Origin of the sequence: Collinsella sp. AF11-11 (assembly GCF_003465485.1) — a bacterium.
Taxonomy (GTDB): domain Bacteria; phylum Actinomycetota; class Coriobacteriia; order Coriobacteriales; family Coriobacteriaceae; genus Collinsella.
Window position 1 is genome coordinate 1 of the sequence record NZ_QSAS01000016.1, and the last position, 41832, is coordinate 41832.

The 41832-nt window shown below is 59.8% G+C and carries 36 protein-coding genes; 9 read left to right on the forward strand and 27 right to left on the reverse strand.

Annotation, left to right across the window (positions count from 1 at the left end; all coding sequences use genetic code 11):
- Positions 1–90: 90 nt before the first annotated feature.
- Positions 91–1143: a branched-chain amino acid aminotransferase gene (locus DWV58_RS08405; protein ID WP_117776808.1), complete on the reverse strand. Its 1053-nt coding sequence runs from the start codon at positions 1141–1143 to the stop codon at positions 91–93.
- A gap of 289 nt (positions 1144–1432) precedes the next feature.
- The gene (locus tag DWV58_RS08410) at positions 1433–2080 is read right to left on the reverse strand and encodes a DedA family protein (protein WP_117776809.1); all 648 of its coding nucleotides are present in this window, start codon (positions 2078–2080) and stop codon (positions 1433–1435) included.
- 224 nt (positions 2081–2304) lie between these two features.
- On the opposite strand from DWV58_RS08410, the gene cysE reads away from it, so the two are divergent.
- Complete coding sequence (cysE, locus tag DWV58_RS08415) at positions 2305–3009, forward strand: serine O-acetyltransferase (RefSeq protein WP_117655784.1); 705 nt, start codon at positions 2305–2307, stop codon at positions 3007–3009.
- A gap of 111 nt (positions 3010–3120) precedes the next feature.
- Here cysE and DWV58_RS08420 read toward each other — a convergent pair whose 3' ends face one another.
- The 4 genes from DWV58_RS08420 to DWV58_RS08435 form a co-directional block, all read right to left on the reverse strand.
- On the reverse strand, positions 3121–5121 hold the full coding sequence (locus DWV58_RS08420; protein ID WP_117776810.1) for an ABC transporter ATP-binding protein: 2001 nt from the start codon (positions 5119–5121) through the stop codon (positions 3121–3123).
- A gap of 1 nt (position 5122) precedes the next feature.
- Positions 5123–6847, reverse strand: coding sequence for an ABC transporter ATP-binding protein (locus DWV58_RS08425; protein ID WP_117776811.1), 1725 nt, complete (start codon positions 6845–6847; stop codon positions 5123–5125).
- Complete coding sequence (locus DWV58_RS08430; protein WP_117776812.1) at positions 6847–7347, reverse strand: MarR family winged helix-turn-helix transcriptional regulator; 501 nt, start codon at positions 7345–7347, stop codon at positions 6847–6849. The genes DWV58_RS08425 and DWV58_RS08430 overlap by 1 nt, the downstream gene beginning before the upstream one ends.
- 178 nt (positions 7348–7525) lie before the next feature.
- Complete coding sequence (locus tag DWV58_RS08435; RefSeq protein WP_118260475.1) at positions 7526–7816, reverse strand: CDP-alcohol phosphatidyltransferase; 291 nt, start codon at positions 7814–7816, stop codon at positions 7526–7528.
- Positions 7817–8106: 290 nt separating this feature from the next.
- On the opposite strand from DWV58_RS08435, the gene DWV58_RS08440 reads away from it, so the two are divergent.
- Positions 8107–8634, forward strand: a complete 528-nt coding sequence (locus tag DWV58_RS08440; RefSeq protein WP_117776813.1) for a nitroreductase family protein — start codon at positions 8107–8109, stop codon at positions 8632–8634.
- 130 nt (positions 8635–8764) lie between these two features.
- Here the strand turns inward: DWV58_RS08440 and DWV58_RS08445 are convergent, their stop codons facing one another.
- From DWV58_RS08445 to DWV58_RS08455, 3 genes are all read right to left on the reverse strand, one after another.
- Complete coding sequence (locus DWV58_RS08445; protein ID WP_147352036.1) at positions 8765–9184, reverse strand: hypothetical protein; 420 nt, start codon at positions 9182–9184, stop codon at positions 8765–8767.
- Between the two features lie 240 nt (positions 9185–9424).
- On the reverse strand, positions 9425–10642 hold the full coding sequence (locus DWV58_RS08450; protein WP_117776815.1) for a helix-turn-helix domain-containing protein: 1218 nt from the start codon (positions 10640–10642) through the stop codon (positions 9425–9427).
- Positions 10643–10907: 265 nt separating this feature from the next.
- The gene (locus DWV58_RS08455) at positions 10908–11942 is read right to left on the reverse strand and encodes a YeiH family protein (RefSeq protein ID WP_117776816.1); all 1035 of its coding nucleotides are present in this window, start codon (positions 11940–11942) and stop codon (positions 10908–10910) included.
- Positions 11943–12135: 193 nt separating this feature from the next.
- Here DWV58_RS08455 and DWV58_RS08460 point away from each other — a divergent pair, with 193 nt between their 5' ends.
- Positions 12136–12837 (forward strand): GntR family transcriptional regulator, encoded by a 702-nt coding sequence (locus tag DWV58_RS08460; RefSeq protein ID WP_050766156.1) that lies wholly within the window; start codon positions 12136–12138, stop codon positions 12835–12837.
- A gap of 114 nt (positions 12838–12951) precedes the next feature.
- Here the strand turns inward: DWV58_RS08460 and glmS are convergent, their stop codons facing one another.
- Complete coding sequence (gene glmS / locus DWV58_RS08465) at positions 12952–14799, reverse strand: glutamine--fructose-6-phosphate transaminase (isomerizing) (protein WP_035138734.1); 1848 nt, start codon at positions 14797–14799, stop codon at positions 12952–12954.
- Positions 14800–15356: 557 nt separating this feature from the next.
- Between glmS and DWV58_RS08470 the strand changes: the two genes are divergently transcribed.
- Positions 15357–16490 (forward strand): LacI family DNA-binding transcriptional regulator, encoded by a 1134-nt coding sequence (locus DWV58_RS08470; RefSeq protein WP_117776817.1) that lies wholly within the window; start codon positions 15357–15359, stop codon positions 16488–16490.
- Positions 16491–16728: 238 nt separating this feature from the next.
- Here DWV58_RS08470 and DWV58_RS08475 read toward each other — a convergent pair whose 3' ends face one another.
- From DWV58_RS08475 to DWV58_RS08505, 7 genes are all read right to left on the reverse strand, one after another.
- Positions 16729–17379: an HAD family phosphatase gene (locus tag DWV58_RS08475; RefSeq protein WP_117776818.1), complete on the reverse strand. Its 651-nt coding sequence runs from the start codon at positions 17377–17379 to the stop codon at positions 16729–16731.
- Between the two features lie 212 nt (positions 17380–17591).
- Positions 17592–18044, reverse strand: coding sequence for a PTS sugar transporter subunit IIA (locus tag DWV58_RS08480; protein ID WP_117776819.1), 453 nt, complete (start codon positions 18042–18044; stop codon positions 17592–17594).
- Between the two features lie 12 nt (positions 18045–18056).
- The gene (locus tag DWV58_RS08485; RefSeq protein WP_117582935.1) at positions 18057–18995 is read right to left on the reverse strand and encodes a transketolase family protein; all 939 of its coding nucleotides are present in this window, start codon (positions 18993–18995) and stop codon (positions 18057–18059) included.
- A complete protein-coding gene (locus tag DWV58_RS08490; RefSeq protein ID WP_089573497.1) occupies positions 18995–19825 on the reverse strand; it encodes a transketolase in 831 nt (276 codons plus the stop codon). Before DWV58_RS08490 ends, DWV58_RS08485 begins: the two co-directional genes overlap by 1 nt.
- A 64-nt stretch (positions 19826–19889) precedes the next feature.
- Positions 19890–20573 (reverse strand): fructose-6-phosphate aldolase, encoded by a 684-nt coding sequence (gene fsa / locus DWV58_RS08495; protein WP_006235616.1) that lies wholly within the window; start codon positions 20571–20573, stop codon positions 19890–19892.
- 125 nt (positions 20574–20698) lie between these two features.
- Positions 20699–21967 carry a class II D-tagatose-bisphosphate aldolase non-catalytic subunit gene (locus DWV58_RS08500; RefSeq protein WP_117776820.1) on the reverse strand — a complete coding sequence of 423 codons (1269 nt, stop codon included), beginning with the start codon at positions 21965–21967 and terminating at the stop codon, positions 20699–20701.
- A gap of 144 nt (positions 21968–22111) precedes the next feature.
- Positions 22112–23584, reverse strand: a complete 1473-nt coding sequence (locus DWV58_RS08505) for a PTS fructose transporter subunit IIC (protein ID WP_117582933.1) — start codon at positions 23582–23584, stop codon at positions 22112–22114.
- Between the two features lie 415 nt (positions 23585–23999).
- Between DWV58_RS08505 and DWV58_RS08510 the strand changes: the two genes are divergently transcribed.
- Complete coding sequence (locus DWV58_RS08510; RefSeq protein WP_233540547.1) at positions 24000–25010, forward strand: LacI family DNA-binding transcriptional regulator; 1011 nt, start codon at positions 24000–24002, stop codon at positions 25008–25010.
- 119 nt (positions 25011–25129) lie between these two features.
- Positions 25130–26107 carry a DNA/RNA non-specific endonuclease gene (locus tag DWV58_RS08515; protein WP_117776822.1) on the forward strand — a complete coding sequence of 326 codons (978 nt, stop codon included), beginning with the start codon at positions 25130–25132 and terminating at the stop codon, positions 26105–26107.
- A 129-nt stretch (positions 26108–26236) separates the two neighbouring features.
- On the opposite strand, the gene DWV58_RS08520 is transcribed toward DWV58_RS08515, so the two are convergent.
- The 4 genes from DWV58_RS08520 to DWV58_RS08535 form a co-directional block, all read right to left on the reverse strand.
- Positions 26237–28312 (reverse strand): translation factor GTPase family protein, encoded by a 2076-nt coding sequence (locus DWV58_RS08520; RefSeq protein ID WP_117776823.1) that lies wholly within the window; start codon positions 28310–28312, stop codon positions 26237–26239.
- A gap of 310 nt (positions 28313–28622) precedes the next feature.
- The gene (locus DWV58_RS08525) at positions 28623–29372 is read right to left on the reverse strand and encodes an amino acid ABC transporter ATP-binding protein (protein ID WP_199586058.1); all 750 of its coding nucleotides are present in this window, start codon (positions 29370–29372) and stop codon (positions 28623–28625) included.
- Positions 29373–29425: 53 nt separating this feature from the next.
- Positions 29426–30079: an amino acid ABC transporter permease gene (locus DWV58_RS08530; RefSeq protein ID WP_233540548.1), complete on the reverse strand. Its 654-nt coding sequence runs from the start codon at positions 30077–30079 to the stop codon at positions 29426–29428.
- A gap of 234 nt (positions 30080–30313) precedes the next feature.
- Positions 30314–31174 (reverse strand): transporter substrate-binding domain-containing protein, encoded by an 861-nt coding sequence (locus tag DWV58_RS08535; RefSeq protein ID WP_117776825.1) that lies wholly within the window; start codon positions 31172–31174, stop codon positions 30314–30316.
- 218 nt (positions 31175–31392) lie between these two features.
- Here DWV58_RS08535 and rlmD point away from each other — a divergent pair, with 218 nt between their 5' ends.
- Positions 31393–32826, forward strand: a complete 1434-nt coding sequence (rlmD, locus tag DWV58_RS08540; RefSeq protein WP_117776826.1) for a 23S rRNA (uracil(1939)-C(5))-methyltransferase RlmD — start codon at positions 31393–31395, stop codon at positions 32824–32826.
- A 65-nt stretch (positions 32827–32891) separates the two neighbouring features.
- Here the strand turns inward: rlmD and DWV58_RS08545 are convergent, their stop codons facing one another.
- The 5 genes from DWV58_RS08545 to tilS form a co-directional block, all read right to left on the reverse strand.
- Positions 32892–33713: a phosphatase gene (locus tag DWV58_RS08545; protein WP_117776827.1), complete on the reverse strand. Its 822-nt coding sequence runs from the start codon at positions 33711–33713 to the stop codon at positions 32892–32894.
- 159 nt (positions 33714–33872) lie between these two features.
- Positions 33873–35063 (reverse strand): pyridoxal phosphate-dependent aminotransferase, encoded by a 1191-nt coding sequence (locus DWV58_RS08550; protein ID WP_117776828.1) that lies wholly within the window; start codon positions 35061–35063, stop codon positions 33873–33875.
- 179 nt (positions 35064–35242) lie between these two features.
- On the reverse strand, positions 35243–37321 hold the full coding sequence (gene ftsH, locus DWV58_RS08555; protein WP_233540549.1) for an ATP-dependent zinc metalloprotease FtsH: 2079 nt from the start codon (positions 37319–37321) through the stop codon (positions 35243–35245).
- A gap of 61 nt (positions 37322–37382) precedes the next feature.
- Positions 37383–37931: a hypoxanthine phosphoribosyltransferase gene (gene hpt, locus DWV58_RS08560; RefSeq protein ID WP_117757872.1), complete on the reverse strand. Its 549-nt coding sequence runs from the start codon at positions 37929–37931 to the stop codon at positions 37383–37385.
- Between the two features lie 147 nt (positions 37932–38078).
- Positions 38079–39620 carry a tRNA lysidine(34) synthetase TilS gene (tilS, locus tag DWV58_RS08565; RefSeq protein ID WP_199586056.1) on the reverse strand — a complete coding sequence of 514 codons (1542 nt, stop codon included), beginning with the start codon at positions 39618–39620 and terminating at the stop codon, positions 38079–38081.
- A gap of 48 nt (positions 39621–39668) precedes the next feature.
- Here tilS and DWV58_RS08570 point away from each other — a divergent pair, with 48 nt between their 5' ends.
- Complete coding sequence (locus DWV58_RS08570; protein ID WP_117776830.1) at positions 39669–40478, forward strand: MBL fold metallo-hydrolase; 810 nt, start codon at positions 39669–39671, stop codon at positions 40476–40478.
- Positions 40479–40557: 79 nt separating this feature from the next.
- On the opposite strand, the gene DWV58_RS08575 is transcribed toward DWV58_RS08570, so the two are convergent.
- Complete coding sequence (locus DWV58_RS08575) at positions 40558–40989, reverse strand: Hsp20/alpha crystallin family protein (RefSeq protein ID WP_117776831.1); 432 nt, start codon at positions 40987–40989, stop codon at positions 40558–40560.
- A gap of 275 nt (positions 40990–41264) precedes the next feature.
- On the opposite strand from DWV58_RS08575, the gene DWV58_RS08580 reads away from it, so the two are divergent.
- On the forward strand, positions 41265–41732 hold the full coding sequence (locus tag DWV58_RS08580; RefSeq protein ID WP_117582923.1) for a hypothetical protein: 468 nt from the start codon (positions 41265–41267) through the stop codon (positions 41730–41732).
- The last annotated feature ends 100 nt before the right edge of the window (positions 41733–41832 follow it).

Here is a 41832-nt window from a genome sequence, read left to right on the forward strand (position 1 = left end):
TCGCCGCACGAAGTGCGCAGCGAGGGCTTCTTGCATGTCCGAGGACGCGCCGGGAGGGAACTTGCTCTCCGCCCGGATAGGTAAGACAAATTACGCGACAGTGTAAACCCAGTTGTGCTTATCCTCGACAGCACCGGACTGGATACCAGTCAGGGTCTCGCGGAGTTTCTTCATCACGGGGCCGATCTCGGTGTAGCCAGCCGGGAAGGTCACGGTCTCGTCGGCGCCGTAGACCTTGTTGTCGATCTCGCCCACCGGGGAGATGACGGCAGCGGTACCACACAGGCCGCACTCGACAAAGGTACCGGCCTTGACCTCGGCCCACTCGACGGGACGCTCGTCGACGGTGATGCCCAGGTCCTGAGCAACCTGAACGAGCGAACGACGGGTGATAGAGGGCAGGATGGAGTCGGTGTGCGACTGCGGAACGACGAGGGTGCCGTCCTCCTTCACGAACAGCACGTTGGCGCCACCGGTCTCCTCGACATAGGTGCGGGACTCGGAGTCGAGATACAGGTTCTCGGCATAGCCCTCGCGGTGAGCCTCCATCGTGGGCTTCAGGGACATGGCGTAGTTGAGGCCGGCCTTGATGTTGCCGGTGCCGTGCGGTGCGGCGCGGTCGTACTCGGAAACGCGCAGCTTGACAGGCTTGAGGCCGCCCTTAAAGTACGGACCGACCGGGGTCACGAGAATACGGAACGTGTACTCAGGAGCGGGAGCCACGCCGATCACGTCACCGGAGCCGATCATAAATGGACGCACGTACAGGGTTGCGCCGGAACCGAAAGGCGGAACCCAGGCGGCGTTGGCAGAGACGACCTGCTTGACGGCCTCGACAAACTTGTCCTTGGGGAACGGGGGCATCTCCAGACGCTGGGCAGAGTTATACATACGCTCGGCGTTCATGTCGGGACGGAAGCAGACGATGCTGCCGTCCTCGGCGGTGTAGGCCTTCAGGCCCTCAAAGACCTCCTGGCAGTAGTGGAAGATGCCGCCGCACTCGGAGACGTGCAGGGTGTGGTCGGTGGTCAGGCCGCCCTCGTCCCACTCGCCATCCTTCCAATGGGCCTCGTAGCTGTAATCGGTCTTCATGTAGCCAAAGCCGAGGCTACCCCAATCGATATCCTTCTTCTCGACAGTCATATGTCGCTCCTTACACACACGGTTGCATACTCGCGAACCCGCACGCAAGGACCGAAGCCGGCCGCGTCGCAACGTCGCACGCCCGGAGCGTAGAGCCGAACGGGACACGCGAACGGCATCAAAGCCGATGGCACGTCGATTCGCATGCACGAGATTGTACTCCCCGCACGCCTTGGATAAAACGCTTTTCTTTAACTAAGTAAAGTATTTTCATTTGCCTCCAACACAAAAGGCCCGCCATCGAATCCGATGACGGGCCTTGGAATTAACGTCCGAAAACAAGCTCGGACTAGGCGTTCTTTTTACCGAGCTTTGCCTTAACCAAACCGACCACGGTCGGGATGATCGACACGGCGACAATGCCCACGATCAGCAGCTCAAAGTGCTCCTGCACAAAGGGAATACCGCCAAAGAAGTAGCCCAGCAGCGTGAAGACCGTCGACCAGGTAATGCCGCCCAGCACGTTAAAGATGACAAAGTTGCGCCAGTGCATGCCGCCCATGCCGGCGATAAAGGGCACAAAGGTGCGGATAAATGGGAAGAAGCGACCCAAGAAGATGGCCAGGTGGCCCCACTTGTCCAAGAAGTCCTCAGACTTTTTAATGCGCTCGGGCGTCATGGCCTTGACCTTGCCCGAAGCGATGATCTTTTTGCCAAAGAAGTGGCCGATCATAAAGTTGCACTGATCACCCAAAATGGCAGCCGCCCATGCGACGGCCAGAAGCGCCACGATGTTAAAGCCACCGTTGTGGGCAAAGAAACCCGAAGCAAACAGCAGCGAATCGCCAGGAAGGAACGGGAAGAACACCACGCCCGTCTCGATAAAGATGATCAGGAACACGCAGCCGTAGGCCATAAGCGGGCCGGCGGCGATCCAGCTGGCAATCGCGGTGCGCGGGTCTTTGAGCAGCTCGGCGATAAAATTGATGAAACCCATGAAGTAAAACCTCTCAGTTGTGGGCGCGGACACGTCCAAGTTGACCAGTATACGGTTGCGGCGCGAGCACGGGCCAAACCCCTCAAAAGTCTTACTTCATTACCAGCAAGTTTGCATAACTGACACCTGTCGCCTATAGCAAAGTAAGATTGCCCTTCCTAATCCCTAGCGAATCGCTATACTTTATTGAATCACATTGTCACGGCGCTTAGGGAGGGCGGCCGGTGAGCTTTATCAACACCATTCGCGAGGACATCAAGACCGTCCAGGCGCAGGACCCTGCCGCGCAAAATGGCCTGGTCATCTTCCTGTCCTACCCCGGCCTGCACGCCAAGTGGAATCATGTACCCGAGCACTGGCTGTGGGAACACGGCCATCGATCGCTTGCCCGCGTGCTCTCGCAGTTAACCCGCCACATCACCGGCGTCGAGATTCATCCCGCCGCGCAGATCGGCAAGCGCTTCTTTATCGACCACGCCATGGGCGTCGTTATTGGCGAGACTACCATCGTGGGCGACAACTGCGTGCTCTACCAGGGCGTCACGCTCGGCGGCACCGGCAACGAGACCGGCAAACGCCACCCCACCCTGGGCAACAATGTCACCGTGGGCACGGGCGCCAAGGTGCTTGGCAACATCCACATCGGCAACAACGTCAAGATCGGCGGCAACTCGGTCGTCGTCAAGGACGTGCCCGACAACTGCACCGTCGTGGGTGTGCCCGGGCGCATCATCAAGCGCAACGGCTGCCGCGTGTTCGAGGAGAGCTTCGACGCCAAACAGCATCGCGAGTACATGCCCGACGATGCCGCCGAGCAGAGCGCCCTCAACCGTCAGGGCATCACCGAAAACGCCCGTCGCGTCAAGGAACTCGAGCAAGAGGTGGCCGAGCTCAAAGCCCTCGTCGCCAAGCTCGTGGACGAGCGCTAGGGCCGCGGGCAACCGCCACAGCCTGAACGCCAACACGAAAGGCGCGCCAGGGAATCCGCTCCCGGCGCGCCTTCTTTTCGATGTGACATGCGGGACTGACCCTTTGTCACCTTATGCGAACTGGCTTAGGTAGAGGTCGGCGTAAGCGCCCTCGGCAGCCAGCAGCTCCTTGTGCGTACCCTGCTCGATGATATTGCCGTGATCCATGACCAGGATGAGGTCGGCATCGACGATCGTCGACAGACGGTGCGCGATCACAAAGCTCGTGCGCCCGCGCATGAGCGCGTCCATGGCGTGGCCGATGGCAAGCTCGGTGCGCGTGTCCACGCTCGACGTCGCCTCGTCCAGGATGAGGATCGCCGGGTTGTTGAGCAGCACGCGCGCGATGGTCAGCAGCTGACGTTGGCCCTGGCTGATGCTCTCGGCATCGTTAGCCACCCGTGTGTCGTAGCCCTGCGGCATAGTGCGCACAAAGAAGTCGACCTGAGCGGCACGTGCGGCCGCGACAATCTCCTCGCGCGTCGCCTCGGGACAGCCATAGGCGATGTTCTCGGCAATGGTGCCATCGAACAGCCAGGCGTCCTGCAACACCATGCCAAACTGCTGGCGCAGCTCGCCGCGGTCCATGCGGCTCGTGTCCACACCGTCGAGGGTAATGCGGCCGCCGTCGATCTCGTAGAAGCGCATGAGCAGATTGATGAGCGTGGTCTTACCCGCACCCGTGGTTCCCACCACGGCGATCTTCTGACCCGGCTCGGCGGCAAACGACACGTCGCGCATGAGCGGCTTGTCGGGCGCATAGCCAAAGCGCACGTGCTCAAAAGCGACGCGGCCCTCCACCTTGCCCAGCAGCTTGGCAGCCTCGCCCGGCTGCGGATCGGCCTCCATCTCGGGCTCATCGAGCAGGTCGAACACGCGCTCTGCGCTCGCCAGCGCGCTCTGCAGCGAGTTAAAGGTAAACGACAACTGCGTCATGGGTTCGGACGCCTCGTAGATAAACTGGAAGAACGCCTGGAACACGCCGACGGTCATATGCCCGGCAACCAGCATGCTGCAGCCCACCAGCGCAATCACGATCTGCGCCAAACGGCCGATAAAGCGCACCGCAGGGCCGACGGCGTTAATCATAAAGTCGGCCTTGGTGCTCACGCGCGCCAGCTCCTTCGAAGCCTCGTGTACCTCGGCAGAGCTCTGGCGCTCGCGGTTAAACGCACGGATCACCAGACGGCCCGAGTAGCCCTCCTCGACCGCACTCGTAATCTTGGATACCCACTCCTGGCGCTCGCCCGTCACATCGTGCGTGCGGCGCGACACGACCTTCGTCACCAGCAGCGAAAGCGCCGTAAAGAACAAAAAGACGAGCGTGAGCGGCACGCTAAACACGAACATCACGCTCACGGCGCCCACTACGGTACCGATCGACACCAGCAGCTGCAGCAATCCGCGCTGCATACTCTCGGACATCTTGTCCAAGTCGTTGGTCGCGCGGCTGACGACCTCGCCGGGACGATGCGCGTCAAAGTAGGCAAGCGGCAGGCGGTTGAGCTTTTGTGCGATGCGGTTGCGTAGGCGCAGGTTGAGGCGCTCGGCAACGCTCGACATCAAAAAGCTCTGGAGTGCGTAGAACGAGGCGGCGGCGGTCCAGATCATAAAGTAGATGAAGATGGTCCTGCCGCAGTTCTCCCAGGTAATACTGAAGGTAGTGTTGTTGGCAAACGCCACCTTCATGTGCCCCCACAGCTCATCGATCACGCGGGCACTATATGCCGGCGCAGCGGTGTTAAAGATGGCATAGAACACAATGCTCGCGAACACGATATAGAAGCGCCAATGGTCGCCGGCGGCCTCGCTCCACAGGCGGCGCACCGTCGCCCAGGTGTCGCGGGGCGTCTCGTCCTCGTCCTCGTCATCAACGTCGCGCATGCGCTCTGCCTCGGCGCGGGCGCGCTCGTCCTCGGCGCGCTCGTTTTCCTCGTAGAGCGCCTGGCGGCGAGCCTCGCGCTCCGCCGCCTTGGCGGCTTCGTCCAGGCCGGGCGTGGCGCCCGTCTCCTCGACTGTCTCTGCAACCGCGGCGTCATCGGCGATGCCCTGCTTCTTGAGCTCCTCGGTCATGCTACTCACCTCCCTTCATCTGCGATTCCGCGATAGCGCGGTACACCTCGCAGGTTTCCATGAGCTCGTCGTGCGTGCCCAGGCCCACGATCTCGCCGTCCTTGAGCACCACGATCTGATCGGCATGCAAAATAGTCGAGATGCGCTGGGCGATGATGAGCACCGCGGCATCGCACGTCTCGTCCTGCAGCGCATGGCGCAGTGCCGCATCGGTCTTAAAGTCCAGGGCTGAAAAACTGTCGTCGAAGATATACAGGTCGGCGCGCTTCATGAGTGCGCGGGCGATTGCCAAACGCTGGCGCTGGCCGCCCGAAAAGTTCGTACCGCTCTGCGCCACCGGAGTGTCGAGCCCCTGCGGTTGATCGAGTACAAAGGTGCTCTGGGCAACCTGGAGCGCATGGAGCATGTCAGCCTCGGTCGCACCCTCGTTACCAAAGCGCAGATTGCTTGCCACGGTACCCGAGAACAGCCATGCCTTCTGCGGCACATAGGCGATACGCCCGCGGATGTCGTCTTGCGAAAGGTCGCGCAGATCGACGCCGTTCAGGCGAATGGCGCCCTTCGTGGCATCGTGGAAGCGAAGCAAGAGTTTGGCCACCGTTGACTTGCCCGAGCCCGTTGAGCCCACGATCGCGGTCGTCTGTCCACGGCGGCAGGCAAAACTCAGGTTGCACAGGGTGTCCTCGTCGGCATCGTCAAAACGGAACGACATGTGGTCGAACACGGCCACCGCGTCGGCGCCGTCTGCGGACTCAGGCGCCCCGTCGCCCAGCGTAGCCTTGCCGTCCACAATGCTCGGCTCGATTTCGAGCACCTGCTGCGCACGGTTGAGGCACGCCGCGGCGCGCGGAAGCGTCAGCACCACCATCTGCGCCATCATCACAAAGAACAGGATCAGAATCGCGTACTCCAGCACGGCCGAGATGCTGCCGATTTGCATGGCATGGACGCCCACGCGGTTGCCGCCCACCCACAGCACCGCCACCTCGGCGATGTTCATCAGAAAGAAGCTGGAGCTATCGAGGCCCACAAACAGGTGGTTGACCTTGATGGCGTTGGCCGCGTAATCGCTAAACACCTCGTCCAGGCGCTGCTCCTCGTGGCGCTCCTTGTTAAATGCGCGGATGACGCGCACGCCCACGATGTTCTCGCGCAGCACCACGTTCATGCGGTCGATAAAGCTCTGAAGGCGCATAAAAATCGGCGCGGCGTTAGCCACCGTAAAGACCGCCGCCACCAGCACGATCGCAACGACCACGCCCAGCAGCGTGCCCATGGCAGGATCGATAAACCAGGCAAAGATGATGCCCGCCACGGCCAAGAACGGTACCGGCAGCACCAGCTGAATCGTCTGCAGGATCGCTTGCTGGATCACGTTGATGTCGTTGAGCGAGCGCGTGATCATCGAACCCGTGCCAAAGCGCTCAAAGTCGCTGGCGGACAGCTCGAGCGATTTGTCGTACACGGCGTTGCGGATATCGCAGGCCACGTTGGCCGCCAGGCGGGCCGAAAGATAACAGCCCAGCACCGCACCACCGCTGGCCATGCCGGTCGCGATGAGCATGTACAGACCGTTGCGCAAGATGTAATCGACGTCGCCCGTCGTGATGCCCGTGTTGACCATGTTCGCCAACATCGTGGGCACGAGCAGCGTACCGACGTTGTCGATTAGCAGCACCAGCAGCGTCACCGCGATCAGACCGCGGTACGGCCTCATAAACCTCATTAAGAGTCGCATGTCTCCCCCTCGCCCTTATCGTCAGCCTCGTTCTCGGCGGCAACTTGCCGTTTAAATGCCTCGCACTCTTCGTTAAGAACATGGGAGAACTTACCGACCAAGCGCATGATCTCGCGCTGTTCCCACGGCTCGAGCGCCTCGAATGCCTGTTGCTCGGCTTTTTGCGCCGGCAACGCGTAGCGCTTGGCAAACTGCATACCTTCTGCGGTCAGTCGCACAACCTTGTTCTTACGACTGCCCTCGGCAAACTCCAACGTCGCAAGCCCTCGCGCCCTAAGCGTCTTGATTGCCGAATTGATGGTCTGTTTGCTGTAGAACCATTCACTCGTCAGCCGACTCACGGCAACGCTTCCACCCGCTGCACTCGTGTCGACGAGCATCCAATAGGCGCAATCCGAAAGACCGCAGGCGCGCGAGAACTCCGAATAGATATGGTCGAGTCCATTGAGCATCCGGTCGAAATCGACCAGCGTAACCGCACTATTCATCTATCCCACCATTCGATTGTCCGAGTTTTGACCAATTTACATCTCTACATTAGTCCGAGTTTTGACTATCGTCAATAAGCTCGTTATATATGGTCAGCTCTACATAGGCATATCGACAAAAAGACCGCCGGCGCGGGGGCGGCGCCGGCGGTTGCAAGAAAATATCGATTGTTGGCCGTTACGCAGCGACGGCCTCGTAGACCGTGGCGCCCGAGAAGCTGTCGTGCAGGCTCTTGCCACAGATCCACGGCAGTTCGACGACCTCGCAGACCGTGTTGACCAGCTCGGAGCAGTCAGTAAAGTGGCCCTTATCGTTGAGGGCCTCGCAATCCTGAACACGCCAATAGCCATCGGTGTGCGTGATGTAGTACTCGTGATCGTTGATCGACACGAAAGCGCGCGTCTTGGAACGCAGCAGCTTCAGAAATCCTTCGAAGTCGGTCTCGACGACATCTCCAGCCTGGAACATGATGTTACCTCCTGGCCCGGCGCCACCATGGCGCGCTGATAAACGTTGGTACTCCTTTAGTAAAACCTTTATCAGAGCTTATGCGCGCATCATTTAGGCAAGTGGTAAAAAACCGCAGGGTAGACGGGATAAAACGTTTAATCATCCCACCGGTTTATCACATTCTGGCCCAGTTTTATGCAAGCCAACTTTTCCGATTGGTGGCTTGCATTGTTTGAGGCCGACGGCGCGATTACGGTTTTGGTTCGGCGGGTAAGAACGAGGCATCGAAACCAACGTCAGGAGGACACATGGAGACCATCGAAGCGCTCATCCATCGCCGCAGCTGCCGTAACTACAGCGATCGCCCCGTCGAGGCAGAAAAGCTCGCACGCATTATCGAGGCAGGCCAGTACGCGCCCAGCGGCATGGGACGTCAGCCGGTCACGTTCGTCGCCGTTACCGACCCCGCAACCGTCGAGCGCCTCTCGCAGCTCAACGCCCAAGTTATGGGCAGCGAGGGAGATCCCTTCTACGGCGCCAAAACCGTTGTGGTGGTGCTCGTCGACCGCAGTGTGCCCACGCACCTGGAAGACGGCTCGCTCGCCATGGGCAACCTGCTCAACGCAGCCTATGCGCTGGGCGTCGATTCGTGTTGGATCCACCGCGCGCACGAGGTCTTTGACTCACCCGAGGGACTGGAACTGCTGGCCAAGTGGGGTCTACCCACCGACGGAAGTCTGCGCGGTGTGGGCAACTGCATTCTGGGCTACGCCGAGGACGCACTCCCCGGGGCCAAACCCCGCCGCGACAACGTGGTGTATGTTCCGCCGTTCTAACGAACGGCGGACCCGCTGACGCTACGCGGGCCGCTCGCTGTTGGTGACTGGCATCGGGTGCGTCGCTGGTGACATCTGGCACTTGGACAGCCAAAAGGCCCCGTCCCAAATTTGCTATCCCGCTCGCAACTTATCTTGCCGATGGAGTTGTCGTCGTTTCGTTCGTGTGAGTCGTTTCGGCGCCGTCGTCTTGTTCGTCCTCGTCCTTTTGCGCATCGGCGATGGTGGAGGCAGCCGCAACGATACCGCGCTGGGGCGCGACGCCCGTCTGGGTCTGAACGCCTTCGACAACTTCTGTGCCTGCATGCGCGAGCTCGGGCGACTTAAACATTGCGTCCAGATTGGCCCCGCCGCCGGCGTAACCAAGCGCCGCGAGCGCGATGACAACCACCGCAACAACAACTGCAATCGGCACATATCGATGCCAGCCAGCAGGATTGAGCCCACTGCGGCGAGCCGCACCGCGGCTGATATAGCCCAGCGTTCCGTCGTGCTTGAGCTTAGAGCCCACCACGCGCTTGCGCCCCCGCAGCGACGACTCGGCCTGCATGGCCAAGCGAGCGCTTGCCGAAGGATAGCCGTATTTGGTGCGCTTGAACGAACCGTCGAACCCCGACGCGCGCTTGCCCCACGTCCGGGACGTCGTGCGGCGGTTAACTGGAGCCGCGCTCCGTCTATTCCGGTTTGGTTTTGAAGTCTCCGCCATACGCCCCCGCACGCCGTAACGCAATCGAAACATTACTGCTTTGGACTGTAGCACACGCGCCGCACGCGGTCACGGGCGCCTCGCTCAGCGGTTGTCGTCTTTCAGCAAGCGCCACAGGGTCGTGCGGCTTATCCCCAGCACCTCGGCAGCGCGGGTCCGGTTGCCCTGAAGGTAGCCTACGACCAGCCGCACGATGTCGCGTTCGGTATCGGCCAGTGGTCGCAGGATATACAGGTCGCTGTCGAGCGTCGGGGCGCCAAAAGTTGCGGTTTTGATGACATCCTCCTGGGCGAGCACCTCCTCCGCCACCGCGCGCTCCGCCACACCCGACCCTACTAATATATAGAGTCGTTCCGAGACCTCGCGAAGCTGCAGATAGTTACGTGGCCAGCGATAACAGTTGAGCGTCGAGGCGGCCTCCTCGGACATACTCGGAGCGGCAGTTCCAAAGACATCTGACAGATACGACAAATACTGCGCAACCTTTTTCGATGCGCCACCCTGCTCGGCAATCGCAGGCGCCACACTTACTGCGCACGCCAAGCGCTCGGTTACAAAAGCGGCCTGATCGCTTTCGCCACCGCCCGGCATATCGTTTGCCGTCAGAACCACGTGGCAACGCGCGGCCAGCGCCGTGTCGGTCATCGTAGAGACAAGCTCGCGCAGACGCTGCGGCGAAAGTGCATGCCAGCCGCCAATACAAAGGGTCAGCCTTGCCTGGAACAGCGGCGATTCCGAGCTTTTGAGCAGATGGCGCCAGCCGCGATCTGTGAGCTCGTCAAGCGCCACGGACACAAAGGGTTCGTCAGCATAAGGCCCATCCAGATAGAGTCGTTTTGCAATCTCTGCCTGGCCGGCACCCAGCTCGCCCTCCAACATGAGGGGCACGCCGCGGGCATAGCTTTCGCAGACGGGGCCAGCGACCGCAGCGGCACCCTCGACAATGCCGTACGCGCTTGCCTCGTAGCGCGCCTCGACCCCATCTGCGTTAAGCCACTCAATACCCGCGTGTGCCGCCACACCGTGCACCTCGCGGACCACGACCACCCAAAGCGCGCCGTATTCCTTGGCGACCGGACGCACCGTGAGGCTCAAGCGCCCTCCCGCATGCCCCATCACCAGGCGCGTGCCGTTGCCCACGCGCCCCAGGCGCTCGGCGACAAATGCCGCGACATCTTGCTCGAGCGCGGCATCATCCATGGTCGATATCGCCACGTGTCCATGCCCATCGATTGCCAACGCCGAGGCCCCGGCAGCAGCCAAGGCCTCGATCAAGATTTGAAGCTTGGCGTCACTGTTCATATTGCGCCCCGTCCTCGGCGCCACGCCGCCACTGACGGCCGCACGGGCGAGTGTTTCAAAATTGAACGATATTGCTCACCAAACACTATAGGGCAGAAGCCGCCGTCCTGCGAGTATATGAGTTGCCCCGCATCGCCATCCTGGCGGGGCGATAAGAGCTCTTCGGGACCTATAAACCTGCGGACAAGCCATACCCGCAAGAGCTCCTATCGCTCCACCGCGAGGATGCGCTCGCCAACACGCAGCACGCAAATAAGCTACTTCTCTACCAGATTCCCAGCACGTGTTGCATTCCCAAACTCATGCACGCAATGCCAATCCAGCAGCAAAAGCCCAATGCGATGGGCTTGCCGCCCTTTTTGACCAGCTCGACGATATCGGTATTAAAGCCAATAGCCGCCATAGCCATCACGATAAAGAACTTCGACAGCTCCTTGATAGGCGCCGTAACGGATGCAGGAAGCTGAAGCACCGTGGTGATTACGCTCGCCAGCACAAAGAACAGCACGAACATGGGAAACGCGCGTTTAAGCGAGAACGTGCTTTTGGCGTCGCCGCCGGCCTTGCGCGCCAGATGCATCTGCCAGCATGCGAGCACCAACGTAATGGGAATAATGGCCAGCGTCCTGGTGAGCTTGACCACTGTGGCGCTTTCGAGCACATTGGCGCCGGGATGCATGCTGTCCCAGGCGCTCGCCGCAGCCGTTACCGACGAGGTGTCGTTGATGGCGGTGCCGGCAAACAGGCCAAAGCCCTCGTTGGTCAGCCCGAGCATGCCGCCGAGCGTCGGAAACACGAGCGCCGCGATAACGTTAAACAGGAAGATGACCGAAATAGCCTGGGCAATCTCGCGATCGTCGGCATCAATGACGGGCGCGGTCGCGGCGATGGCAGAACCGCCGCAAATCGACGAACCCACACCCACAAGCGTCGCGATCTTGCCCGGCACGTTCATAACGCGGCAGAGCACGAAGGCGATGACAAGCGAGGTCGAAATCGTCGCCACGATAATCGGCAGCGACTGGGCACCCTTGGACAGAATCTGGGAGAGGTTCATGCCAAAGCCAAGCAGGATAACCGCGTACTGCAAGACTTTTTTAGACGTATAGGTGACACCGGCGGCGAGCTGTTCGCGATGATTCTTGGGAAAGACGAGCGCCAGAACCATGCCGAAGAGGATGGCGAATACCGGCCCACCGACCACCTCAATCTGTTTGCCGAGCAGCGTTGCGGGGATAGCGATGATCAGGCAGAACAAGACGCCCTTCCAGCGCTCGCGTACGATATTCGCCAGTTGCATATGGGATTCCTTCTTTCTCTTTCACGTTTGCGACGGCTTATGATACGGCAACATTGGGCATAGCCTTGCGCAAATACAGACTAAGATGCCGCAATAGTTCTCGGGCAACAGCCGAATTACCCACCGCGGAAAGCTGATTCGCGGCATAATAAACAACTGACATATGAGTGTGGAAGAACGTTTGCGAGGCGCTATGGAAGAATCGATGCACGTCGGCGAGCAGGAAACGAGCCTACAGGACCAGTCCTACCACACCATTCGACGCAAAATCGTCTACCTGGACTACAAGCCGGGCGAAAAGCTGGGCGTCAAGCAACTTTGCGACGACCTGGATATGGGGCGCACGCCCGTGCGCGAGGCTTTGGTTCGTTTGGCGCAGGAAGGCCTGGTGCGCACCGTGCCCCAGAGCGGCACCTACGTCTCACCCATCAACCTCACCCTTGCCGAGAGTGCCTGTTACATCCGCGAACATCTGGAAAAGCAGGTGATTGTGGAGTGCTGTGCGCGAGCCACGTCGGCCGGCATCGAGCAGCTCGACCGCGCCATCGTGCTGCAGGAAAAGGCCATGGCCGAAGAGGATCGCATCGGCTTCTTTTTGAGCGACAACCTCATGCATCACATGATTTTTAGCATCGCATGTCGCAGCACCGTGTGGTCGTGGCTCGAAGAGACCAATGCCGACCTGGAGCGCTTCCGCTGGCTGCGCGCCGCCACGCAGGTTCTCGACAATCAGGACATCGTGAACGAGCACAAGCAGATTCGCCGCGCTATCGCCGGTCGCGACCCCATCGAAGCGAGCTTTTTGGTCAGCAAGCACCTGCACATGATGTTCCGCAACCAAACCGAGGTTCTGGACCAGTTCCCCGAGTACTTCGAGACCAGTAAGCTCCGCTAACCTGCCAAAAAGGGACAGGTTTATTTTGGCAGGTTTTATCTGGGCAAATGCAGAAAAGGCCCGGCTCCGTCTTGATGCGGAGCCGGGCCTTAGTCGCTAGAACGGCGGAACCAACTACTCTACCGTGACGCTCTTGGCCAGGTTACGGGGCTGATCGACGTCGCAGCCGCGCAGGATGGCGACCTCGCGGGCGAGCAGCTGCAGCGGGACGCTCGCCGTGATGGGGCTGAACACGTCGCGGACTGCCGGCACGCGGATGATGCAGTCGGCAATCTTGTTGATCTCCTCGTCGCCCTCGGTGGCAACGACGATGACCTTGGCGCCGCGCGCCTTGCACTCCATAAGGTTCGACACGGTCTTGTCGTAGGTGGCACTCTTGGTGGCCACAGCGATGACAGGGAAGCCCGGGTCGATCAGGGCAATGGGGCCGTGCTTCATCTCACCGGCGGCGTAGGCCTCGGCGTGCAGGTAGCTGACCTCCTTGAGCTTGAGCGCACCCTCGTAGGAAATAGCGGCACCCATGCCGCGACCCACGAACAGTGCGGACTGCGCGTCCTTGCACAGCAGGGCGGCCTCATGCACGGCCTCGGTCTGGGTATCCAAAATCCACTGGATCTGCTCGGCCGTATCGGAAAGCTCGCGGAACAGCATGCGCGCCTGCTTGGTGGTCAGGCGGTACTTGACCTGCGCTAGCAGCAGAGCCAGCAGCGTCAGGCTCACGACCTGGCCGATGAAGCTCTTGGTCGAGGCGACCGCGATCTCCTTGTTGGCCTTGGTGTAGATGACGCCGTCGCTCTCACGCGCCACGGGGCTGCCCACCACGTTGGTGATGCCGAAGACCTTGGCACCCTTGATGCGCGCGTCGCGAATGGCGGCAAGGGTATCGGCCGTCTCGCCCGACTGGGACACGGCAACGACAAGCGTCGTCGGCGTAATGATGGGGTTGCGATAACGGAACTCGCTGGCCGCCTCCACCTCGGTGGGGATGCGAGCCCAGCCCTCAATGAGATTCTTGGCAATGAGGCCAGCGTGATAGCTGGTTCCGCAAGCGATCACGTAGACGCGGTCGATGTCGTTGAGTTCCTCGAGCGAAAGGCCCAGCTCGTCGATGTCGAGCTCGCCGGCCGGCGTCATACGACCGACCAGCGTGTCGCGCACGACGCGCGGCTGCTCGTGGATTTCCTTGAGCATAAAGTCGGGATAACCGCCCTTTTCTGCCATGTCTAGGTCCCAGTCGATGTGGGTGACCTTGGGCTCGATAACGTTGCCGGCCTCGTCGGTGTACTCGACGCCTGCGGGCGTGAGTTTGGCAAACTGACCGTCCTCGAGCACCACGACATCGCGGGTGGCGTCGATGAGCGCGATGACGTCGGAGGCGACATAGGCGCCGGTCTCGCCCGCGCCGACCACGATCGGGGAATCCTTGCGGGCCACGGCGATCACGCCGGGCTCGTCAGCGCACACGGCGGCCAGACCATAGGCACCGACCACGTGGGTGCACGCCTCGCGCACGGAGGCCATCAGGTCGTGCGTCTCGGCATAAGCCTCTTCGATCAGATGCGCGAAGACCTCGGTATCGGTCTCGCTCTTAAAGTGGTGGCCGCGGCCCTCCAGCTCTTCGCGCAGCTCGGCGAAGTTCTCGATGATGCCGTTGTGGACGATGGCGATACGACCGTCGCAGCTGGTGTGGGGATGGGCGTTAACGACGGAGGGCTTGCCGTGGGTGGCCCAACGGGTGTGGCCGATACCGCAGGTAGCGTCACTGTCGATGTTGGAAAGCTCGCTCTCCAGGCCCGCGACCTTGCCCACGCGGCGGATGACGTCGAGGTGCGCCGCGGCGCCCTCGCCCACCTCGAGCGCGACGCCTGAGGAGTCATAGCCGCGATACTCCATACGCTTGAGGCCCGTGACCAGGATGTTCTTTGCAATATCAGAGCCGGTGTAGCCGACGATTCCGCACATAGGATAAATCCCTTCGTTCGCGTGACTGCAAGACGTCCACGCACAGGGGGCGCTGAGACGTATAACGTTCGAGTATTGTACTCACGCAAGCGCAAGCTGATATACCAGAAGTGGTATCTCAACTTAGATACCACCCGATGCACACACGTCCAGCCGGCCCAAACTACCACAATGGGGACAGGCACCTTCGTGGTAGTTTGGACCGGCCGGCACTCTGTCCCGGCGAAAGATCTCGATCTGTAACATCTGGGGCTCCGGAAGCCGGCTTAGTGTTACAGATCGAGACATTACAGTACGGCCCCTGCACTATGTCTCGATCTGTAACAGGTAGAGCCGGTTTTGCCGTCCAGATGTTACAGATCGAGACAATTGAAGGACCGAGCAGCTCAAACCACCACAAAGGTACCTGTCCCCTTCGTAGTGGTCGCACTGGCAACGGCGTTTTCCCAGATAAAACCTGCCAAAATAAACCTGTCCCTAATTGGCAGGTTTTGCCACCCCGGGGGCGGGCGATGCTACAATCTGGCTTGTACTTGAAACGCATCAAAGGGGCCGCTATGGCAAAGGTTAAAATCAGCGACGTCGCGCGCGAAGCCGGGGTTTCGTTGGGCACGGTTTCCAACGCGCTCAACCATCCCGAAAAGTTGCGTCCCGAGACCCTCAAGCTCATTAACGAAACCATCAATCGACTGGGCTACCTGCCCAACCAAAGCGCTCGTCAGCTCGCGGGCGGTGCCACCAAGTCCTTTGGCCTGGTGCTCCCCCGTCTCGACCACGGCTTTTCGCTCCAAATCGCCAGCGGTGCCCACAACGAGGCACGCAAGCACGGCTATGACTTGCTCATCGCCAATGCCGATAACGACGACATTCTCGAGGATCATTACCTGCGCTATTTTATGGGCACGCAGATGTCCGGCGTCATGGTTCAGCCCATGGCGTCCCCCGACTGGCACCCCGCCATGGCCAAGATGCCCGTGCCAATCGTCCATCTGGACATCCACTGCTCCGAGCCCGGTTATTACGTGGCTGCCGACAACGAGGCACAAGGCCGCATTATCGCCGAGCTCGCCGTTGCCCGTGGCGCACGCCATATCACCGTTGTGGGCAGAGCGGCATTTATGCAGCTCACCTTGCGCGTACTTGGCATCCACAAGGCCCTCGCCCTGCATCCCGATATCAAGATCGAAGTCATCGACGCCGGCGAATGGAATACCGCTGCCGACGGCTACGGCATCGGTGCCCAAATCGCTGAGCGGGTCGCGGACGAGCGCCCCGACTTCGTGGTCGGCCTGACCGACGTACTGGCGTCGGGCGTTATCTCGGCGCTGATAGACAAAGGCATCTCCGTCCCCGAGCAGGTCCGCGTGGCCGGCTGCGATGGCAACCCGCTTGCCTGGAGCGGATCGGTCCCCCTCACCACGGTAGCACCACCGGGCTACGAGATCGGCCGCAAGGGCGTGCAGCTGCTCATGGAACAAATCGAGGATAAACCTGCCGCCAAGACCAAACGAGTCCGCATCGGCTCCGCCGCGCGCACCGTCACCACGGTCACGGCCACCGAGGACATTAACCGTCAGGAGCTCGTGCGCCCCTTCTTGCTCGAGCGTGTGAGCACCCAAAAGGCCGAGCGGCAACCGACGGGCCCATCCGCGGCCCCTATAACCGACATCAACCTGGGCGCCTACCTGTAACAAAAAAAACGCCGCAACGGAAACAGCCCCGCTGCTGCGTTTTTGCTGACCCCACGAGCCTTCCCCGTTTAGCCGAACCTGCGGCTACGGATTTTTATGGAATGTAATCCATTTTTCATTAGCTTTTTTGCAAAAATGGATTCAATTCCATTTTTTAGAACAGTGCCTCCGCGCAGGCGCCGTTACCGTCACCGTCCTGCGAAATCGGGCGCGGGGCATGGCGACTCGCGTGCAAACGCTAGCGCACGGCCTTAACCGCCGCCGGCAGATCGAACAGCGTATCGAGCACAGCCTCGCAGCCGTCCACCACGTCCTGCGGCAGCGGCACGATGTCGGGAACGGCAAAGACGTGGCAGCCGGCCGTGATGCCCGAGACGCAGCCGTTGCGGGAATCCTCGACCACGGCGCACTCCTCGGGGGCAAAGCCCGCGCGCTCGCAGGCGAGCAGGTAGATCTCGGGATCGGGCTTGCCGTTCAGGGTATCCTCGTTACAGGTCACCGTCTCAAACTTGTCAAAGAGGCCGACTGTCTTAAGGTTGCGCTCGGCCGCAACGCGGCGCGACGACGTCGCAAGGCCCACGTGATAGCCCGCAGCCAGCAGTTCGTCCAGGCACTCGGCGGCGCCGGCCTTAAGCTTCAGATCGGTCTTGACCATCTCGTCGAGAGCATCCCTGTAGCGGGCTTCGACCGTCTCGACGATTTCGCGGCTGCCGTAATGCTCCTCAAGGATGTCCCTGACATCAGGCATCGAGCGACCGATAAACTGATGGACCAGCGCATCATCAATCGCAATCCCCAGCTCGGCAGCGCCCACCTTCCATGCGCTCATGTCCAAACGCTCGGTATCGACCAGCGTTCCGTCCATGTCAAAAATGACAGCCTTGATCATATCGGTCCCCTTCGCCGGCTTGTATTGCCGCCACTCTACCACACTATCCAACTTGTATATAACGTATATATCATATCGCGCCAACCTGCTGAAAAGGGGCAGGTTTATTTTGGCAGGTTTTATCTGGGGAAACGCAGACAGGGCCGCGACGCCTATAGCGTCGCGGCCCTTTTCCTTGGAGAAGGATCGATTAATGGAACGGAGAGCCCGTTCTAGCCCTCGAGCCCGGCGTTGATGAACTCGGCAATCTCGACAGGATCGGTGCTTTCGCGCACCCTGTCACGGAAGCCGGCATCCATCAGCATCACGGCAGCCTTGGAGAGCAGACGCAGGTGCGTGGTTCCCGCTTCGCCGGCGGGCACGTACAGCGCGAGCGCCACATCGACGGGCACGCCATCAAAGCTCGGCCACTCAACAGGCTCGGACAGCTTGAGCACGGCCACGCCCGGCGCATGGATCGCATCGCTCTTGGCATGCGGAACGGCAAAACCGGCGACGAGGCCAGTCTCGGCCTCGTTTTCGCGAGCAATAAAAGCCGCCTCTACAGCAGACGCGTCATCGGCAAAACCAAGCTCAACAGCCTGCTCGGACAGATAATGCAGCGCGTCCTCGCGCGAGGCGGCGGCGTAGCCAATCGTCACTTGGTTGGCAGATACAAACCCCATGGAAAGCCTTCCTTACAACACGGACCTGACCGCAGCTTCGATGCCGTCGGCGTCCAAACCGTACTTATGCAGCAAATCGACCGCAGGGCCGGACTCGCCGTACACATCGCGCACGCCGACGCGACGCATCGGCACTGGATGCTGCTCCGCGAGCACCGAGGCAACGGCCTCGCCAAGACCACCGATAATCGAATGCTCCTCGGCGGTGACCACGCGACCGGTCTTCTTGGCGCTGGCAACCACCAAACGCTCATCGAGCGGTTTGATCGTATGCATGTTGATGACCTCAGCATCGATGCCGTCGGCAGCGAGCGCCTCGGCAGCAGCGAGTGCCTCAGCGACCATGAGACCGCACGCGACGATCGTGACATCAGAGCCCTCCCGTACAACAACACCGCGGCCGATCTTGAACTCGTAGTCCTCGTGATCGTTGATGACCGGTGTTGCCAGGCGGCCGAAGCGCATGTAGACCGGCCCCTCAAACTCATAGGCGGCGCGCACACAGGCGCGGGCCTCGACATCGTCGGCGGGAACGACCACCGTCATACCCGGAATCGTACGCATGAGTGCGATATCCTCGCAGCACTGGTGCGTGGCGCCGTCCTCGCCCACCGAAATGCCGGCATGGGTGGCGCCAATCTTGACGTTGAGGTGCGGGTAGCCAATGGAATTGCGGACCTGCTCGTAGGCGCGACCGGCGGCAAACATCGCAAAGGTGCTCGCAAAAGCAACGCGGCCCGTGGTCGCGATGCCGGCGGCAAGACCCATCAGGTTGCTCTCGGCGATGCCGGCATCGTAAAAGCGCTCAGGATGGGCAGTCTTAAACTTACCCGTCTGCGTAGCGGCAGCCAGGTCGGCATCGAGCACTACAAAGTCATCGTGCTCATTGCCCAGCTCGACGAGTGCCTCGCCGTAGCTTACGCGCGTGGCGACTTTTTTGACCTCTGCCATTAGAGTTCCTCTCCTGCTGCCGCGAGCTCGGCCATGGCCTGCTCAAACTGCTCGTCATTGGGCGCCTTGCCATGCCAGCCAACCTGGTTCTCCATAAAGGAGACGCCTTTGCCCTTCACCGTCTCGGCGATGATAGCGACGGGCGCGCCGGTCACCTCGCGAGCTTCGGCGAAAGCCGCCTCAATCTGCGCCATGTCGTTGCCATCGGCTAGCTCTATCACATGCCACTTAAAGGCGCGGAACTTGTCGGCAAGCGGCATGGCCGAGTTGACTTCATCGATCGTGCCGTCAATCTGCAAGCCGTTGTGGTCGACGACGGCAACAAGATTGTCGAGCGCATGGTTGCCGGCAAACATAGCCGCCTCCCACACCTGGCCTTCCTCGCACTCACCGTCGCCCAGCAACGTGTAGACACGGTAGCTGTCGCCCCAGTGCTTAGCGGCAAGCGCCATTCCAACTGCAGCAGAGATGCCCTGACCGAGCGAGCCGGTGGACATATCGATGCCTGGGGTATCGTTCATGTTGGGATGGCCCTGCAGTCGGCTGCCAATATGGCGGAGCGTCTCGAGCTCTTCGACGGGAAAATAGCCGCGATTTGCCAACACCGAATACAGGCCCGGCGCCGCGTGACCCTTGGAGAGCACAAAGCGGTCGCGATCGGCCTTGTGAGGGTCGGCAGGATCGATATTCATTTCCTCAAAGTACAGATACGTCATGATGTCGGCTGCACCGAGCGATCCACCCGGATGTCCCGACTTGGCCGCGTGAACCGCAGTCACGACACCCTTCCTGACCTCATTGGCGACCTTCGCCAGCTCCTGGTTGGTCATACGAATTCCTCTCTTGAGAACAACCCCGGCACCGGATGGCGCGATGCCGAGGGCAACCCGGTCGTTAAGCCTGAGCGACGACCTTCTGCCAGTCAGCCTCAAAAGAGGCGAGGCCCTGGTCGGTCAGCGGGTGATGCAGGCACTTCTTGAGAGCGGCCATGGGCACGGTCGCGATGTCGGCACCAAGAAGAGCCGCCTGGGTCACGTGGTTGGGCGTGCGGACCGAAGCGGTGATGATCTCGACGGTGTCGTCGACGTTCTTGCCGGTCCAGTCATAGTTCTTGATGCATGTCACGACATTGTCGAGCTGCGAGATGCCGTCCTCGGCGATGTCGTCAAAGCGGCCGACAAACGGGCTGATGTAGCGGGCACCGGCGTTGGCGGCCATGAGGGCCTGCGTCGGCGAGAAAACAAGCGTCATGTTGACGCGCACGCCCGCATCGGCCAGGGCGCGGCAGGCGGCGAGGCCGGCCTCGCACACGGGAAGCTTGACCACGATGTTGGGAGCCAGGGCGGCAAGACGCTTGCCCTCCTCGATCATGCCCTCGGCAGTGGTCGCGGTGGACTCAGCAGACACGGGCAGGCCCTCGCAGAGCTCGGCAATCTTGAGCATATGGGGCTCAAAGTCGGCGAGCTTGCCGCCGGTCTTGGCGTACAGGGACGGGTTGGTGGTGACGCCGGCAAGGCAGCCCCAGCTCTTGGCCTCGGCGATCTCGTCAAGGTTGGCGGTATCGATAAAGAACTTCATGGTGCAAACTCCTTCTAAGGAATCCAAAACTCAAAAAATAGGACAAAGGGGATGTCCCTTTGTCCTATGTGCCGGGCCTGCAGCTGGGACATGCCCCAGGCCCGGCGTCGTGTAGGAAAAGCTACTTAGAGAGCCTTCTCGATGCGGCTCGTGACGCCCTTGAGGTTAAGACCGACGACGTACTGCTTGATCGGGCGCTTGATGTGCTCGATCACAAAGCGCTTGCCGTCAATGTCCTGGGCAGCGAGGTTGCGATAGAGCTTCTCGACCTGCTCCTTGACCTCGGGATCGTTGAACGCGTAGTGGCCGGAGACATCCAGAATCTTCAGGCTGAGCTCGTCGTCGGCCAGAATGTCGTCAACCTGCAGGTTGACATCGTCGCCAGTCATCCACTTGCGCCAGCGCTCGGTCTTGATGGCCTTGACCAGCAGCGTGCGATACAGATCGGAGGGATCGTCGCACAGGCCGTTGTCGACCAGAATCTGCTCGGTAGCGCAGAGCTTGAGGTAAGCGCGGGTCTCCTCGGTGCCGTACTGAGGGGCGACATTGGAAGCGGTCACGTGTGCCGGGATGTGCTCGAGCAGCGTCGCGTCGTCCAGGTAGTCGGCGTTGTGCTCCTTCAGGCCCACGCCGTAGCGCTTGGCCATGTCGGCGAGCTCGCGGGCATTCTTAAAGTTGTAATGACCGACCTGCTCGGTCCAACGGGTGAGCGTACCGGTCTGGCCGACGATAAAGGTGGGCATGGGGCAGCCGCGCTTCTCGAGCTCGGGCTGCAGCTGAGAAATGAACTCCTCGTACTTGTCGGTTGAGGTCAGGCCGCCATTGGTCTCCTCGGTACCGACCTCATAGGCAACCTCGGGCAGGTTATGCTCGCGACGGTACTGCTCAAGATAGTCGATAAGATCGATCGTGCGGCGAAGCACCACGTCGAGCGGAATAACCTTGCCGATCTGATAGGGGTCCTTGGTGGGGTCGACCATCAGCAGGTCAAAGCCTGCCTCCATGTCGGCGACAAAGGACTTGCGGGCGAGCTCCATGGCCTCGTCCTCGGGCAGGTGGGCGTTACGCTCCTCGTCGCGCTGCCACGGACCGCCGTGATCGCGGCACAGGTAGTACGGACCGGTATAGCCCACCTCGTCGGCAACCTTCTTAATGTCGGCGGCAAAGCGCGTCTGGTCCCAACCGTTGACGTAGCCGGCGCCCATCTCGTCCATATCGACCTGGTTGCGGCTAGCGATAAACATGGGCGGGAAATCCTCGTCCTTGGCAAGCTCGAACACGGCCTGAATCAGGTTGGGGCTCATGGGGCCAATGCCGACCATGGTTGCGTGATCGCCGCTGTCCTGCAGCTTGAGCATGCCCTGAACGGCCTGGCGGATGGTGAGGTTGGACATTTTGTTCTCCTTCTCCAGAGGATTTTTGACAAAAGTTCCCTGGGACCCAGATGTGGGCCCTATCAGTGCGGATGGATTTTGTTGTGTAGGGGCGGTTGTGCGGAGTCAAATCCATCCCTCCGCACAGCCGGAGTCCTTAAAGGTTTACTTGGCCTGCTTATCGAGCGTGGGCTTCATGGCAATCAGGATTGCAGCGGCGACCAAGGAGCCAATCACGATGTCCAGGCAGAACAGCGCGACGTTGTTGGTGGCCAGGGCGACAATAAAGCCACCATGCGGAACATAGCAGTCGATGCCCTGGAAGGCGGCAAGCGCCGCGCCCACGGCAGAGCCGATGCAAATGCCGGGCAGGGTGTGGCCAAGATCCTTGACCGCGAAGGGAATAGCGCCCTCGGTAATACCGATGCAGCCCATGAACAGCGCAGAGATGCCCATCTGACGGTCAGCGTCATCGAACTTGTTCTTGGCGATGAGCGCAGCGAGGCCGCAAGCAATCGGGGGAATGGCGACGGCGACGCGGAACATACCGTTGGGGCCGTAGATGCCGGAGGCCATGATGGCCATGGTAAAGGTCGAAGCGGTCTTGTTGATGGGGCCACCCATATCGAAAGCGGTCATAACGCCAATGACCAGGCCCAGGACGACGGCGGAGCCGCCCTGCAGGCTGCCGAGCACGCTGGTGAGCCAATCCATCACAAAGCCAAGCGGCGTGGCCAGGATGTAGATGTAAGCCATGCCCAGGACGAGCGAGGTCAGAATCGGGATGATCAGAATGGGCATGATGGTCTGGATGGTGTTGTTGACCTTCCAGGTCTTCATCCAGCGGACAAAGTAACCGCAGATGACAGCCATGATCATGGCGCCCAAGAAGCCGGTCGAAACGCTGTTGCCGCTCGGGGTGACGACGGCGTTGTTAACCAAGTAGCCCAGGACGAAGCCGGGGGCAAGTGCGGGCTTACCGGCCATCGAGTAGGCGATGTATGCCGCAAGCACCGGAATCATCATAGAGATGCCGGCCATGCCGATAGTGTTAAGGCTCACCATCAACGGGTTGGTGACCTCCATGCCGCTAGCACCGGCAGTACCGGATGCCAACGAGAAGGCGAGGAACACGCCACCGATAACGACGATGGGGATAAAATAGGAAACACCGGTATTGAATGCATTGAGCAGCGTCTTGCCAGGGTCGGCAAAGATGGACTGCTTGGACGCCGGTGTCGGGGCCTGCGGGGCAGCGGAGACGGCCTTCTTCTCTGCCTTGGCCTCGGCCTTGGACGCGTCAACGGCACCGCCCGTCGCCTTGATGATCTCGACAGCCTGGTCGATAATCTTTACCGGATCGGCGATTACATCCGAGGTGCCGACCTTGAGGAACTTGCCCTCGGCCATCTTCTGCTCAAAACGGTCCTCGTTCTCGACACCCACGTCGACGGACTCGAGCACCAGGTCGGCGCAATCAACGTCTTCCTGCGTGAGCTCATTCTCGATACCCAGACCACCCTGAGCCTCGACTTTGCACTCGATGCCACGAGCGGCGCATTCATCCTGAATCGCCTTCTGGGCCATATACGTGTGGGCGATACCCACGGTACAGGCGGCAACGCCTACGATCTTCATTGCTTCCCTCTTTTCATAGAGTTGCGTGCGCAAGACACCGTTTGCGGAGGCCTCCGGAGCATCCCCTGCCGTTTGGACTTGCTGTCTTTTCGACAAGACCAATATAGGTGCTCGTTTTTCTTAATGCCAGTTTATTTCGGTAAACGCGCAGGTCAGAGCGTTGGTTACGCTATTTAGTTATGCGTTTAACCAAAAATGAATCCTGCGATTTTACCATCGATTTCAAAAGTCAAGAAGTATTTGATTTTCTCGGTAGACGGCAGATGCGCATGCCGGTCACAAATTTCGACCCCACCCATATACCGCATTTGTTGCATACTCATATGAAAGGAAAAAGTCGCTCACCAAAGCGCATCCCTCACCAAGACTCAAAGTCATCATGTTGGAAAATGCTCATCTGTCGGAAGGAGTCGCTGTGGCAAAACAGCGCGTTACGATCGCAGACGTCGCTCGAGAGGCGGGCACCTCGACGGCAAGCGTCTCGTATTACCTCAACGACAAACGAGAAAAGCTTAGCGAGAAGACGCAGGCAAAGATTGCGCGCGTCATCAAGGAACTCGGATACGTTCCCAACGCCCAAGCGCAAACGCTCACCGGCAAGCAGACCCACGTCATCGCCATCATCATCTTGGATAACACCAACAAATGGGCGGGCCTCGTCCTCAACGGCATGGAGCAGGTCATGCTCCCCGCGGGCTACCAGACGGTCGTTTGCACGAGCAACTTTAACCCCGAGACCGAGCTCATGTATGTCGACAAAATGCTCTCACTGGGCGTCGATGGTTTTATCATCCAGCCCACGGCAAATTTCAAGGCAGTCCACGACCGCATCAAGCGCGCCGGCAAGCCCGTCGTCTTTTTTGACGCGGCCATCTACAGCCCAGGCACCAGCTGGATCAAAACCAACCTCTACGACGGCGTGTACAATGCCACGCAGGCGCTTCTCGACGCCGGCTACGAAGACTTCTTTTCCATCGCCGCCAACATGACCGAAATGCGCACTCGCATGGAACGTTTTCAGGGATATGCCGAGGCATTGGCCGCGAATGGGCAGCTCTACAAAGCCATCCCCATCGATCACAACAAGCCGTCAATCAACGAGCTCACCGAATACTTTAAATACAAGTTCAACCCCGCCAAGCGCACGCTCATCTTTGTCCAAAACCAATGGGCGCTCCCCCGCGTCTACAAGGCACTTCAGCCCATGGCCCATCTGCTTCCGCAGCAAATCGGCCTTTTGGGACTCAACTGCGAAGACTGGACTAATCTCACCACACCGACCGTCTCCACCATCATCGAGCCCGTCGACCAGGAAGGTCGCGAAGCAGCCGAGATGCTGCTCGCCCTACTTGACGGCAGCAGCGAACCCGGCGAGCAGCGCATTCTCGAGTGCAAGCTCAACTGGCTCGACTCCACCTCGATCTAGACCGCGGGACAAATAAATCAGGAGTGTTTGTCCCAAATCTTAAGTATTTGTTCGATAGAACGGCCCCTGCCGGCTCCTGCTAGACTGGTAGATTCCGAACCGTCCATCCAGGAGCCCCCATGTCACGCAAGTCCGCCTACAAGCAAGTACTCTCCATCGGCACCGCCGTGGTGCTGGGGTTTGCGCTGTTCACAGGGTCGCTCGACGGAGCGCCCAAGCTGCTCTCGCCGCAAAGCGATGAGCAGGCGGCTGCTCTGGCCGAGAAGCAAAGCGAGAGCCCCAACCGCACCGACGACGAAGCGGACTTGGTCGCCCGGCTCGAATCGGGAACAGCGAGCTCCACGGACTCCGAAGATGATCAGGACTCCGGCGATGGCTCTGAATCCGCCACGACCGACACCGCTGACGATGCCTCTTCAAACGTCACCCCCATCGACGAGGTCGAAAACCCCGATCTCGACCGCGCCCGCGGCGTATATCTCAGCAGCATTCCCGACTACGCCGGCAACCCCTACGTTGCCCTTCGCGCCGACAGCACGCACCCGCTCGGCACACCGTCGTTCACGCTCGATGAATACGAGCGCGCCACCGAAGAGGGCTGCTTTAAGAAGTTCTCCAAACTCGACAGCCTGGGCCGCACCCGCAAAGCGCTCGCCTGTGTGGGCCCCGAATCGCTCGGTCAGGGCAAGCGCGGCGACATCTCGCGCATCCACCCCGCCGGATGGCACCAGCAGCGCTACGACTTTATTCCGGGTCAGAGCGTCTACAACCGCTGCCACCTTATCGCTTGGTCGCTCTGCGGCGAAAACGCCAACCGCAAGAATCTGCTCACCGGCACACGCTATCTCAACGAGACGGGCATGTTGCCGTTTGAGGAGCAAATCCTCGACTATATCCGCGACACGGGCAACCACGTGCTCTATCGCGTCACGCCCATGTACAACGAAGAGGAGCTCGTCTGCCGTGGCGTACGCCTCGAGGCGCAATCGGTCGAGGACCACGGCAAGACGCTGTGCTTCCACGTATATTGCTACAACCTGCAGCCGCATGTGCAGATCGACTACGCCACCGGCCGCAACCAGGCATCCGGAGACTAGTGCCGACCGCGTCGCCCGTAACCAAAAAATGATCCGTTTTCCTCCGTCCCCCAGGGATCAAAAAGGGCCGCCCTGGATTGCCCAGAGCGGCCCTTGCACCGGCATGCATGTTGCAGGCAACGCCACGCGCTACTTGGCGCGACCCTCCTCATAGCGCTCGACCAGGTTGGCCTGAACGTCATAAGGCACCTGCTCGTAGCCTGCAGGCTTCATGGTAAAGTCGCCCGTGCCGCGCGTAATGGAGCGCAGGCGCGTCGAATAATCCGTCAGCTCGGCCAGCGGCGCCTGGGCGATGACCACGGTGTCACCGCGCTCATCGGTCTCCATGCCCGTCACGCGACCGCGCGAGGCCGAGATGTCGCCCATCACGGCGCCGGCGTAGCTCTCGGGGATCGTCACCGTGATTTCCTCGATGGGCTCCAGTACCACCGGATCGGCATCGGCACATGCCTTGCGCAGGCCAATGCGAGCCGCCGCGCGGAACGCCATCTCGTTGGAGTCGACGCTGTGATACGAACCGTCGTACACCGCGACGCGAATGCCCGTGAGCGGGTAGCCGGCAATAATACCGTCCTTCATGGTCTCCTGGACGCCCTTGTCCACGGCGGGAATCAGCGAGCGCGGGATGCGGCCACCCACGACCTCGTCAACAAACTCATAGCCGTCGCTCGTGCCGTCGGGCCCAATGAGCGGCTCCACGCGCAGCCAGCAGTCGCCATACTGACCGGCACCACCGGTCTGCTTCTTGTGTCGGCCCTGTGCGCTCGCCGTGCGGCGGATGGTCTCGCGATACGGAATACGGATCGGCACGCTCTTGGCAGCAACCTTGGTGCGGTCCTCAAGGCGATTGAGCAGCACCGAAACCTGTGCCTCGCCCACCGCCGAGATGATGGTCTGGCCGGTCTCTTCGTCGCGGTCGATGCTCATGGTCGGATCGGCCTTGCACGCCTTCTCGATAAACGTATAGAGCTTCTCCTCGTCGCCGCGGTTCTCGGCCTCGATGGCAATGCGGTACTGCGAGTTGGGGAACTTAAACGCCGCCGCCTCGACCTTACCGGTAATGGAGAGCGTGTCACCCGTCTCGGCCGCCAGCTTGGGCGCCACGATGATATCGCCGGCATAAGCGTGGCCGACCTCGGTCATGTCACGACCGCACATCACATACAGGTGAGCCAGACGCTCGCCCTTGCGCGTGCGCGCGTTGATCAGCTCAAGGCCGGGCTCAAGCGTACCCGTCAGCACCTTGATAAAGCTGATGCGGCCCTGCTGCGGGTCGGCCAGGGTCTTAAACACAAACGCCACCGGGCGGTCATCATCACTCGAGATCTTGAGCGAATCGCCGTCGATGAGCGGCATCTCGCCGTAGTCAGTCGGCGCCGGGAAGTACGTGGCGATGTCGTCCATCAGCGAGTTGACGCCCTGCTCCTTAATGCAATCGCCCGCAAAGACCGGCACAAAGATGCGCTCGGCGATCGCCTTAGACAGCAGGCCTTCAAGCTCCTCCTGCGTCAGCGTCTCCTCGCCTTCCAAGTATTTCATCATCAGCTCGTCGTCAGCCTCGGCCACCAGCTCGCACAGATGGTCATGGGCCTCCTCGGCCTGGGCACGATACTCCTCGGGAATCTCCGACTCAACGGCCTCGGCGCCGTTGCAGTGGCGCGCCTTCATGCGCACTAGGTCGATGATGCCGTCAAAGTCCTCGCCCTCGCCCCAGGGAAGAGTCACGGCGCCCAGGCGCGTACCAAAGCGCTCCTGCAGCAGGTCCATTGTGGTCGCAAAGCTGGCCTCGGAGCGCGACAGGCGGTTTACGAACACCGCACGCGCCAGACGCAGGTCCTCGGCGGCATACCAGAGCTTAACCGTCGTAGGCTGCGGGCCGGCCTCGGCGTCGACCACAAACAGAGCCGTCTCGCAGACGCTCATCGCGGCATAGGCGTCGCCGATAAAATCGGGGTAGCACGGGGCATCGAGCACATTGATACGAGCGCCCTTCCAGTCGATCGGCGCAATGGTCGTCGAGATGGAAAACGCACGCTTGACCTCTTCGGGGTCATAGTCGAGCGTGGGCTTGGTGCCGTCGTGGCCGCCCAGGCGGGCGGTCTTGCCGGAAAGGTGGAGCATGACCTCGGCGAGTGAAGTCTTGCCCACCCCGCCTTGGCCTACGAGCACCACGTTCCTTACGTTACCGGTCTTGGGAGCACCCATGATGACCTCCTTGCAGGGCCGCGCGCAATGCGCGACGCCAACGGGGAGAGTTCGCGGTCGGTGCCGTCCCGGGAGCAGCATGGTCGGCAGCCGAGCCGACTCACCCTCCAAATGTCCTATGCCACCACCCTACCCTCACGGGCGGCTGTCCATGCATACCTTTCGGCACACGTATGAATACAGGCGGCGAGAGGAAGAGACAAGCTTGTGAGGCAATTATTGAACCCCGTCGATGTAAACAAAAAGCCGCCACAGACCGTAAGACCTGTGGCGGCTTCGCCTCAATTAATAGTTGAGTAAATACCTGAGCCTATCCCTCGATACGGCTCAAGAACTCACGCGTGCGCCGCTCGCACGGATGGTCGATGACCTGCTCGGCAGGACCCTCCTCGACAATACGACCGCCATCCATAAAGACCACGCGGTCGGCAACATCGCGCGCAAACTGCATTGCGTGGGTCACGATCACCATCGTCATGTTCTGCGCAGCGAGGTCCTTAATGACACGCAGCACCTCGGCCGTCAGCTCGGGATCGAGCGCCGAGGTCGGCTCGTCAAAGAACAAGATTTCCGGGTCGAGCGCCAGGGCGCGGGCAATACTCACGCGCTGCTGCTGGCCGCCCGAAAGCTCACATGGCACCTTGTTCTCATTGCCCGTAAGCCCCATCTGTGCAATAAGCTCGTGTGCGCGGGCCTCCGCCTGCTCGCGCGGGCGCTTAAGCACGCGGATCGGTGCATCGGTGATGTTTTTCATCACGGTATAGTGCGGGAACAGATTGTAGTTCTGAAACACCAGACCAAACCGCGAGCGCGCCTGTTTAGGTACATCGCCCTTTGCGTACACCGCGCCCGAACCCGCATCCGTCGCGACGGCAAGGTCGCCAAACGAGAGCGAGCCACCATCGAGCGTCTCGAGCAGCGTGGCACAGCGCAGCAGCGTGGACTTACCGCCGCCCGAAGGCCCGATAATCGCCACGACCTCGCCACGCTTTACCTCGAGCGAGATATCCTTGAGCACCTCATTGCCGCCAAACGCCTTGCGTGCGTTCGCTATATTCATTACCGTTCCGGACACGGGAACCTCCATGTGTTTGAAAAGCACGACGGAACAGGCTAGTCGTGGTAGTAGTCAAGTCGCTTTTCGGCAGCGCCAAGCAGCATCTCGACGACGAAGTTAAAGACCCAGTAAATCAGCGCCGCGATTGCAAACGGCACCATGCTCACCTGCGAGGCGACCAGCGCCTTGGCCGTCGAGAACATCTCGCCCACGCCAATGGCAAATGCCAGCGACGTATCCTTGACCAGTGTGATGATCTCGTTGCCCATCGCCGGCAAAATGCGCTTGGCGACCTGCGGCATCACGATATACAGAAACGTCTGCATGCGCGAGTAGCCCAGCACCTCGGCAGCCTCGTATTGACCGCGCGGAATGGACTGCAGGCCCGAGCGATAGATCTCGGCAAAGTAACCGGCGTAGTTGATGATGAACGCCACGACGCACGCCGTCCACTTGGAATCGGGCGTGAGTGAAATGCCAAACACGTAGTACGGGGCAAAGTAGATGGCAAACATCTGCAACATGAGCGGCGTACCGCGCATGACCGAAATGTAGATGCGCGCGATCCAGCGAAGCGGCGCAATTTTGCTCATGCGCATAAACGCCACGGGGATTCCCAGCGGAATCGACCCCAGCAGCGTCAGCACAAACAGCTGCAAACTGACCAAGAATCCTTGGCCAAGCATCTGCATCATGACTTGGATAGACAACCTACCCTCTCTTTCACAGCAACAGTACAGCGGTTTTTACTCTCAAATAGGCACAGTGCCCAAGATTGCGAGCGACAAGCCCGACGAAGCGTACTTTGGTACGCGAGGAGGGTTGGAGCCGCAAGATTCATACGGGTTTTCCAGGTGCCCGAGGTTGCCGCGAAAGAGGAGCGACGCGTACTTTTGTACGCGAGCGACGGTTTGAGCGGCAAGATCGGGTGCCTGGGAAAGCCGTTATTTGAGAACCCAGTTGTCGAAGGAAAGACCGTATTCTGCATACTTGTCGCACAGGTCCTTGACCGTGCCGTCCTCGTAGAGCGCCTTGAGCGACTCGGTCACGGCATCGGCGGACTTGGTGTCGCCCTTCTTAAAGCCAACGGCGTAGTGCTCGCTGGACAGCGGCTTGTCGAGCTGCGTATAGGCATCGGGCTTGGCGGCAAGCTGATACTGGGCAATCGAAAGGTCGCAAGCCACGGCATCGACCGCGCCGCTCTCGAGCTGCATAAAGGCCGTGTTGTACTCGCCGATGGTATCGAGCGTGGCAAACGTCGCGGCCAGATCCTTCTGGTCGCCCTCGAGCACATCCTGCGCAGCGGAATCGGTCTGAGTGATCACGGTCTTGCCAGCGAGATCGTCCCAGCTCTTGATACCCGCGTCCTTCTTGACCACGAGCACTTGCTCGTTGAGCATGTACGGCTCGGAGAACGTGTAGCCGTCCTCACGGCCCTCCATGGTAAAGCCGTTCCAGATGCAGTTGATGGCGCCGGAGTTGAGCAGCGTGTCCTTGGCATCCCAATCGATGGCCTCGTAATCGACATCCCAGCCCTGCTTATCGGCAACGGCCTTGGCAAGGTCAAGGTCAAAGCCCGTGTACTCGCCGTCATCGCCCACAAAGCCGTACGGAGGGTAGGACTTGTCAAAGCCCACCACGAGCTTCTTGGACTCCGCGGCGCCCTTCACATCCTTGGCCGCGGCAGAACCAGCAGCGGAGCCCTTGCCAGCACCACCGCCGCAGCCGACAAGACCAAGGCCGAGCACCGTGGCGAGCGAGCCGGCTAGACCAACAAACTGACGACGAGACATATCGGTATTCATGGTATTCCCCCTCGATAGCACTTTAGTTAGGTAAAGTGAGTCATGTAACGTTCAGAATCATACACTCTACCTTGATAAAGTACAAGGGAGGGTTTGCCCGCCGGGCAAACGTCGTTGGACTTATCGCTGACAGGAAATGACCGCTTGCATATCGCCCGCTGGCTTGGCACGGTACAATTGCTTCGGACTTTTCTTTTATTTAATAGTGGGGTTAATTCATGGCAGAATCTCGTGCGGAGCGTAGGGCTCGTCGTGCTTTGATCGAAGCGACTGAAGGGTCGGAGGAGAAAAAATCTTCTAAGAAATCCAAGTCGTCTCAGGATGCGAAGGGCAAGGCTAAGGCCAAGCGCCCCAGTTCTCGTCGGAGCGAGGACAAGGCATCTCAGACTCGCTTCAAGCGCTCGCATAAAGATCCGGTTTCGTCTGCGTGCAAGGCTGTGGACCCCAAGTCTCCCTGTTCAATCATGAAAGCTTGCGGTGGGTGCACGGCGCTCAATCGTCCTTATAAGAAGCAGTTGGCAGCCAAGCAGGCTGCCATGGAGGAGCTTTTTGCCTCGCTTTGCGAGCGTGAGGGCATTGCTGTCGATCCTATTCGCGGTATGGGAGTCACCCTGGGAGACCCGGGCAAATATCCTGCGCCGCGTGGTTTTCGTCATAAGGCTGCCACTCCGTTTGCTCCCGGCAAAGAGGGCGCTGTCCGCTGCGGCTTTTTTGAACGTGGGACACACAGAATCGTTGCTGTTCCTGAATGCCCTGTCGAGGCGCCGGGGGCCCGCCAGATTCTCAACGGCATCGCTCGCGAGGCCGAACGTCTGCATATTCCTGCCTTTAACGAAGACAAGCATCTGGGCTTGCTCCGCTATGCCGTCGTCCGCTGCGGTTGGCGTACCGACCAGATTATGGTCACCCTCGTGACCGCTCAGCGCGACTTGCCGCATGCGCAGGAGTTCTTTGAGGCTGTCGCCGCACTCGATCCGCATATCGTCACCGTCGCCCAAAACATCAACGGGCGCCCCGGCAACGCCATCCTAGGCGAGGAGACCCGTATCGTGTACGGTGCCGAGTGCATGCGCGACCAGCTACTCGGTTGCGAGTTCGATATCTCCCCCACCGCGTTCTACCAGACCAACCCGCAGCAGACCGAGCTGCTCTACCAGCTCGCCATCGACGGCATGGACCTGCGTCAGGGCGACGTGCTTATGGATGCCTACTGCGGCAGCGGCACCATCGGTCTTTGCGCAGCTAAAGATGCCCAGAACAAGGGTATCGGCATCATGCTGCTCGGCGTAGAGCGCAATCCGGCGGGCATTGCCGACGCGCGCCGCAATGCCGAGCTCAACGGCCTTACCCGCAGCGCCTGGTTTATGGCCGACGATGCCACCGATTACATCCTAGACGCCGCCGACAACGACGAGCGGGTCGATGTCCTTTCCATCGACCCACCGCGCGCCGGCTCTACCCCCGAGTTCCTCGAAGCTGCCTGCGCACTTAAGCCGCGCCGCATCACCTATATCAGCTGCAACCCCGTGACCCAAGAGCGCGACCTGCACCAGCTCCTCGACGGAGGCTATCGCCTGCTCAAAATCACGCCCGTCGACATGTTCCCCCACACCGACCATACCGAAACCGTAGCGGTCCTCGAACGCCGCTAATTCTCCGGCACAAGAAAGGGGGCGACCCGTCTGGGCCGCCCCCTTCGCTTGGTTTATAAACTCCGCTACATCCCCTTGCGCAGATCGCACACGCCGGCTGCCGCCATCTCGCGCAGCAGCGTCTCGCGGTCGCGCGTCACGATCAAATCCAGCGGGAAGTGAATCTCGTCGAGCATCTTGCGCGCGTGATCGAGCTTGCCAATGGCCATGCCAATGTGGGCATCGGTCGACACGCCAATACCCACGCCCAGCTCGGCGCAACGCTCGGCAATCTTGCGGCATACGGCCCAATGCTCAGTGTCGACACCGTGTTCAAGACTATGGTTGTTGATCTCGATAATCTTGTGCTTGGCCTTAGCCGCCAGCAGCACCTCGTCGATATCGAACGACACGCCCGAGCGACCCGTGTGGCCCAGCATAAACACCTTGGGGTGCTCCAGGGCATTGATATACATCTCGGTCGTCTGGGCCAGTGCCGCGCCTTCAGCAATCTGCGGATTATGCACGCTCGCAACCAAATAATCCAAATTACGCGTAACCAAATCGAACAGTGAATGCTGACGGCTGTACGAATCGCCGGCGATATCGAGCGTGACAGGAGTGTCCTCGCCAAACAGGCTTCCGTCCATCGAAACGATATCGGCCTCGGCACCACGCAGCACTAGCACGCCGCTCCATATGCGCGGCCAGATATCCTGGTTGATAAAGAACTGGTAACTGCGCAGGTCATCGGGACAAGCCGAAACCATAGAGCTCAGGTGATCGGCAGATCCGAGTACCTGCAGGCCGCGCTCTGCCGCCCAGTACACATTCTCCTCAATGGTCGAATATGCATGCGCAGAAAACATCGTATGGGTATGAATGTCACAAGAAAGAAGGTAGGGCATCGGGTCTCCTTATCCGGCATGGCCGTCGCGTATATTCATTGTACGCATAGCCTTCGGCAGTCGTAAAACTGCTTCATCCCAATCACACAACGGCATAGACAACGGGGTCTGGCTTAGCACCAAACCCCGTTTCACGTAAAACATTGTAAGCAGAGCGCTTTACTTTCGACGATATTCGTCGGCCAGTTGCTTCCAGGCAGGCAACGAATTGACGATGGTCTCGTAGCTCACACAGTAGCCAAGGCGGAACCAGCCCGGCATGCCAAAGCTATCCGAAGGCACCGCGAGCAGCTCATACTTCTTCGCGCGCTCGCAGAAAGCGTTCGCATCGGGCTCCAGCGCCTTCACCCACAGGTAGAATGCACCATCCGGCTCAACATAGGTGTAGCCGTACTCCGCCAGTGCATCGGTAAGCGCGGTGCGGTTGCGCGCATAGGCCTCAACGTCACTCGGCTCATCGATGCAATCAATAATCACGCGCTGGAAGAGCGCCGGAGCGCACACGAAGCCCAGCGTACGGGCGGCACCGGCAACAGCCGGCATCAGACGCGCCGCCTGCGGGTTGGTGTTGGGAACCAAAATCCAGCCCACGCGCTCGCCCGGCAGCGACAGCGACTTGGAGTACGAATAGCACACGACGGCGTGCTCGTAAATCGAGGGCACCCAAGGCACCTCGGCGCCGTATACAATCTCGCGATACGGTTCATCCGAGATAAGCATAATCGGGTTCTCGGGATCGCGCTTGGCGTTGACCTCGCACAAAACTTTAGCCAGGCGCGTCAAGGTATCGCGCGTATACACAGCGCCGGTCGGGTTATTGGGCGAGTCGATGATGACGGCAGTCGTCTTATCGGTAATCGCCTTGAGCACGTTGTCCACGCTCAGCTGGAACGCATCTTCATCGGCGAGCGCCTCAACACACGTACAGCCGGCCTTCTCAATCCAAACGCGATACTCCGGAAAGTATGGGGCGATAACAATAACCTCGTCGCCCGGGTTCGTAACGGCGTTGAGCGTGCAGGTGAGCGAAGCCGCGGCACCCACCGTCATAAAGACGTCTTTGCCCTCATAGTTCGTGCCAAAGCGACGGTTGAGCGAGTCGGCGACGGCCGCTCGACATTGCGGCAGACCCGGCGCAGGCGTGTATCCATGCAGCTGGTCGCTCGGCAGCTCCAATGCCTTCTTAATGGACTCAGCCACGGCGGCAGGTGCCGGAACGCTCGGGTTACCCAGCGAAAAATCGAATACGTTCTCCGCACCGATCTGTGCCTTGCGCTCAAGGCCATAGCTAAAGATCTCACGGATGATGGAGCTTTCCGCACCGCGAGCATACATAGTTTCGTTGATCATCTGTTCCCCTTTCGCATAGGCGCTATTGTACGCTTTAGCTGAGCAAAGTGCCGCAGCAATGTTGATTGGGGACAGACTTAAATGCGTGAAAACGCTCATTTAAGTCTGTCCCCAATCAACATATCGCTCAAAAGAAAAAGCCTCCACAGGTTTCCCCGCAGAGGCTTTCGCTACAAGAACTATTTGTCGGCGTCGGTGTTGCCGTCAGCGTTGACAGCATTGCCATCACCGGCATCATCGGATGCGGCTTCGGCATCCTCCCGCATGGCCGCCTGCGCAAAGGCCGCAGCATCAGCCGCCAGCTCCTCCTCGCTCATGCGAGGCGAGCACTTCTTGGTCGGCATGCCGGCCGCCTTGGCGTTGCGCTCCTCCTTGGCCGCCAGGATATCGCCCTCGCGCTCAAGGTAAGCATCCCACTCGTTGTCGAGCAGGGCGTTCACGGCGTCGCCTTCGACGGTCTCGCGCTCAAGCAGCACCTTCGCCATCAGATCGAGCTGATCGCGACGGGCATCCAAAATCTCGACCGCACGGCGATGGGCTTCGCGCATGATGCGCTGAACCTCGATATCGATGCGGCGCGCCGTCTCCTCGGAATAATCCTGGTGATCGGCGTAATCGCGGCCCAGGAACACCTGATGCTGCGCCTCGCCAAACACCTGCGTGCCCAGTTCCTCGCTCATGCCCAGACGCGTGACCATCTCGCGCGCCATCTTGGTCGCGCGCTCCAGGTCGTTGCTCGCGCCCGACGTGATGTCGTCGCACATGAGCTCCTCAGCAACGCGACCGCCCAAGAACACGGCAAGCTCATCGAGCATCTCGTTCTTGGTCTTGAGGAAGTGATCCTCCTGCGGAAGCTGCAGTGTGTAGCCCAGAGCCTGGCCACGGCTGACAATCGAAATCTTGTGAACCGGATCGGAGTGCTCGAGGATATGACCCACCAGGGCATGACCGCTCTCGTGGTAGGCAATCGTGGTGCGCTCGGCTTCGGTCATCACGCGACCCTTGCGCTGCGGTCCGGCAATCACGCGCTCCATCGACTCCTCGACCTCGTCCATCGAGATCACGGAACGATGGCGGCGAGCAGCCAAAAGCGCAGACTCATTGAGCAGGTTCGCCAGATCGGCGCCGGTAAAGCCAACGGTCATCTGGGCGAGCTTCTCAAACTTAACGTCCTCGTCCATCGGCTTGTTCTCGGCATGCACGCGCAAGATCTGCTCGCGGCCCTTCACGTCCGGACGGTCGACCGTAACCTGACGGTCAAAACGGCCGGGACGCAGCAGCGCCGGGTCCAAAATATCGGGGCGGTTGGTCGCGGCGATCAGGATGACCGACTCGCTTTCCTCAAAACCGTCCATCTCGACCAGCAGCTGGTTGAGCGTCTGCTCGCGCTCGTCGTGGCCGCCGCCCAAACCGGCTCCACGCTGACGTCCCACGGCATCGATCTCGTCAATAAAGATGATCGACGGAGCCTGAGACTTGGCCTCCTTAAAAAGGTCGCGCACGCGGCTGGCGCCGACACCCACGAACATCTCGACAAAGTCAGAGCCCGAGATACTAAAGAACGGCACGCCCGCCTCGCCGGCAACGGCCTTGGCCAGCAGGGTTTTACCGGTACCCGGAGGGCCCACCAGCAAAACGCCGCGCGGAATCTTGGCACCCAGCTTGCGATAGCGGTCCGGATCGCTCAAAAAGTCGCGGATCTCCTCGAGCTCTTCGACTGCCTCGTCCACGCCGGCAACGTCCTCGAACTTGACCTTGGGGCGCGTGGCCTCGTTGGTCTTGGCGTTGGTCTTGCCAAACTGCATGTTCCTATTATTGGCGCCCATCATCTGGCGCATAAAGTAGAACATGATGGCGATCAGGGCAATCGTCGGAAGCACACTCATCGCCAAGTCGCCCCAAAAATCGGGATCGTTGGTGTTGACGATGTACTTGGTATCGGGGTGCTCCGCCATGAGCTCGGCAAGCGAATCGGAACCGACATAGGTCGAGGAAAAGCTCTTGAGCTCGCTCGTGTCGCCCTTGTCCTTTTTCGTCTTCCAGTAATGACCCGTCACGCTTCCGTCCTGAACCGTATAGGTCAGATCTTCGACGCGATCCTGCTTGATGGCGCTGACCATCTCACTCATCGCGAGCTTTACGGTATTGCTGGAGTTGGCAAAGCCGGAGCCCATGTTAAAGAAGGCGTAACCCAGAAGCGCGCAAGCCAAAAGAAAATACAGCCAGCCCGTACGCGTGGGCTTCTTGCCTCCGGGCATCCCCGGGATCTTTGGGTCCCGGGGAGTCTGGGAATTGTTGTCGTTACGGTCGTCGGGCATCTTACGAATAAACCTCCGGTTTCAAAATGCCCAGATACGGAAGGTTGCGATAGCGCTCGGCATAGTCGAGGCCGTAGCCCACCACAAAGGCATCGGGGCAATGGGTTCCAACATACTTGGGCGTGACGGCCGAGACGCGGTCCTCAACGTCCTTCCACAGGAAGGCGGCGACCTCCAGCGAGGCGGGCTTGCGGCTCTCGAGGTTCTTCATCAGATACTTGAGCGTCAGGCCCGAGTCCAGAATGTCCTCGACGATCAGCACGTCGCGACCGCGGATGTCGATATCCAGGTCCTTAATGATACGCACGATACCCGAGGACTTCACGCCGTCGCCGTAGCTCGAAACAGCCATGAAATCGATGTTGGTCGGCAGCTCGATCTTGCGCATCAGGTCGCCCATAAAGACCACGGCGCCGCGCAGGACCGCAATCAGCACCAGATCCTTACCCGCGTAGTCGCGCGTAATCTGCTCGCCCAAGCGAGAGACGATACCGTCGATATCCTCCTGCGTAAACAGAACCTTCTCGATATCCGGATGTTGAGAAGCCATGACAACCCTTTCTTGTGCTTATCGCCCACGCACCGCCGCATGGACGCGAACTACACATTCTAGCAGCGCACGGGGTATATTTTCCAGCCCGCGCACCATCAGCGCGGGAATACCGTCAACGCCGCACAGAAAAGCTAGTGCGAGGAGCTAATCCGCGTCAACCACGCGAAGCAGATAGGCCACGCGCGTCGCCGCCGTGCACTTAAAACGTTCGTCCGCGCGAACGCCCGCGACCCATACTACGGCACCTCCCGGAGCCGTTCTTACCACGGGTACGCCAGAGCGGTCTGAAACAGGAATGCGCGCCTCGTTCAACAGGTCTGACACTTTCTTGCTTCGACCGCTCATCCCCAACGGGCACATCACGTCTCCCGGCACAGGGCTATCCACCCACAGGCGCGCCAATCGCGCCTCGGCGGGAATCTCCCCGCGCGAGCCGGCTAGCATCCGCTCGCTATCGCGGTCGGCGAACCCCAGGGCCGCCGCATCCACCAAGGCCGCAACCTCTCCGTCAGCAGCAAGCTCGCGGGCACGGTGCACGATATCGCGCCCCGGCTCCACAGCCATCGGCTCTGCTGTCAGCATACGCCCCGCCCCCAGCGGCAGACGACCGGGAACGGAGATCCAGTCGGCCACTAAACCCTCGCGCGCCGCCGGAGCCTTGAATGACAGCATGCCAAACTCAATGCGTGCGTCAATCCCCGCCGGAAGCGTGACCGAGCCGGCGCCCTCGGCAACGCAGGAAAGGACTCGCTCCACATGTCGCATCTCTGGACGAGCGTCCGGATCGATGCGTTTAATCGCCAGTCTCACGATGCGCCGCGCGATTACCACCTCAGCCGCGGCCAGTCGACGAGCGTCAAGGACCAGTGCACCCGCCGCCTCCTTACGCAGGCAGCTTCGGAACGCCTGTGCGGAAAGCTGGGAAAGAAAGGCATCCTCATCGCCTAAGATCTCGCAGGCGGCGCCAATCGTCTTACAGACGCTCGCGTTGCGCTGCGCCACCACCGGCATCACTCGATGGCGCACATAGTTACGCAAGTATGACACGTCCTCGTTGCTCTCGTCCTCTCGCCACGGCTGACCATGCACCTGCAAATAGCCCACGAGCTCATCATGAGTCAGGTCGAGCAGGGGACGCACCACGATATTCCTCCGGCGAGGAATGCTCGATAGGCCAGCGGGCCCCGAACCCTTAATCGCGTTCATCAAAAACGTTTCCGCGCGATCCGAAGACGTGTGCGCAGTGCAGATACGAGCCGCCGTTCGCGGTGCCCCCGTCTGGACGCAGAGCTCGCGAACATACCTCCGCGCCGCGGCATAGCGCACCTCGCGGGCGGCCGCCTCGATATTGCCCGATTCATCATCAAAATAGGCATGCTCAACACACAGCGGCAAGCCATATTGTGCGCATAGGCCGCGCACGAAGGCCTCGTCGCCATCGGATGCCTCGCCGCGCAGATGATGGTTCACATGCAGCACGTGTAGTCGCTCGCGCGCGATGGGGGCTACACCACGCCCATCCAGAATATCCAACTTTGATGTGCATGCCATAAGGAGCAAAGCCGTCGAGTCCGCACCACCTGATACCATGAGCACCACGGGGGCAGCGGCCTGCCGCGTTGCCAGGGCGCTCTTATCCGTCCTCGGCGCGGCATGATGTCCATAGTGCTGAGATACCGTTGGCATTCGCTTCCTCCTCTATTCGTCCGCACCCATTGTATCCTTTGGAATCTTATGTCTCGCCTGCACCTTCATATCCTCGGCAGCGGCTCAAAAGGCAACTGCGCACTCGTCGAGGGACCTCAGGGGCTCATCATGATCGACAACGGCCTGTCCCGCCGCGAGACACTTAAACGCATGGCGGAGCTTGGCCTCTCGGCAGACGACGTCGCCGCTCTTGTAATCACCCATGAGCATGGTGACCATATCAAGGGGCTCGATGTATGGTGCAAGCACTGGCATGGTCCCCTCTTTGCCAGCAGGGACACCCTTTCATGCAAAGAAAACCTCGCGCACCTGCCCGTAGAGGAATTTGACCCCGGCGACACGCTCCCCATTGCCGGCATCCACGTGCAAACCTACTCAACATCGCACGATGTCATCAATCCGGTCGGCTATCGAATTAATGCTCTCGATGATTCCATTGGGTTTGCCACCGACACCGGAGAGTTATCGAGCAAGGCCATAGGCATCCTCAAAGACTGTCGAGTTCTCGCGCTCGAAAGTAACCACGATGTAACTATGTTGCGCGAAGGACCGTACCCACGCTTTCTTCAGGAGCGCATCCTGTCCACAAAGGGGCACCTCTCCAACAACCAGGCCGCCGAAGCCGCGCGAGAACTTGTTACCGATCGCACCGAACAGCTCATCGCCATGCATATCAGCCAGGACAATAATCGTCCAAGCCTTACCGTTAAAAGCTATGCCAACGCGCTTGATGCAAGTCTCGATGATGAACTCGGCAGTTCTGCCACCCGTCTTCAAGGGCCACGGAAGCTCTCGATACGCCCTGCAAGCCAGTATCAACCGACAACCATTCAATAGCCCCTCAAGACAACAAGGGGGGCTGGGAATTACTTCCCAGCCCCCTTAACTCATACTCTCGATTGAAGCAGAGCCATCGTTAGTCGATGGAAATCTTCGTAACGTTCTTCTTCTCGACAATCTTGGGAACCGTAACGGTAAGGATGCCGTCAGCGTACTTTGCAGAAAGGCCCTCGCTCGAAGCATCCTTCAGGTACACACCGCGCGTCGCGCTGTACGAACTAAACTCCTTCTGCAGGAAGTTCTTGCCCTCGTTCTCGTCGCCTTCCTCAACATTCACGCTAATGGAAAGACGACCCTCATTGAGCTCAACGTCGATGTCGTCCTTCGCGACGCCAGTCAAATAAGCCTTGACCTCGTAGCCATCGCCCTTGTCCTCAACGTCAACGGGGAACGCCTTGGAGGCAATCGAGCTATTCGCCAGGTCGGTCATGTCATCAAACAAATCGAACAGCGAACTTGCAGAAGGACGGACGCCAAAAACCGAACGATAAGGAACCATGCTTGCCATGTTTACCACTCCTTGTAAGGACTGCCGAGTCATCTTCTAGGTGACTGGGACTTCTTTTGACGCTGTTATATATGCCCAGCCGCTTCTTATATATACATCGACTATAAAGTTTTTTGAGTCTATTGATATAAGCATATCTAAGTCTGGTTGACTAAGGTTTTGTCTAATAAACGGAATTTGAACGTAGGCTTAAATAATGTATGCAATCCCATCAAAACTAGACGGCTGGCTTACAATGGGCGCATACACGATATTGATGACGAACTAAGGGCATCATGGACGATCAAAAACAGGACAACACGTTTATGCCGGAGCAGGACGAAGCATCCAGCCCGCAACCGATTCGATTCCATCGCCCCCACATCTCGCAAGAGCCTATCAATGACCCAGAGCCCAAATATGTGACAAGAAACCGATATCAAACACTCGAAGAAGCGCAAACGGGGCGCAAACATATGGGCGTCGCCTCGGGAGACCCTGTATATCTGAAAGACGCACCATTATCTAAAAACAGCGCAGCTAGTGATGAGCCGATGAAAGCATCCGCCGCTCATCAACAAAGAGGGCCTCGACCCAAGCAAACCTTGACGCATTCGGCTCGCTATCTCGAAACGCCAAAACAGGGAAAGTCAATCTTCGTTTCGTCAAGTAAACGACGCAAGCAGCATCAGCTGACAATCCTGCTTATGATCATTGCGGCCATAGCAGTTGCCCTTGTTATACGATTTATTTTCTTTAAATAAAGGCTCAATACCAAAAACAACAAGATCGTCTGGTGTAATTGAGTCATTTACACCCCGTAAACGCAAAAAAGGGGGAGGCCGCGAGGCCTCCCCCTTCTTC

Excerpts from the sequence above, each read along its gene's own strand:
- DWV58_RS08405 (WP_117776808.1), bottom strand. The coding sequence starts at position 1,143 with ATGACTGTCGAGAAGAAGGATATCGATTGGGGTAGCCTCGGCTTTGGC.
- DWV58_RS08410 (WP_117776809.1), bottom strand. The coding sequence starts at position 2,080 with ATGGGTTTCATCAATTTTATCGCCGAGCTGCTCAAAGACCCGCGCACC.
- DWV58_RS08420 (WP_117776810.1), bottom strand. The coding sequence starts at position 5,121 with ATGACCGAGGAGCTCAAGAAGCAGGGCATCGCCGATGACGCCGCGGTT.
- DWV58_RS08425 (WP_117776811.1), bottom strand. The coding sequence starts at position 6,847 with ATGAGGTTTATGAGGCCGTACCGCGGTCTGATCGCGGTGACGCTGCTG.
- DWV58_RS08430 (WP_117776812.1), bottom strand. The coding sequence starts at position 7,347 with ATGAATAGTGCGGTTACGCTGGTCGATTTCGACCGGATGCTCAATGGA.
- DWV58_RS08435 (WP_118260475.1), bottom strand. The coding sequence starts at position 7,816 with ATGTTCCAGGCTGGAGATGTCGTCGAGACCGACTTCGAAGGATTTCTG.
- DWV58_RS08440 (WP_117776813.1), top strand. The coding sequence starts at position 8,107 with ATGGAGACCATCGAAGCGCTCATCCATCGCCGCAGCTGCCGTAACTAC.
- DWV58_RS08445 (WP_147352036.1), bottom strand. The coding sequence starts at position 9,184 with ATGCAGGCCGAGTCGTCGCTGCGGGGGCGCAAGCGCGTGGTGGGCTCT.
- DWV58_RS08450 (WP_117776815.1), bottom strand. The coding sequence starts at position 10,642 with ATGAACAGTGACGCCAAGCTTCAAATCTTGATCGAGGCCTTGGCTGCT.
- DWV58_RS08455 (WP_117776816.1), bottom strand. The coding sequence starts at position 11,942 with ATGCAACTGGCGAATATCGTACGCGAGCGCTGGAAGGGCGTCTTGTTC.
- DWV58_RS08460 (WP_050766156.1), top strand. The coding sequence starts at position 12,136 with ATGGAAGAATCGATGCACGTCGGCGAGCAGGAAACGAGCCTACAGGAC.
- glmS (WP_035138734.1), bottom strand. The coding sequence starts at position 14,799 with ATGTGCGGAATCGTCGGCTACACCGGCTCTGATATTGCAAAGAACATC.
- DWV58_RS08470 (WP_117776817.1), top strand. The coding sequence starts at position 15,357 with ATGGCAAAGGTTAAAATCAGCGACGTCGCGCGCGAAGCCGGGGTTTCG.
- DWV58_RS08475 (WP_117776818.1), bottom strand. The coding sequence starts at position 17,379 with ATGATCAAGGCTGTCATTTTTGACATGGACGGAACGCTGGTCGATACC.
- DWV58_RS08480 (WP_117776819.1), bottom strand. The coding sequence starts at position 18,044 with ATGGGGTTTGTATCTGCCAACCAAGTGACGATTGGCTACGCCGCCGCC.
- DWV58_RS08485 (WP_117582935.1), bottom strand. The coding sequence starts at position 18,995 with ATGGCAGAGGTCAAAAAAGTCGCCACGCGCGTAAGCTACGGCGAGGCA.
- DWV58_RS08490 (WP_089573497.1), bottom strand. The coding sequence starts at position 19,825 with ATGACCAACCAGGAGCTGGCGAAGGTCGCCAATGAGGTCAGGAAGGGT.
- fsa (WP_006235616.1), bottom strand. The coding sequence starts at position 20,573 with ATGAAGTTCTTTATCGATACCGCCAACCTTGACGAGATCGCCGAGGCC.
- DWV58_RS08500 (WP_117776820.1), bottom strand. The coding sequence starts at position 21,967 with ATGTCCAACCTCACCATCCGCCAGGCCGTTCAGGGCATGCTCAAGCTG.
- DWV58_RS08505 (WP_117582933.1), bottom strand. The coding sequence starts at position 23,584 with ATGAAGATCGTAGGCGTTGCCGCCTGTACCGTGGGTATCGCCCACACG.
- DWV58_RS08515 (WP_117776822.1), top strand. The coding sequence starts at position 25,130 with ATGTCACGCAAGTCCGCCTACAAGCAAGTACTCTCCATCGGCACCGCC.
- DWV58_RS08520 (WP_117776823.1), bottom strand. The coding sequence starts at position 28,312 with ATGGGTGCTCCCAAGACCGGTAACGTAAGGAACGTGGTGCTCGTAGGC.
- DWV58_RS08525 (WP_199586058.1), bottom strand. The coding sequence starts at position 29,372 with ATGAATATAGCGAACGCACGCAAGGCGTTTGGCGGCAATGAGGTGCTC.
- DWV58_RS08535 (WP_117776825.1), bottom strand. The coding sequence starts at position 31,174 with ATGAATACCGATATGTCTCGTCGTCAGTTTGTTGGTCTAGCCGGCTCG.
- rlmD (WP_117776826.1), top strand. The coding sequence starts at position 31,393 with ATGGCAGAATCTCGTGCGGAGCGTAGGGCTCGTCGTGCTTTGATCGAA.
- DWV58_RS08545 (WP_117776827.1), bottom strand. The coding sequence starts at position 33,713 with ATGCCCTACCTTCTTTCTTGTGACATTCATACCCATACGATGTTTTCT.
- DWV58_RS08550 (WP_117776828.1), bottom strand. The coding sequence starts at position 35,063 with ATGATCAACGAAACTATGTATGCTCGCGGTGCGGAAAGCTCCATCATC.
- ftsH (WP_233540549.1), bottom strand. The coding sequence starts at position 37,321 with ATGCCCGGAGGCAAGAAGCCCACGCGTACGGGCTGGCTGTATTTTCTT.
- hpt (WP_117757872.1), bottom strand. The coding sequence starts at position 37,931 with ATGGCTTCTCAACATCCGGATATCGAGAAGGTTCTGTTTACGCAGGAG.
- tilS (WP_199586056.1), bottom strand. The coding sequence starts at position 39,620 with ATGCCAACGGTATCTCAGCACTATGGACATCATGCCGCGCCGAGGACG.
- DWV58_RS08570 (WP_117776830.1), top strand. The coding sequence starts at position 39,669 with ATGTCTCGCCTGCACCTTCATATCCTCGGCAGCGGCTCAAAAGGCAAC.
- DWV58_RS08575 (WP_117776831.1), bottom strand. The coding sequence starts at position 40,989 with ATGGCAAGCATGGTTCCTTATCGTTCGGTTTTTGGCGTCCGTCCTTCT.
- DWV58_RS08580 (WP_117582923.1), top strand. The coding sequence starts at position 41,265 with ATGGACGATCAAAAACAGGACAACACGTTTATGCCGGAGCAGGACGAA.